Origin of the sequence: Clostridium sp. AM28-20LB (assembly GCF_003480665.1) — a bacterium.
Taxonomy (GTDB): Bacteria; Bacillota; Clostridia; order Lachnospirales; family Lachnospiraceae; genus Otoolea; species Otoolea fessa.
On the sequence record NZ_QUJN01000001.1, the window covers coordinates 922,744 to 980,414 of the forward strand.

General features: G+C 47.7%; 42 protein-coding genes and 4 tRNA genes (2 of these 46 only partly in view). 3 read left to right on the plus strand and 43 right to left on the minus strand.

Going from position 1 to position 57,671, the window contains the following annotated elements; translation table 11 throughout:
- From DW739_RS04085 to DW739_RS04155, 15 genes are all read right to left on the minus strand, one after another.
- Window positions 1–801: the 5' portion of a sodium ion-translocating decarboxylase subunit beta gene (locus tag DW739_RS04085; protein ID WP_117796388.1), read on the minus strand. It extends 339 nt beyond the left edge of the window; 801 of the gene's 1,140 nt are visible here — the first part of the coding sequence; the start codon lies at window positions 799–801; its stop codon lies off the left edge, out of view.
- Window positions 802–812: 11 nt separating this feature from the next.
- Window positions 813–1,259, minus strand: coding sequence for a biotin/lipoyl-containing protein (locus tag DW739_RS04090; RefSeq protein ID WP_117796387.1), 447 nt, complete (start codon window positions 1,257–1,259; stop codon window positions 813–815).
- A 183-nt stretch (window positions 1,260–1,442) separates the two neighbouring features.
- Window positions 1,443–1,862, minus strand: a complete 420-nt coding sequence (locus DW739_RS04095) for an acetyl-CoA carboxylase biotin carboxyl carrier protein subunit (RefSeq protein WP_118467957.1) — start codon at window positions 1,860–1,862, stop codon at window positions 1,443–1,445.
- Window positions 1,863–1,908: 46 nt separating this feature from the next.
- Entirely contained in the window at window positions 1,909–2,205 is a 297-nt protein-coding gene (locus DW739_RS04100) for an OadG family protein (protein WP_022359955.1), read from the minus strand.
- 466 nt (window positions 2,206–2,671) lie between these two features.
- A complete protein-coding gene (locus DW739_RS04105) occupies window positions 2,672–4,372 on the minus strand; it encodes a glutamine--tRNA ligase/YqeY domain fusion protein (RefSeq protein WP_118467955.1) in 1,701 nt (566 codons plus the stop codon).
- Window positions 4,373–4,631: 259 nt separating this feature from the next.
- Window positions 4,632–5,060, minus strand: coding sequence for a flavodoxin (locus DW739_RS04110; protein WP_022359957.1), 429 nt, complete (start codon window positions 5,058–5,060; stop codon window positions 4,632–4,634).
- A 41-nt stretch (window positions 5,061–5,101) separates the two neighbouring features.
- Entirely contained in the window at window positions 5,102–5,671 is a 570-nt protein-coding gene (locus tag DW739_RS04115) for a DUF3793 family protein (protein WP_107000310.1), read from the minus strand.
- Between the two features lie 222 nt (window positions 5,672–5,893).
- Complete coding sequence (locus DW739_RS04120; protein ID WP_118472083.1) at window positions 5,894–6,742, minus strand: YitT family protein; 849 nt, start codon at window positions 6,740–6,742, stop codon at window positions 5,894–5,896.
- Window positions 6,743–6,880: 138 nt separating this feature from the next.
- Window positions 6,881–6,953 (minus strand) — tRNA-Lys (locus tag DW739_RS04125).
- Window positions 6,954–6,961: 8 nt separating this feature from the next.
- Window positions 6,962–7,033 (minus strand) — tRNA-Gln (locus DW739_RS04130).
- A gap of 26 nt (window positions 7,034–7,059) precedes the next feature.
- A tRNA-His gene (locus DW739_RS04135) sits at window positions 7,060–7,133 on the minus strand.
- A 27-nt stretch (window positions 7,134–7,160) separates the two neighbouring features.
- A tRNA-Arg gene (locus tag DW739_RS04140) sits at window positions 7,161–7,234 on the minus strand.
- A 187-nt stretch (window positions 7,235–7,421) separates the two neighbouring features.
- Window positions 7,422–7,961 carry a transcription repressor NadR gene (locus DW739_RS04145; protein WP_333489813.1) on the minus strand — a complete coding sequence of 180 codons (540 nt, stop codon included), beginning with the start codon at window positions 7,959–7,961 and terminating at the stop codon, window positions 7,422–7,424.
- A 47-nt stretch (window positions 7,962–8,008) separates the two neighbouring features.
- The gene (nadC, locus tag DW739_RS04150) at window positions 8,009–8,860 is read right to left on the minus strand and encodes a carboxylating nicotinate-nucleotide diphosphorylase (RefSeq protein WP_117796383.1); all 852 of its coding nucleotides are present in this window, start codon (window positions 8,858–8,860) and stop codon (window positions 8,009–8,011) included.
- Window positions 8,826–10,040 carry an L-aspartate oxidase gene (locus DW739_RS04155; protein WP_117796382.1) on the minus strand — a complete coding sequence of 405 codons (1,215 nt, stop codon included), beginning with the start codon at window positions 10,038–10,040 and terminating at the stop codon, window positions 8,826–8,828. The genes nadC and DW739_RS04155 overlap by 35 nt, the downstream gene beginning before the upstream one ends.
- A gap of 362 nt (window positions 10,041–10,402) precedes the next feature.
- On the opposite strand from DW739_RS04155, the gene DW739_RS04160 reads away from it, so the two are divergent.
- Window positions 10,403–11,227: an EFR1 family ferrodoxin gene (locus tag DW739_RS04160; RefSeq protein ID WP_118472084.1), complete on the plus strand. Its 825-nt coding sequence runs from the start codon at window positions 10,403–10,405 to the stop codon at window positions 11,225–11,227.
- Between the two features lie 144 nt (window positions 11,228–11,371).
- On the opposite strand, the gene DW739_RS04165 is transcribed toward DW739_RS04160, so the two are convergent.
- The 6 genes from DW739_RS04165 to rsmH all read right to left on the minus strand — a co-directional run bounded on the left by DW739_RS04165 (window position 11,372) and on the right by rsmH (window position 23,035).
- Complete coding sequence (locus DW739_RS04165; RefSeq protein WP_118472085.1) at window positions 11,372–14,332, minus strand: hypothetical protein; 2,961 nt, start codon at window positions 14,330–14,332, stop codon at window positions 11,372–11,374.
- A 291-nt stretch (window positions 14,333–14,623) separates the two neighbouring features.
- Window positions 14,624–15,424 carry a class B sortase gene (gene srtB / locus DW739_RS04170; RefSeq protein WP_182427929.1) on the minus strand — a complete coding sequence of 267 codons (801 nt, stop codon included), beginning with the start codon at window positions 15,422–15,424 and terminating at the stop codon, window positions 14,624–14,626.
- A gap of 199 nt (window positions 15,425–15,623) precedes the next feature.
- Complete coding sequence (locus DW739_RS04175; RefSeq protein ID WP_118742667.1) at window positions 15,624–19,847, minus strand: vWA domain-containing protein; 4,224 nt, start codon at window positions 19,845–19,847, stop codon at window positions 15,624–15,626.
- 52 nt (window positions 19,848–19,899) lie between these two features.
- Window positions 19,900–20,565, minus strand: coding sequence for a hypothetical protein (locus DW739_RS04180; protein ID WP_117796377.1), 666 nt, complete (start codon window positions 20,563–20,565; stop codon window positions 19,900–19,902).
- A gap of 255 nt (window positions 20,566–20,820) precedes the next feature.
- Complete coding sequence (locus tag DW739_RS04185) at window positions 20,821–21,666, minus strand: tyrosine-type recombinase/integrase (protein WP_117796475.1); 846 nt, start codon at window positions 21,664–21,666, stop codon at window positions 20,821–20,823.
- A gap of 310 nt (window positions 21,667–21,976) precedes the next feature.
- Window positions 21,977–23,035, minus strand: coding sequence for a 16S rRNA (cytosine(1402)-N(4))-methyltransferase RsmH (gene rsmH, locus DW739_RS04195; protein ID WP_117796375.1), 1,059 nt, complete (start codon window positions 23,033–23,035; stop codon window positions 21,977–21,979).
- 525 nt (window positions 23,036–23,560) lie between these two features.
- Here rsmH and DW739_RS04200 point away from each other — a divergent pair.
- A complete protein-coding gene (locus tag DW739_RS04200; protein WP_118683898.1) occupies window positions 23,561–24,346 on the plus strand; it encodes a MerR family transcriptional regulator in 786 nt (261 codons plus the stop codon).
- Between the two features lie 234 nt (window positions 24,347–24,580).
- Here the strand turns inward: DW739_RS04200 and addA are convergent, their stop codons facing one another.
- The 8 genes from addA to DW739_RS04245 form a co-directional block, all read right to left on the minus strand.
- Window positions 24,581–28,408, minus strand: coding sequence for a helicase-exonuclease AddAB subunit AddA (addA, locus tag DW739_RS04205; RefSeq protein ID WP_118742668.1), 3,828 nt, complete (start codon window positions 28,406–28,408; stop codon window positions 24,581–24,583).
- A gap of 66 nt (window positions 28,409–28,474) precedes the next feature.
- Entirely contained in the window at window positions 28,475–31,942 is a 3,468-nt protein-coding gene (addB, locus tag DW739_RS04210; RefSeq protein ID WP_118742669.1) for a helicase-exonuclease AddAB subunit AddB, read from the minus strand.
- Window positions 31,943–31,976: 34 nt separating this feature from the next.
- The gene (gene rpoN / locus DW739_RS04215) at window positions 31,977–33,479 is read right to left on the minus strand and encodes an RNA polymerase factor sigma-54 (protein WP_118742670.1); all 1,503 of its coding nucleotides are present in this window, start codon (window positions 33,477–33,479) and stop codon (window positions 31,977–31,979) included.
- Between the two features lie 90 nt (window positions 33,480–33,569).
- Entirely contained in the window at window positions 33,570–33,908 is a 339-nt protein-coding gene (locus tag DW739_RS04220) for a DUF1292 domain-containing protein (protein ID WP_022358993.1), read from the minus strand.
- A 298-nt stretch (window positions 33,909–34,206) separates the two neighbouring features.
- Complete coding sequence (locus DW739_RS04230; protein WP_118742672.1) at window positions 34,207–34,740, minus strand: hypothetical protein; 534 nt, start codon at window positions 34,738–34,740, stop codon at window positions 34,207–34,209.
- 14 nt (window positions 34,741–34,754) lie between these two features.
- A complete protein-coding gene (locus DW739_RS04235; protein ID WP_118742673.1) occupies window positions 34,755–35,336 on the minus strand; it encodes a cob(I)yrinic acid a,c-diamide adenosyltransferase in 582 nt (193 codons plus the stop codon).
- 225 nt (window positions 35,337–35,561) lie between these two features.
- Window positions 35,562–38,924: a TRAP transporter large permease subunit gene (locus DW739_RS04240; RefSeq protein WP_118742674.1), complete on the minus strand. Its 3,363-nt coding sequence runs from the start codon at window positions 38,922–38,924 to the stop codon at window positions 35,562–35,564.
- Window positions 38,925–39,413 (minus strand): TRAP transporter small permease, encoded by a 489-nt coding sequence (locus DW739_RS04245; protein WP_118481861.1) that lies wholly within the window; start codon window positions 39,411–39,413, stop codon window positions 38,925–38,927.
- 556 nt (window positions 39,414–39,969) lie between these two features.
- Between DW739_RS04245 and DW739_RS04250 the strand changes: the two genes are divergently transcribed.
- Complete coding sequence (locus tag DW739_RS04250; RefSeq protein WP_022359660.1) at window positions 39,970–40,998, plus strand: 3-deoxy-7-phosphoheptulonate synthase; 1,029 nt, start codon at window positions 39,970–39,972, stop codon at window positions 40,996–40,998.
- 246 nt (window positions 40,999–41,244) lie between these two features.
- On the opposite strand, the gene DW739_RS04255 is transcribed toward DW739_RS04250, so the two are convergent.
- The 14 genes from DW739_RS04255 to pyk form a co-directional block, all read right to left on the minus strand.
- On the minus strand, window positions 41,245–41,982 hold the full coding sequence (locus DW739_RS04255) for a GntR family transcriptional regulator (RefSeq protein ID WP_118467923.1): 738 nt from the start codon (window positions 41,980–41,982) through the stop codon (window positions 41,245–41,247).
- Window positions 41,983–42,222: 240 nt separating this feature from the next.
- Complete coding sequence (locus tag DW739_RS04260) at window positions 42,223–43,221, minus strand: SIS domain-containing protein (protein WP_118742675.1); 999 nt, start codon at window positions 43,219–43,221, stop codon at window positions 42,223–42,225.
- A gap of 36 nt (window positions 43,222–43,257) precedes the next feature.
- Complete coding sequence (locus tag DW739_RS04265) at window positions 43,258–44,997, minus strand: hydantoinase B/oxoprolinase family protein (RefSeq protein WP_118467920.1); 1,740 nt, start codon at window positions 44,995–44,997, stop codon at window positions 43,258–43,260.
- Between the two features lies 1 nt (window position 44,998).
- Entirely contained in the window at window positions 44,999–47,062 is a 2,064-nt protein-coding gene (locus tag DW739_RS04270; RefSeq protein WP_118467918.1) for a hydantoinase/oxoprolinase family protein, read from the minus strand.
- Between the two features lie 168 nt (window positions 47,063–47,230).
- Window positions 47,231–48,067: a sugar phosphate isomerase/epimerase family protein gene (locus DW739_RS04275; RefSeq protein ID WP_118467916.1), complete on the minus strand. Its 837-nt coding sequence runs from the start codon at window positions 48,065–48,067 to the stop codon at window positions 47,231–47,233.
- A 29-nt stretch (window positions 48,068–48,096) separates the two neighbouring features.
- Window positions 48,097–48,999: a fructoselysine 6-kinase gene (locus DW739_RS04280; RefSeq protein ID WP_118467914.1), complete on the minus strand. Its 903-nt coding sequence runs from the start codon at window positions 48,997–48,999 to the stop codon at window positions 48,097–48,099.
- A gap of 128 nt (window positions 49,000–49,127) precedes the next feature.
- A complete protein-coding gene (dctP, locus tag DW739_RS04285; RefSeq protein WP_118467912.1) occupies window positions 49,128–50,216 on the minus strand; it encodes a TRAP transporter substrate-binding protein DctP in 1,089 nt (362 codons plus the stop codon).
- 50 nt (window positions 50,217–50,266) lie between these two features.
- Entirely contained in the window at window positions 50,267–51,562 is a 1,296-nt protein-coding gene (locus DW739_RS04290; RefSeq protein WP_118467911.1) for a TRAP transporter large permease, read from the minus strand.
- Window positions 51,555–52,097, minus strand: a complete 543-nt coding sequence (locus tag DW739_RS04295) for a TRAP transporter small permease subunit (RefSeq protein WP_118467909.1) — start codon at window positions 52,095–52,097, stop codon at window positions 51,555–51,557. Before DW739_RS04295 ends, DW739_RS04290 begins: the two co-directional genes overlap by 8 nt.
- A gap of 404 nt (window positions 52,098–52,501) precedes the next feature.
- Entirely contained in the window at window positions 52,502–53,737 is a 1,236-nt protein-coding gene (locus DW739_RS04300) for an MFS transporter (protein ID WP_118467907.1), read from the minus strand.
- Window positions 53,734–54,825: a sialidase family protein gene (locus DW739_RS04305; RefSeq protein WP_118472096.1), complete on the minus strand. Its 1,092-nt coding sequence runs from the start codon at window positions 54,823–54,825 to the stop codon at window positions 53,734–53,736. Before DW739_RS04305 ends, DW739_RS04300 begins: the two co-directional genes overlap by 4 nt.
- A gap of 14 nt (window positions 54,826–54,839) precedes the next feature.
- The gene (locus tag DW739_RS04310) at window positions 54,840–55,280 is read right to left on the minus strand and encodes an RbsD/FucU domain-containing protein (RefSeq protein WP_118472097.1); all 441 of its coding nucleotides are present in this window, start codon (window positions 55,278–55,280) and stop codon (window positions 54,840–54,842) included.
- A 168-nt stretch (window positions 55,281–55,448) separates the two neighbouring features.
- The gene (locus tag DW739_RS04315) at window positions 55,449–56,714 is read right to left on the minus strand and encodes a diaminopimelate decarboxylase (RefSeq protein ID WP_118467901.1); all 1,266 of its coding nucleotides are present in this window, start codon (window positions 56,712–56,714) and stop codon (window positions 55,449–55,451) included.
- Window positions 56,715–57,125: 411 nt separating this feature from the next.
- Window positions 57,126–57,671 carry the 3' portion of a pyruvate kinase gene (gene pyk / locus DW739_RS04320; protein WP_265104138.1) on the minus strand. Its footprint extends 909 nt past the window's final position, so 546 of the gene's 1,455 nt are visible here — the last part of the coding sequence; its start codon lies off the right edge, out of view; it ends in the stop codon at window positions 57,126–57,128.

Below are 57,671 nucleotides of genomic sequence, written 5' to 3' on the forward strand. Positions count from 1 at the left end.
GATAGTTACGATGTTGCACAGTGCGTTCTGAGCTGTATCAGAAAGACGCTCTGTAACACCAGATTCACGAAGCAGGTTACCAAGCATCAGCATACCAAGCAGCGGAGCTACGGACGGAAGAAGCAGGGAGCAGAACAGTACTACGAATACCGGGAATACGATCTTCTCAACCTTGCTTACCTTACGGAGCTGCTTCATAACGATGGAACGCTCTTTCTTAGTGGTAAGAAGCTTCATGATCGGCGGCTGAATCAGCGGAATCAGCGCCATGTAGGAGTAAGCGGCAACGGCGATCGGAGCAACCAGATCCGGTGCCAGGTTGTTAGCTACATAGATAGCGGTCGGACCGTCTGCACCACCGATGATACCGATAGCAGCTGCCTCACCTACTGTAAACAGACCAGTTGCGTTAGCCAGCATGAATGCAATGTAGATACCGAACTGAGCAGCTGCACCAAGCAGAAGGCTCACCGGGTTTGCAATCAGCGGACCAAAGTCCGTCATGGCACCTACTGCCATGAAGATCAGACACGGGAACAAACTGGACTTAACACCGCCGTAGATGATACGCAGAACACCTGCGGTATACCACGGCTCGCTTTCCTTCATCAGGTCAGCCAACGGCAGGTTTGCCAGGAACATACCAAATGCAATCGGAAGCAGAAGAAGCGGCTCGAACTGCTTTTTAATTGCCAGGTATAATAATACAAAAGCAATGAGAATCATTACACAGCTTCTCCAGGTCAATGCTGCGAAACCCGACTGTGCAAGAAGCTCTTTTAATATTTCAAAAAAGTTCATTACCTAACCTCCTAGTTCAGAGCAACCAGAGCAGCTCCTGTATCAACAGAATCGCCAGCCTTAACAAGGATCTTGCTGACTGTACCGTCTGCCGGAGCAACGATCTCAGTCTCCATTTTCATGGCTTCCATAATAACTACTACTTCGCCAAATTTAACTGCCTGTCCTTCAGATACCTTGATGTTCAGGATTTTACCTGGCATTGGAGCTTCTACGGTAGTTGCGCCCGCCGGAGCTGCTGCCTTCGGAGCCGGAGCTGCTGCCGGTGCCGGAGCTGGAGCCGGTGCTGCTGCAACTGGAGCCGGAGCCGGTGCTGCCGGTCTCTGTACCGGTGCGGATGCCGGAAGAACCGGAGCTGCCGGAGCTGCTACACCATTACGATCCAGAGATTTGTAAGCTTCTAATTTTTCTACTTCAACTTCGTATTTCTTTCCATTGATCGTAGCAACATATTTCATAATTCTTTACGTCCTTTCGAATGTTTATCATTACTGTTCACACATGTGTGCCCAGTAATGGGATTTTGCCGATGCTTTGTATTCCAAATCGGCAAAATCTGTTGCCTGAACTGTATCATACAGAATTTTCAGTTCCGAAAATTCCTTTTTGTAAACAGTTGCTATTTATCATAGTATCGTCTATTAGTTCAGGGTAACCAGTGCTGCACCTGTGTCAACGGCGTCGCCTGCTTTGACAAGAATCTGTGCTACTGTACCGTCTGCCGGAGCAACGATTTCAGTTTCCATCTTCATAGCTTCCATCACGATGACGGTCTCACCAAACTTAACTGCCTGTCCTGCAGATACTTTGATGTTCAGGATTTTACCTGGCATCGGAGCCTCTACGGTAGTTGCACCTGCTGCCGGTGCTGCCGCCGGAGCTGCTGCTGGTGCAGGAGCCGGTGCTGCTGGTGCAGGCGCCGGTGCTGGAGCTGCCGGTGCTGCTGCTGGAGCCGGTGCTGCTGCCGGAGCCTCGCCGTAACGCGGCATTGGCTCGTATGCATCGATTCTTTCAAGTTCTACTTCGTACTGTTTTCCATTGAGGGTAGCCGTATACTTCATAACTGCTCTAACCTTCCTTTCGATTTCCTTTCATTCCTGTTTCTCATTACTTAACTTCTGTCACGCTCAAGATCTTAAACTTGTCTGTCGGCAATCCGAGGTCATCCCCGATCGTTGCCATCAGCACGGCAAGTAATTCCTTATCAGCTTCATCCGACACAGCCGGTGCTGCTTTCTGTGCTGCGGCCGGGGCCTTAGCACCATCAGAAACAACGGAGCGGAGAATCTTGGAAATTACCATAATTGCCAGAGCCAGACAGATCAGAGCCAGGAAAACTACCGAAAGACCCAGCAGAGAAACGATAACTGACTGCCCGAAAGGCATAGTTGGTTCAGTCCACATTGTGCATTGCACCTCCTTATTTATTTTAGGTTCTGCTTTCTTTGTGAAAAATTATACTTATAAAATTCCACCAGTAAGATTCCGTATTGTGGAATGCATTCCATTTTTGAAAGCAATTTATAAGGGGCTTTTCCCCTTAACTGTAACAAGTGAAGCCACAGATTGACATGATCAGCTCACTTTACTTAAATTATAACAGTAACCCCCCTGATTGTCAACCAAGCCTTTCATAAATTATGCACAAAAAGCAGGGTGTTTTATTAGCAAAAACAACCTGCTTTTTATAGGTTATTACTACATTTTTCTACATTTTTCTTAATAACCCCCGGAAGAATCGCCAAGACCTCTCAAGCATTTTGCTCATATTCTAAAATGTATTCTGAAAGTCCCGTTCTCTCCTTTTTTCATCAGAACAAAGCCGCTTTTTTCTGTATTTTTTTATACATTTTCAAGAGTTGTTCTCGATTTATTTCGGAAGCTTGAAAGAGCTCTTCAGCGAAACAATCCGGTTGAAAACCGGTTTGCCCGGCTCGCTGTCGCGGCAGTCCACGCAGAAGTATCCATTGCGGACGAACTGAAAGCTCTCAAATGCTTTTGCCTCTTTCAGACCCGGCTCTAAGTAACACTCTTTCAGAACGCGCAGGGAATTCGGATTTAAGTTCAGCGTTCCATCTGCATTGAGTTTGCCCTTTTCCTCGTCTACCAGGTTCTCATAGAGACGTACTTCTGCTTTCAGTGCAGTCTGTGCTGCTACCCAGTGAATCGTACCTTTTACCTTTCTTGCATTGAAGCCGGAACCACTCTTCGTCTCTGGATCGTAGGTACAGTGAACAACCGTTACATTACCGTCTGCATCTTTCTCGAATCCGGTGCAGGTAACAAAGTACGCGTTCATCAGGCGGACCTCATTGCCCGGGAAGAGACGGAAGTATTTCTTCGGTGGTTCTTCCATAAAGTCCTCGCGTTCGATGTAAAGTTCTCTGCCAAATGGAATCTTTCTGGAACCAAGTTCCTCGTTCTCCATATTGTTTGGTGCATCCAGCTCCTCGATCTGTCCTTCCGGATAGTTGTCGATAACAAGCTTGACCGGGTCAAGAATTGCCATCACACGGGACTTCTTTAATTTCAGATCCTCGCGCAGGCAGTACTCTAACATTGCACTGTCGATGGAATTATCTGCTTTGGAGACACCTGCCAGCTCTACAAAGCGGCGGATGGATTCCGGCGTGTAACCTCTGCGGCGCAGCGCTGCGATGGTTACCAGACGCGGGTCATCCCAGCCATCTACAATCTTATCTTCTACCAGTTTCTTGATATAACGTTTTCCGGTAATGACGTTGGTCAGATACATCTTCGCAAACTCAATCTGGCGCGGCGGGTTCTCAAACTCGCACTCTCTTACGACCCAGTCATAGAGCGGTCTGTGATCCTCAAATTCCAGCGTACAAATCGAATGCGTGATGTGCTCAATCGCATCCTCAATCGGATGAGCGAAATCGTACATCGGGTAAATGCACCATTTGTCCCCGGTGTTGTGATGATGCATATGGGCTACACGATAAATAACCGGATCACGCATATTGATGTTTGGGGATGCCATATCAATTTTCGCACGCAGTACCTTTTCGCCATCCGCATATTTGCCTTCTTTCATCTCCTCAAAGAGCTGTAAGTTCTCCTCGATGCTGCGGTTGCGGTATGGGCTTTCCTTACCAGGATTGTTAAAATCACCGCGGTACTCGCGGATCTGATCAGCTGTCAGATCGCAGACGAATGCTTTTCCCTTTTTAATAAGAAGAACTGCACACTCATACATCTGCTGGAAATAGTTGGATGCAAAAAACAGGCGGTCCTCAAAATCAGCGCCCAGCCATTTTACATCCTCGATGATTGACTCAACAAACTCCGTCTTCTCCTTCGTCGGGTTGGTGTCATCAAAACGGAGATTGAATTTTCCGTTGTATTCTTTTGCCAGTCCAGAGTTCAGAATAATCGATTTAGCGTGTCCAATATGAAGATATCCGTTCGGTTCCGGAGGAAATCTCGTCTGGACATGATCGTAAACGCCCTCTGCCAGATCTTTGTCAATCTCGCGCTCGATAAAGTTCTTGGAGACAGCCTCTTCCTTCTCCTCTCCCTCTGCCAATGGTTTTTTATTTTCTTCCATATACATTCCCTCCGTTGTTTCTTTTCGTAAATTGATACTGTTGTTTGAGTCAAATCAAACAGTTTTATTTTTTATCATATCACATTTTGGAGTTTTCGAAAAGGGGATATTTGCCCACAAAAAAGGAAGCGCCGCGGGAGGACACTTCCTTTTCTGATTTTCAATTTTTAAGCATCTTTATTATGGCAATTTAAGATGTCCTGCGTTCGCAGGTAATTGTACTTCTTCTTATTATATATGTGTTTTTATGCGATTTTACTTATGCGTTTGCAAGAGCCTCGCCCAGTGCCTCGCACTCAGCACCTGCTGCCTCGTCCGGCGTTGCGTTGCAGATTACCGGCTCGCAAGCCATGGTTACGCCCAGAGTCATGCAGTCGCTCTCCCAGGTACGCATCCACTCGCCGTCGCCCCATCCGTAAGAACCGAATAATGCAATCTTTTTGCCAGAGAGAACCGGGCTAACCTCGTCGAACATCGGCTGGAACTCAGACTCCTCTAACTGTTCAGCCCCCATAGACGGGCAGCCAAATGCGATTCTGTCATACTCGCCAGCTTTGTCAGCGCCAAACTCTGCGGAAGTAAATAAATCAGCCTCGCCACCCGCTTTCTTAACGCCCTCTGCTACGTAATTTGCCATAGCCTCTGTGTTTCCCGTTCCGCTCCAGTATACAATTGCTACCTTGCTCATTTTTATTTCCTCCTTGTGAATAATTTACTTACTTAGATTTATTATGCGGCTTTTACAAGCTGAATAATCGGTGTCCCCTGACGGTATTTCTCCCGGCACACTTCCGTGCATTCCCGGTATGAATCAAACCGCCGTTTTGCTTCCTGCGGGTCGCCATACGTCTTCCAGTAACCGCTGCAGGTATAATTTTTTCCCTGATTTTCAATGAATCCAACAACATCCTCAAGCGGATACCCCAGGAAAATGCCAATCTCATGTGGAAAATCATGTTCCAGACAAAGCCGGTTGGAAAGCTGCTTCAAAAAGCCATCGACCGTCTTCTGCATCTGGTAACCAGACTTTTTTAAAAAGTGCTGTACAGATATTTTACCCAGAATAAAGCGAAGCCATTCCTCGCGGTACACCAGAATCAGAAACGCGCCCGTCCGGCTGCACTCTTTAAGCGCCCGCACCTGAAGCCCCGACGGTTCCAGTTCCCGGTTCCAGAAATCAAGCGCTTCCAGGAGTTTATCACGGTTCTGCGGCTGATAGCGGAACAAGTTCGACGGTTTGATGCCACGAAGAGTCGGCGCACACACCTCTACGAATACTTCTTCAAACAATCGTTCCATCTTCCTGCCTCCTGACTGCTTCTCTTAGTTAGCCATATCTACCTTTAGTTAGATATGGCTAACTATCTTTCAAAAAATAAAAGGCTTTTTCTGCCTTCTATTTTCCTTTTCACGGGTTAGTCTTATCTAACTTCAATGAGACTATATCATGAATCACTTACCACGTCAAGCAAATTTTGTTCATTTTTGCTTACTGAGTTTTTTTATCAGTAACATCATTTTCTATCTTTTGGGACGATAAATAATCTCATTCACCGTATACACCGTCACAAATGCCTTCGGATCTGTTTTTAATATATACGGCATGAGCTGTGCATATTCGTTTTTATCTACGATCGTGATAATTTCCGTCTTCGGCTCATTGTCAAACGCGCCGAATCCCTGATAGATCGTCGCGCCGCTGTGAAGCGTATGCAGGATAAACTGGCGTATCTCTTCTTCTTTTTCCGAGATAATGCAAACTCTCTTTTTCAGATTCAGACCGAAAATAAAATGATCCAGCACAATTCCGTTTAAGTATGTACCCAGAATGCCCAGCACCACCAGTTTTTTATCGCTGAAAAACACGGATGAGAGCGCCACACACATGCCTGGAAGCGCCATCGCTTTTCCCAGCTCCATATGGAAATATTTGTTTAAGAGCTTTGCCACGATGTCCAGACCGCCCGACGAGGCATTCATCCGGAACAAAAGAGCCAGACCAACGCTGACAACAAAGATATAGCAGACCGTATCCATCATCGCATCCTGGTTGATCGACACAAAATCCGGGAAAACCTGCTCAAACACCCACAGAAAAACCGGCAGAATCAGCGACGTATACACCGTCTTGACGCCGAACTCGCGTCCGATAAAAAGAAAGCCCACCACCAGAAGCGCCGCATTTAAAATAAAGGTCAGCACTGAAATCGGCAGCGGTATCACATTTCCCAAAAGCATCGCCAGACCGGAAATACTTCCCACCGATACACCGCTCGGAATCAGAAAGAAATAGACGGCTGCCGCCACGACAAAGGTCGCCGCTGTGATCATTGTGTACTCCCCGATTACGCGCATGGACTTTTTGGCCATAACTAAAAACCTCCTCATATTACAATTTCGCGCGAGCGCGCATCATTGGCACGTTAGTGCCTTTTTGTGTGATAGAGAATTTCAAGGAATTACCTATTACACAAAAAGACACATCGCGTCTGCAATGTGTCTTCGTAATGAGGCATCGGGGATTCGAACCCCGGACAACTTGATTAAAAGTCAAGTGCTCTACCGACTGAGCTAATACCCCATATTTAACTGGGCTAGTTGGATTCGGACCAACGAATGCAGGAGTCAAAGTCCTGTGCCTTACCGCTTGGCGATAGCCCATCAGCAAAAGATCCTTTTAAAAGGAAGGTGGATATAGGGATTCGAACCCTAGGCCTCCAGAGCCACAATCTGGCGCGCTAACCAACTGCGCTATATCCACCATAGGAATCTGTCGAAACAGATTCGACGAGCCTGAAGGGATTCGAACCCCCGACCCACGGCTTAGAAGGCCGTTGCTCTATCCAGCTGAGCTACAGACTCATATTCATTTTGCGATTCTGACCGTTTTATCCGGCACTGTAACCATTCCCGCACCTGACCTCTCAGCCAACTGCTTATCTGTCTCATCGACAGCAAAGATAGTATATAACATTTGAAAAAGAATGTCAACAGGAAATTTCATATTTTTTAAAATAATTTCAAAAATTCATTTCTTTTGACTTCCCCCCTATTTTTCCACCTCTTCCTGCTCGTATGACAGGAAGTCCGCCAGAAATCCCTTTTCCCGCAGCGCTGCCTCGATCTCGTCGAGAATCTCCTCCTGATCGGCAGCCACGTGATGGAAATGATAGCCCGATGTCACGTTTAAAAGCGGCGTGGAACGCCCAGTCCGGATATTTTCCACAAATGCCTCAACATCGCGGCGGCTGCGGATATTTAACGGCGCCGATACCTTTCCATAGATGCGGTGGTTGACCATGACATCCAGCACCTCGCCGCCCAGATCAACAATCGTATTCAGCTCTTCGCGCGTCTGCTCGGTCGTATGGCACATTTTAAAGAGGCGTTCCGTCTGGTGCGGCACCTCCAGCACATAACCGCGGGCAGTCGCAAGGACAGGGTGTCCCTCGGTACGCAGAAGCGCGATATCCTGCACCACCACCTGACGGCTCACGCCGACTGCCCGCCCCAGCGCCCCGCCGGAAAGCGGTGTGGATGACTGTCCCAGCATTTCCAGTATTTTCTTTCTCCGCTGTACTCCTGTCATCGTTGTTTCCATCCTGTTTTCCCTGTCCTTTCTTAGTTTTTAAATTTTTATAATGCCCGCAGATGTTTGAGGCTCAGATCCAGAATTGGTGCCGAGTGCGTCAGCGCGCCGCTGGACACATAATCTACGCCTAATTTCGTGATCGTTGCGATATTTTCCTTCGTCATATTTCCGGAACACTCCGTCTCGGCGCGTCCGTCGATGATGCGGATCGCCTCCGCCATCTCGTCCGGGGTCATATTGTCCAGCATGATAATATCAGCGCCCGCTTCCACTGCCTCGCGCACCATATCGAGATTTTCCGTCTCCACCTCGATCTTGCGGACAAATGGGGCATATTCCTTCGCCGCCTCAACCGCCGCCTTAACTCCGCCGGCTGCGTCGATATGGTTATCCTTGAGCATCACGCCGTCCGATAAGTTGTAACGGTGGTTGCTGCCGCCGCCAACCTTGACCGCATATTTTTCAAATATACGCATACACGGGGTCGTCTTGCGCGTATCTAAAAGCGTCGTCTTCGTTCCTTCTAAAAGCTTCGCCACCTGGTTCGTATAGGTCGCAATGCCGCTCATCCGCTGTAAATAGTTGAGCGCCGTCCGCTCGCCAGAAAGAAGCACCCGGATGTCGCCGGTAATCACACCTAAAAACTGCCCTTTTGTGACGGTATCCCCGTCTTTTACCTCAAATTTTGTCTCGGTCGTCTCGTCAAGAAGTTTAAACACGCGCTCAAACACCTGTAAACCGGCGATAATACCGTCCGCCTTGGCTAAGAGCTGTACCTCGCCCCTGCGGTATTCCGGCATGACCGCGTTCGTCGAAACGTCCTCACTGTTAATATCTTCCTTTAATGCCATGCGGATATACTCATCCGCAACAAGCTGCATCGTAATTGGATTCATACTCTTCGTCCTCCCGTCCGGCAATCTTGCCTGCCGCTCTCTCTGCAAATACAAGGCTTTCCAGCAGACTGTTGCTGGCAAGCCGGTTTTTTCCGTGTACGCCGTTGCAGCTCGTCTCACCAACCGCATACAGGTGATTCATCGTCGTCTCGGAGAAATGATCGACATAGATACCGCCCATGAAATAATGCTGCGCCGGTACGACCGGAGCCGGTTCCTTCGTGATATCGTAGCCCTCTTTTAAGCACTCCTCATAAATGTGCGGAAAATGCCCCCGGATCGTCTCCTCCGGAACTGCCTCAAACGACAGCCATACATGATCGCTGCCCTCTTTTTCCATCTCCTTCTCGATCGCCTGCGTCACCACATCACGCGGCAGAAGCTCATCGACAAAGCGCTCGCCCTTTCCATTTAACAGAACTGCTCCCTCGCCGCGGGTCGATTCTGAAATCAGGAAGCTGCGTCCCGGCTTCTTGCTGTACAGGCTGGTCGGATGAATCTGGACATAATCGAGATGTTCCAGACGCACGCCGTGTTTCTTTGCCACATCCAGCCCATCACCTGTCAGGCTCGGGAAGTTCGTCGAATGCTTGTAAAGCCCACCGATACCGCCGGTCGCCAGAACCGTGTCTTTCGCATGAATCTTTAAAATATCGCCGTCTGCATTCTTTGCCAGAATACCGGTGCAGATGCCCTTTTCTACCAAAATATCCGTCATAACAGTATATTCCCGGATTTCTACATTCGGAAGTTCTTTTACACGCGTCTGCAGGGTCGTCGTGATCTCTTTTCCCGTGATGTCCTCATGGAAACAGATACGCGGCTGCGAATGCGCGCCCTCCTTTGTATATTTTAAACTGCCATCTGGATTTTTGTCAAACCCTACGCCTAATTTCAGCAGATTATTTATCACATCCCGGCTGGAGCGGATCATGATATCCACACTCTCCTTGCGGTTCTCGTAGTGTCCCGCGCGCATCGTGTCCTCAAAATACGCATCATAATCTGTCTCATCCCGCAGCACGCAGATACCTCCCTGCGCCAGCATGGAATCACAGCTCTCTATATCTTCCTTGCAAATCATTAAGATCCGGTCTTCCGACGGCAGATTTAAAGCGGTGTACAGACCGCCTACGCCACACCCGACGATGACCACATCATAATTTTCCTCCCGGACCATTTTGTTGCCTTCCTTTCTATACCATACGTTTGCACTTATCTTTTTATCCTGCAGATAGTTCAGCCTTCAAATCGCAGAATACTATCTGCCACTCTATGCTCCTATCGCAAACAGAGTTCTCTTTCAATCCAAAACTTCATTTGTGCATCCGCACCAGTATAGCACATATTATTTCATGTGACAAGACATATGTAATGATATTTTGGGTGATTCTGCAAAAAACATATTACTATTCACGCATACGTGCCCAGTAACCAAAAAACTCCAGTTTCATTGACAGTCCACCATAAATCCATTAAAATACCTACTATAATAAGGTTTTTGCCAAATTAAATTTAAACATATGAAGAGAAGGTATTTTCATGAAAATCAATCACGTACACGCAGTCTATTTCAGCCCGACCGGCAACGCGAAAAAGGTTATCATCACGCTGGCGCAGGCCATCGCGGACACACTCGGCGTCCCGATGGATTCCTATGATTTCACGCTGCCGGAAAGCCGCGAAAAAGTCCATACATACGGGACAGAAGATCTGCTCGTCATCGGCACCCCGGTCTACGCGGGACGCATCCCGAACAAGATGCTCCCATTTGTACAGACCCATTTTGAGGGAAATGGCGCGCTCGCCATTCCGGTGGCTGTCTTCGGAAACCGCAACTTCGACAATGGGCTCATCGAGCTTCGCAATGAATTAGAGGCGCACGGTTTCCACACCATTGCGGGTGCCGGTATCCCGACCGAGCACGTATTCAGCGACAAGCTGGCAACCGGACGTCCAGATGCAGATGATCTCGCACAGATCCATGCATTCGGCATCAAAGCAGCTGAAAAGATCACTTCCCTGACCGAAATCCCGGCTCCGATTGCCGTGCGCGGCGATGATCCGGTCGGACCATATTACACACCGCTCGGCACCGACGGAAAACCGGCTGTCTTCCTGAAAGCCAAACCAGTTACTGATCTGGAAAAATGTACCGGATGCGGCATCTGTGCAACCGTCTGTCCGATGGGTTCTATCCCGGCGGATGCACCGGACACCTGTACCGGTATCTGCATCAAGTGCCAGGCGTGCATCAAGATCTGCCCGGCTGGCGCCAAATACTTCGACAACGAGGCTTTTCTGTCCCACGTTGCGATGCTGGAGCAGAACTATACACGCAGAAGTGAGGCGGAGTATTTTATTTAAAAAATATATTTTGACAAACGGCAGCTGCCAGACAGGAAGAGATACTTACTGTATCCACCTGTTTAGCAGCTGCCGTTTGATTTATATCTGTTTGATTTATACCTATTTACAACGTTTCTGCGTCTTTATCATCACCGTTTTCTTTTAGTTTTTACGGTTCTTTTCTTCTTCCTCCCGTCTGCCGCTCATCCATACATAAGCAGATGCGATCAGTCCGAGTGTCAGCATCAGAGCCGATGTGTTTACTCCGTCCTCTCCTGTCTTCGGAAGTCCCTGTGCAGGAATGTTTTCAATCGGCACTTCCGCCGGCTGTTCCGGAAGCACCGGTTCTTCGGTGACTGTCCCCGGTCCCGCAGAGGTTGTCTTCTTTCCGCCAGAACTGGAACCGCCGCCTCCATGACCGCCGTGGCTTCCGCCACCCCCATGATCCGGGGTTGGATCTGGCTTCGGAGCTGTCTTTCCGTTGACAAAGTTTACTTTCAGGGTTTCGCCGCCTTTGATTGCGCCCATATAAACCACAGCGCTCTCCACGCCGGTGGCCGGGTTAATCACACTGCTTACCCCTTTTTCGGCTGTCATCTGCTGATACGATTCTTCATCGCAGATCACATAAATATTGGAATCCACCTTATATCCATCTGGCGCCGCCTTTTCCTGAAGGTAATAGACCACTCCCTCTAAAAGTGCATAATCAATATTCAGGGTTCCGTTGGTCGTCGAGACGGTATAATTTAACTCTTTGTTGTCCGGATCGTACTCAACCCAGCCATAATATCCATCTTTTACCAGTTTCTGGCTCTTCGTCCCATCTTCATTTTCTACCGTTTCGTAGACCGGATCCACATAAACACAGTATTTTGTCACATCCGTTGTCTTCTGATTTCCCTGTTCATCTGTCTCCGTCTTGCTGTCTATATACCAGAGATAGAACGAAGTCTGCCCCTCGCCCTCGTCATCTCCGAGCTGGCTGCCATCCGTATCTACCTTGGTCAGGTTGAAAGTGCCATCCTGCTGTTTGAGAACCATGGAACTGTACCAGTTCCAGGCGGTATTCTGATAATTGTTATCTGAACGTTCGCCATCGATATTGGTTGCCATGGTAAATGCAACCCAGGTAGCTTCTTCCGCCATCAAACCGGACTTTAGCAATGCGTTAAAATAGGCATTTGCCTTATCCCATGCACCATCCGTTTCATTTAACTTATCCGCCATATAATCGCCGATCGTCATCTCACACCCATCCGTCGCCCAATTTCCATGACTATGATCGTGACCCAGATTTTCATTTTCCAGGAATTTTTTCATATCCTCCTGGCTGCCGACATTGAAGCTGAAAATATTCTGATAAAAATTATCATACTGGCTGCTGGAATGAAGCAGCATCGGATCTAGAGAAGCCAAGGAAGAATTTCCGCTCTCTCCCGCTCGCGTTAGTTCATTTTCCGCTGCTTCATTCTTAGAAAGCAGTTCCTCGATCGTCGTGTAGGAAGTTCCTCCTTTCTCGTTGTAGTATTTAAGAACTTCTTTTTCTAGTGTCGTGTTATTTTTAGAAAGATATTGATTCAAGGCATCCTGAATTTTATATTTTGATGCCCGGATTGCATCAATCTCACCGCCACGCACCCACGGAGCATAATATTTACTTCCATCCGCCTTGATCGCATAATTGTTTTTTCCGCTGGACGGAATTAATTTTACAACATACTTTCCAGAACCTTTTGGTTTTTCTTCCACCTGTGCACTATTAAAATCGCAATAATAGCAATCATATTTTTCTGAATACAGATAATATTTTTTTCCAATCTTATAAACCGGATCTCCAACATTAATATCGTCTTTCGTTAATTTGATATAGGATGTCGTTAAATTTCCGTCCTTATCAATTCCGTACTGGCGCTGAGACTGCGTGTCTTTCAATGCCTCATCAATCAGATTTTCAATAACTCCTGTTGTGCTGGAATTCTTTATATCATACTTGGGAGAAAGAAATCCCTTCGTATAATCATCCGGCAGTTCCTGTCCGTCAAATCCAACGACTCCTGTCTGATCCTGATTGCTCATGTCCGGTGTCGATACGATAAAGCTGTTATTTTTATACACATATGTATGTTTGGAACCGTTGGTAATATAAACATCAAATACCATTGTACATCCCGGTTCCTCATACGGACAGACTGTTCCATTTTTTATATTATAGCTATATTCAACTCCATTGAAAACCTGACGGATCGTATTTTGTCCGTAATACTGTGCATTTTCCAGCTCGTTCGCACCTTCTTTAGTCTGGAACCACTGTTCAAACTGCTTCTTTCCAGCCGCATTGATCTCTTCCATCACCTTGCTCAGCTCAATCGTCTGGTCACCCTTGGCATCTTCTTTGATATTAAAGGTTACCTTAAATTTTCCAGTTTCTTTATCATAAAAATATTCATAATCCTTCTCTTCCGGTAAAACAGGTTTTACCTCTGTCTCCTGGCTGCCGCCCGTCTGGTTTCCGGAATTATCCACATTTTCCTGTCCATTCTGAGAATTAGAATCTCCGGCTGCTCCCGACGCCGAACCTGCAGAGCCTGTACCGGAATTGGCATCCGATTCGTTCTTTTTCGAGTCGGACGGCGCACCCGGAATAATTTCTACCGTGTCAGACTGAGATGGGCGTTCGATCGAATCGTATGGATTATCCGTCTGTTCACCCGACGGATTCTGACCGTTTTCTTCCCCTGTCTGGCTGTTTCCATTTTCATTCACAGAACCCACAGTTCCGGCTTCATTTCCTTCACCAGCTCCATCTGAGCCCTCATCTCCAGAAACATCCGCTACCGTAGAACCATCCTGCACTCCAACAGTATCTTTCCCAGCAATATTCTCTGCCTGTTTTCCAGTATCAAATACTTCTTTCTCCATCCACTTATCCAGATCGACTTTCTCCTGCGTTCCCGCTGTGTCCACACTTTCTTTGACAACTGCCGCATCATCCGCATAAGCAGTCGCCGTACCGAAGGAACTAAACGACAGCATCAGCGCCAGCAATACTGCTATCGGACGGCGCATCTGATTTTTATACTTCCGTCTCCGGCTCCTTCCCCTGATTTTTCTCTCTTTCATCCCTTTACCTCCCTTGATAGATCTATTTCCAGATGCAGTAGCATATAAACATTTCTTTCCGGTCCGTTTCCATGTTATGTCTTTCTGTCTATCCAGTTACTGCATCATGGTAACGCATTTTGTTTTTCCACATCTGGAACATTCCCCATCTTATTCTGCGTTACTGTTCACGCATACGTGCCCAATAACGGAATTTGCCGTGGCTTTGCATTTAAATACGGCAAATTCCTGCTGCCACCACGTTTTCTTACGGCACTTTCGGTTCCAAAAGTGCCTACCCGGGAACAGTTACTATTCTGCCGATTCATACGCATATAGAATTGTCCGGGCATTGTTAAATTCATAGCTGCATGTCACAAATGAATACAAACGCACGATCGTCCCCTCGATCGGCGCGGACGCGCTCGCGCCCGCTGTCATCTGCTGAATATATGACGCAAATTCTTCTCCCGATGCAAACTCCGTTTTCCGGCGGATCGCATCCGGCGATGTGCAGACAGCCGCCAGGGCTTTTAAATGAATCTCCCGCTCCGGCGTATAAAGAATGATTTCTGAATGCTGATCGAAATAGCCCTGATCCTTGTATCTGGAAATGTCCTTAAACATACTTCCATTCTTCATGTGATGGCCGTACAGCACGTTATGCAGGGACGAAAAATCTGCCCGATCGGCATAGTCCAGAAAAATCGTGCCCGCCGTGCTCTTCTGCCCGTTCAGGTCACGGTGCAGGTAATAATCATTGTCCTTCCCCTGAACCACCGGATAATTGATCTGAGTTCCCGGAATCTGAATCCAGGCAACGACGTCCGGATTCTGGGAATCCAGCACTGCGAAATCAATTGCTGACACATATTCTGTCTCCTTTATTGCATCCGTCTCATCTATCTCATTTTCCACTTCTGGCACTTTTTTCTCCGGCATTGTTTCTCCTGTCGTCCCTGCTTCCGACATTCCCACAACCTGAGCGGTCAGCTCTTCATGCGCCTTCTCCTGACGCATTTCATCCCATTTATGCATTGCCACCCCCGCTGTACCGAACGCCAGACAGATGACAGCTATCACAGCCGCTGCTTTCCGTGTCCACTTTTGCATCGATCCCTCCATCTTTGCCCGTGAAACGTTCTGCGCCTTTATTTGTTAAGCAAATTATATATTTTTATAAATGATGTATTAATTTGCATACAAAACGAAACAGATAACAGCATAGTTTTAGGACAGCGCCATTTTTTCTGGCGCCGCCCTAAAAACCTGCTCTTATAACCGGGCAATTTTTATTTTTCTATGTCTCGTCTTACTCTTCCGTCTTTTTTCTGCCCGTCATTAATACATAAGCTGCTGCCATCATTCCAATTGCCAGCAGAGCCATCGGCACATCCATCCGATCCGTATCCCCGGTCTTCGGAAGTCCTTCTGCCGGTACAACCGGCTGAGGTTCTGGTACAACCGGCGTAACCGGTTCCGTCGGCTGGGCTGCCGGTCCCGACGCGGTTGTGGTCGAAGACTTTTTACTGCCAGAACTACTTCCGCCTCCGTGACCGCCGTGGCTTCCGCCTCCGTTATTGCCTGGATTCGGGGTCGGGGTAGGATCAGATCCCGGTTCCTGGCTTCCATGTTCTACCACATATGATACGGTCGGCTTCGGGAATTCTTCTGGCCGATACTCATTTCCACGGCTGTCTACCGGATACAGGACCGCCTCCTGATTGGTATAGAGCCCTTCATAGTGCTGGCTGCCGTCCCGGTCATATTTTCCATAGGTTCCATCCGCCGTCTTTGGGTTTATCAGTTTTACGGTATAGGTCAGCTGCACCGGTGCAAAGTTTGAAACTGGTTCATTTATATACCAGGTAAACATCTCTGTCTCTGCCTTATTTCCCGCGTCATATACCACTTTAAAACGATAATTCTGCGGTCCCGGTTCTCCGTCTCCAAAATACCAGGTGTTGCCCTCCTGATACATAGAAAGCGCTTTTCCCCCTACTGTCAGCTGGTCTAAATGATCGAAATCAAAGTTATAATCCTCTTTCACATAGCCCATATAATCTTTCACAACAGAACCTTTATCAACGGCATACAAAATATCATTTTCTATACTGTCAAATGAAACCTGCTTTCCATTCGCGAGGTACCGCATGAAACTCATTCCCCACTCATAGTTACTTGCCGTTCCGGGCGGCGTAATCGGCATCGCATAGCAGTGATATCCTTCCGAAGCTGCCTGTGCGTACGCCTCGTATGAAAGATATAATGCCTTATCGATCGAATTCACATAATTTCCTGCTTCCTCCACCGGTGTAATAAGCGATGCATCCGGTTCCGTTCCATATGGATAGTCGTGTGTATCCTTCTGCTCTGAAAGTCTGGCTCCTATGCCGGTCAGCCATGCATTCCAGTCCGTCGGTGCCTGATTATTTCCATACTTGGATTTCCAGTTATCCGGTCCTGCAAAATGTTTCGGAGAATCTGCCATAAATCCCCAGGCAACCGCCGTCGGATTCTCATTAAACATATAGGTAATACCATCACTGACAACTACCAGCGTCTTGCGTTCATCTGCCACTCCTGTATCCTGGTCTAACATCGATTTACCCGCTAAAATACCTGCGTGAAGATTGGTTCCACTCTTAATCTCCCGACAAATGGCTGCTTCAATCGCCTCATATTGGGTCTCCAAATCCATAAATCCATCCGTATGAGCTTCCTTGTTAAAGAGCACTACTCCCACTTTGACCTTTGCTCCCTTTTCCTGCACTTCTTTCTTGAGGTTCTGAAGCATTTCCAATGCCTGCTCTTTCAGTCCCATGCTGGTTGATTTATCTAAGACAAGCACCACATCACTTACCAGCTGCTCCTCCGCTGACGGCAAGGACAAAGCCACTTGAGACTTAAAATTTTCATCCAGCTGTTCCGCTGTCTTCGATTTAGAAGTTCCTCCCTCTGGAATCGTCGGAAGTTCTCCTCCCGGAATCGTATATGATACAGTCGGTTTCGAAAATACTTCCGTTTTTCCTTTTTCCTGATCGCTTCCAACCGGATGCAGCACTGCTTTCTGGTTCGTATAAAGTCCATCATACTCTTCGCTTCCGTCTTCATCGTACCGTCCATACGATTCTCCTGGATTGTTCTTCGGATTTACCAGTTTTACCGTATAGGTCAGCTGCACCGGTTCATTATTTTTTACCGCCTCATTCATCGTCCAGACGAAATGTTCTCCTCCTTCTTTATCCGACGGATCGTATTCCACCTTAAAACGATACTGAGCTGCATTCACGTCTTCATTTCCAAAATAAACGGTATTTCCATCTTCCAATTTAGAAAGCTCCCTGCCGCCAACAGTCAGACGGTCGATGCTCTTTAAGTCAAAATTGTAATCATCCTTGACCCAACCCATATAATCTTCCACAGTCGAGTCCCGATCGACGGCATAAAGGATATCATTTTTGATATCTTCAAAACTTACCGTTTTTCCGTCTGCCAGATATTTCACAAAGCTCGGTCCCCATGGATAGCTTTCACCAGCAGATGAACCAATCGGCATCGCATAGCAGTGATACTGTTCCTTCGCCGCTTCCAGATATGCCTCATAGGAAAGATAGAGTGCTTTATCAACGCTATTGGCATATTTTTTTCCTTCATCAGGTGGGGTACATGGCATTAACTCTCCTTGCTCATATGAATGGTCAAATTCATCGCCCTGATTATCCATCTGTGCTTTGATTGTACCCAGGCGCTCGTTCCACTCATCCTCCGATAATGCTTTATTATTCCCATATTTAAGAATCCAGTTATCCGGTCCCGCCCAGGAATGTTCTGAACCATCATTCTCAAATCCCCAGGCAACCGCCGTCGGTTTTTCCCCAAAAATATAGGTAATGCCATCGCTTAAAAGCACAAGGCTCTTTCTTCCTGCTGCCACCTGCGTATCCTCATCCAGCATTTTCTTGCCTGCAAGGATTCCAGCCGAAAGATTCGTTCCGCTGCTAATATTCTCACGGATCGCTGCCGCAATCGCATCATACTGGGTTTCCAAATCCATAAAGTCAGACTTGTGCGCTTCTTTATTGAAAATAACGACTCCAACCTTTACTTTTGCGCCATTTTCCTTTGCCTGCGCCTGCAGCTCCTTAAGCATCTCTAACGCCTCATTTTCCAGCTGCACGCTGGTAGATTTATCCAGCACAAATACAATGTCATTTTCCAGTTTTTCCTCCGCTGACGGAAGGGAAAGTGTTACCTGGGATTCAAAGTTTTCGTCCAGATTGGTAGCTTTTTTAGACTTCGAAATCTGCCAGTGTGGAATTTCTTCCACTTCCACTGCCGACAAAACAGCTACGTCTGTCAGACCAAGCTCCATCGCGGAAGTTACAAATGCGGCTGCGGATGCATTCTTAATGCCTACCGTTTCATATGAATCCCCCAGAATGCGTTCAAAATTGTCTTCTTCTGCTTCGTCGCCTACAATCGCCTTATTTTTTTCGTTTTCATCGTTCTCGTTCTCTTCTTCTTTTGCATCAGACGGAGATGCCATTGCAGCTGAAGTCAAAAACATCGAAAAATGAGCCGAACGTGATACCTGAACTGAATCTTCGTCCTGGGCGCTGTCATTTTCTGAATCCGATGTATCTGTTTCGGACGCATCCATGCCTGCTTTTTCATTCTCGTTCTCAGAATCCAGCTCCGATAAATCTTTCTTGTCATCCGCTGCTTCCGGTTCTTCTTTTATATCCGAGGTATCTTCTGAATCTCCTGTATTCGGTTCCTGCTCCTTCTGCTCTGCTTTGTCCTGTTTTTCTGGATCCGAGGTTTCTTCTTTTATTTGATTGTTACCTGCATCTGAAGCATTTTCCTGCTCCTTTACATCGTCCTCCAGAGCCGTATCCTCTTCTGTGATATCTTCACTTCCTGCCGGAACTGCACTTTCCGGTTCTTTTACCTCATTTTCTATCTCGGTCGGAACCGCTTCCTCTGTCTCCAGCTCAACCTGCTTTTTTACTTCACCAAATGGCGCAACCGTCATCCATGCGCTGGCTCTTCCATCCACCAGAATCCGTCCGGTGCGCTCTTTTGAAGAAGAATTGGTCATCAGGAAAATAATTTCTTCATTTCCGCTGATCGTATACTGATCCATGTCCTCTTCATCCTCTAAGCGGGCATACATTTTCAAAGTAAGCCGGTCGTTTTTCTTCTCGAAATCTGGATGCAGTTCATATAGATTTCCTTCTTCAAACAGTCCCTCGTAGGTTTCTGCCTCATCGCCGGAAAACGTAAATGCATCCTCTTTTACTGTCTTTCCTTTTTTAGCAGCATCCCGGATTGCCTGCCTGAGGACTTCTTTTTCCAATGAAAATTCCTGTCTTTCATCCCCTCCTTCGGATGTGGCAGCTGCAAATGCGGCTGTATTTGCCACGCTTGTGCTCAACATACTGCTGCACAAAAGCACTGACATGAAACGCCTTGACTGGCGCCCAAACCAGCCTTGACTGTAACTTTTCCCCTTTTTCTTCGCTTTTTTCATTCTTTTTGCCTCCTGTCTTATCTATCATCAACGCAGGTCCCCTTATGCAGATTTAAATACCTCCCTTCTGCACCGCTTTCACGCCATGTTCCCGCAAAAATGGCTCGTACAATTCCTCTTCTGCTTTTTTCCGCGCTGCCACCGCATCCTCAAGGTTTACGAAGGTTCCAAGGTTGTACACTTTTCCCTGAAAGCCGATCGCTGCCCGCCACCGGGAATTTTCCCGCTGGTAGACGCCTCGGTAGCCGCTTGTATTGTTTGCCGTATTTTTCTGGTTGGCGATTCGTTCCAGGCAGGTTCCGCCTACAAAATGAATCGCTTTTTTCATGTTTTTCTTTCGTGTCTCCGCCTGCAGGCACCCACAGCTCTTGGTTTTTCCCGCGCACAGGCTTTCTTTGGATGCCTCAATCAGGCGTCCGCAGCTACAGACACATTTCCAATATCCGCCTGTCCGGTTGGAATTATCCGCCTCTTCAAGCACTTTCAAACGTCCGAACTGACGGCCTGTCAGATCGATCCGCCGACTGGACGGAAGCTCCTTCCGATAGCACCCGCAGCTTTTCGTATGCCCTGTTTTCAGATGGGACTCCTCCACGGTCTTTTCTTTCCCGCAGTCGCACCGGCACAGCCAGTAATGGCGGCGGCTTTTTGCTGCCTGTTTTATTTCCCGGCAGACAGTCAGACGTCCATACCGGCGCCCCGTCAGATCTTCTCTCACATACTCCACCTCCCCGGATGACATAATGGGAATTATGTCATATCCGACTGTTTCATTTTTTCTTTTATTTGCAAAGCTTTTGTCGAATTTTCCAGATTTTGGATAGAATATCTGTGTTATTTCAAGTACTGTTTTTAACGCCTTTGTATGTTGAAATTCTTTCTCAGAAGTGATAAACTTAATAATAGAATCATATATTTAGATATGTATGCAGATTTTTTCCATTTCATGACATAATTCCCATTATGTTTTTCGTCAATTTTCCCTATCAATCAACAAACCTAATTCCAGCTGTCTGCGGCACGCTTCCCGACTGCTGATGATCGTATAACGGCGTGTCGTTTCTACGCTGCTGTGACCCAGATAGTCCGCCAGACGAACCAGATCGTGATCGCGCTCATAAAATATCTTGGCAAACAGATGGCGCAGATTGTGCGGATATACCTTGCTCGGAAGAACACCCGCTTCGGTGCAGACGGATTTCATGTCCGCCCACACATTCTGTCTGCGGACTGCCTGCCCGTTTTTTGTGACAAAGATGCTGCCTCTCACAATCCGCTGCTTCCGGCAGTACTGCGTCAAATACAGCATCAGCGACTGCGGCAGCAGGATCACCCGCTGTTTTCCCTTACAGTCGATCACTACTTCCCCCTGTGCCAGCGATTCCGCTGTAATATATGAAAGCTCGCTGATTCGTATGCCCGTGCTCGCGATTGTCTGCAAAATCGCACAGAGACGTTCATCGCCGCGTCCCCGTGCCGCCTTAACTAACTTCTGGTAATCGCTGCGCGTCATTTCCCGTCTCTCATCGCAGAAAATCCGCTTCTGCACCCGGAACGTGCGGACACAGTATTCCTGTCTTCCGATAAAATGAAAGTAGCTGTTCAGAGATGCCAGCATCGAATTGGCGCTGGATGTTTTATAATGGGCTTGCAGATATTCCTTAAACGATATAATTGTGTTTTTATCCCATTCTTCACCCACAAACATCAAAAACTTTCTCACATCCCGGCAGTATTTTTCGATCGTATGGCTGCTTTTTTCCTGTTCTCTCAAATAATCCCTAAATCGTTCCAATTCATTTTGTGTTTCCTGTTTCAATGCGTTTCCTCTCTTTCTCACGAAACTTTCTCGCGGATTTGTTTTTTTCGCAGCTGTTTCTTCTTTCACAACTGTGACCACTTTTCTATTTTCTGAAAAGTAATCTTATAGTATACGCACCGGAAACAGAAATCTCGCTAAAAAAACATTTTTGCTCTTTTAATCGGATTTTTGCAGAACCAGACATCACTGCGCCCGAAATTTTTTCACATGGACTCTCTTTGATCTTCACAATAAAAACAGGACAGCCGCTCCCATATTGCTCGGAACAGCTGCCCTGTTTTTTCATATATTTTCTTTTATATTCATTTTACTCTTCCGCCCGGATCGCCCAGCGCATCTTCGTCGAGCGGGCACGCGGGTTCTGTACGCACTCCTGCGCGGACGGGCGCACCACATCTTTGGAATATTCTTTATAGATACCGGCGCGATATCCCTCTTTGAGCGCCGCTTTCACCAGTTTATCCTCTCCGGAATGGAAGGTCAGGATCGCTGCCCGTCCGCCCGGTCGAAGCGCATTTGGAAGCTTCTCCATAAACTCATAGAGTACTTCAAATTCCTGGTTTACATCGATCCGGAGCGCCTGGAAAACACGCTGACAGGTCTTCTTGACTGTCTCCTTTTTCTCCTTTTCCGGAAGGAAATCCAATGTTTTTTCAATGATTTCACGGAGTTTCGTGGTCGTATCGATCCGGTTTCCACGGCGGATCTCATCCGTGATCGCTTTTGCCAGCTCCTCGCAGTACGGTTCGTCTGAATTTTCGTACAGCATGCCCGCCAGCTCCTCACGCTCGATCGTGTCAAGGCGCTCGGCGGCGCTGATGCCTTTTTCCTGATTCAGGCGCAGGTCCAGCGGTCCATCTACCTTGAACGAAAAGCCTCGCTTCGGATTGTCAATCTGCATTGAAGACACGCCCAGATCGGCTAAAATAAAATCAAAACCACCCGCTTCTTTGGCAATCTCATCGATTGTACAGAAGTTCTGGAGACGGATTGAAAGCATGTCCTCGCCATAGCCCGCTTCTTCCAGGCGTTTCCGCGTCTTGGCGGATTCCTCCGGATCAACATCGGTCGCATACATATGTCCCTGACCTTTCAGGCAGGCCAGCATCGCCTTCGTATGTCCGCCGTATCCTAGCGTCGCATCAAATCCGACCTGCCCCGGCTGGATCTGCAAAAAATCCAGAATCTCCTGCACCATAATGGAAATATGCATGCCCGCTGGTGTATTTCCCTTCTGAATCACGTGCTGGATCGTGTCCTGATACTTCTCCGGCTGCAGCTCTTTATATTTTTCTTCAAATTTTTTTGGATATTTTCCTTTATATCTGACACGCCGTTTGTGTGGTGTCTGATTTTCCTGATCCATAAAAGCCTCCCATATCTGCTTAGATTTTCCATTGATTTTCCCATCTGTCAAATCGAAAATCATATTGGTTCAAGCATATATGGAAGGCGTTCAAATGTCAATTCTTTCTTGATTTTTCCAGATAAAACGCAGCATCATAGGTATACAATAAAGGCGTTTTGGTTGAAATGTTTCTCCGGGCAGATGTTTGCAGATGAGCCATCAAATCTTTCTGTATATAAAATACTCATTCTCCCCAATGTCTGACGCTCCTGCCTGCCCGGATACTCCTTTTCAACGTGCATAGTATGACAAATTGTGTGGCGTTTTGCATCGGCGGAATACTTGACACAGCATCCCGCTTTCAATAAAATGATTATACATCGTACATTGATGTGCGATACAATCCCTTTTTAGCTAATTTATATAATTTTTACTTATTTTTCATGTAATTATAAAAAACTATGAGTGTAAAAAATTGCACCAGAATTCTACATGACAAATATACATGATTGCACATCTTATGGATATCTAACAGGAGGTTTTATGACGCACGATAAAAAACGGCTGCTCTCGATCGGCGAGGCAGCCAAAGCGTTGGAAGTGACCCGGCGCATGATTTTAAATTATGAAGACAAGGGTCTTATTCTGCCGGATCAGAGAGACGGTATCAATGGAAACCGTTACTATACAGCAGACACCGTCTCGCGCATCCGGAGCATCCGCATTCTGCAGAATCTCGGTCTGTCGCTGGATGATATCTATGCCTATTATCACGGCACGACGGATCTGGAGCCGCTGATCACTCGTCTGGAAGATCTGCGTGACGAGATCAGCCGGAATATTGAGAAATTAAAAGAACATTCAAAAGGGCACAATGACTTTGAAATCCGACAGATAGAACTTCCCGCCCAGACCGTTTACTGCCAGGATCTGCATTCGACAGAACTTGAAGACAAGAAAGAGCAATTACGTGGCGTCTTCATCAAGGCGATCCGCCAATATGGTTCTGACACCACCCAGCATATGTTTTTCACCGAATACAACCTTTCGAATCCGGGCGATTTTACCTGCTGCATCGCCGTCCCGCCGGAAAGCCGGGGTGAACATCTCGTCACCCTGCCCCGCCAGAAAGCGCTCTGTATCTTTTATCACGGTGCCTATGAAGGTCTTCCTGTAATTGTGAAGCATCTTTGTGCGTATGCAAACAAATATCAGATTCCATTAAAGGGCACCGCCCGCCACCTCTATCTGGAGGGACCGCCCCAGCACAAAAATCCTGAGAATTTTCTGACGCAGGTAGCGGTTCTGATGGCGGATGATACCCTTTAACCAAAACTTATTTCTCTAATTTTATTATTTTAATTCCTCTGGGCGCAGCACGCATTGACCCACTCTATAAAGTTATAGGCCGCGGCAGCCCGCATGGACATAAACAAAGCCCTGATCCGTATAATCCGTAAAACTCCGGTACTCCGTCAGATCCTCCTGCGCCGCATATCCCGGCGTATTGACTGGAAATACGATCGGCTCCGAACGTGCCTATCTGTATCCAGAATCACTGCCTTACACTTCAATCGCCCCAAACCGGAACGAATACAGGTAGCGCTCCGCCACCCTTTTTCCTGTCATCTGTTCTAGTGCGCGGGTATAGTAGCGCACCTGTGCCTCATAGCGGCGGATCAGAATGTCTGAATTTTCCACATAATCTGTCTTATAATCCACCAGAACCAGCTTGCCGTCCTCCTCAAAAAAGGCGTCGATGATACCCTGTATCAGAATCCGCTCATCCGAATCCCAGTCGCCCATTTCGCGCGCCGGAATACCGATGACGAACTGTTTTTCCCGGTACAGTTTCCCGGCTGCTGCCGCTCTCTGCATGCGTTTTCCCAATGAACTGGCTGTCAGTTTTGCCAGATCTGAGCCGCGCACCAACGCCGCCGCCTCGGCATCCATCCGCCCCTCAGCCGCCAACTTCGCCGGAAATGCATTTAACTCCTGTCTCGACATTGCCCGCTCAAACGGCAAAAACTGCAACACACGGTGGTACGCCGTACCGCGCGTCGCGCCGCCTTTTTCTTCCTGCTCCTTCTCCATAAACACTGGCAGCGTCGGCAGAAATACCATCTCCTCCTCCTCTTCCTCCATGCCCTTTTTCTTGAGTTCAGAAACGGACATCTTGGTGTTGAGACTCAGATCGTCCAGGTATGGGTACTGGAAATGGTAGTTGTTGCTGATGATCGATTCTATTTGCCTGATATTTTCGAGCCGATTTTGCGTGTTTGGATGATTCTCGTCATTCGACAAATGGCTGTCCTCCCCCGCCAGCCACCGCAGCCACTCTCTCGATAACGTCTGGCGTATCTGCGTGCCAATCTCACGGTCGATCTGGTCGGAAAGCGTTTCCATCTGATATGAAATCCACGGATTTTTTTCCGGAATACTCATCAAAATCCAATCCAGATACGAGGAAGCCAGCGTCAGAATCGTATACGGAATCGCCCCGTGTTCGGCTGCCACTGCGCTCCACTTCGCAATCCGATCCTCCAATTTCCGGGAGGACGCCGTCAGAATCAATTTTTCCTTCGCACGCGTCAGCGCCACGTAAAGAACGCGCAGTTCCTCGCCCAGCGCCTCCAGTTCCATTCGGCGTTTCATCACATTTTTCTTGAGCGTCGGTCCCTTGATGCGCTTCTCACTGTCCAGATAGTCGGTTCCGATTCCCAGATCCGCGTCAATCAGAAGTTTCCCCCGCGTATCCTGCTTGTTAAAATTTTTTCCCATTCCAGCCACAAACACGATCGGAAATTCCAGTCCCTTGCTCTTATGGATACTCATGATCCGCACCACCGTTCCCTCGGAATCTGCCACCGGCGCTTCACCAAAATCTGTATTGTATTTTTTCAGCTTCTCAATATACCGGATGAAATGGAACACACCCCGGTAGCTCGTCGCCTCATAGGCTGCCGCTTTCTCCACCAGCATATCCAGATTGCCGCGCCGTCCCGCCCCGCCCGGAAGCGCCGACACATAGCGGTAATAGCCCGTTTTGTCGTAAATCCGGTAGAGGAGTTCGTGCATCGGCAGGTAAACAGATTCCTGGCGGAATGTATCCAGGAGAGTAAAGAGTTTTTGGAGTTTTCGGCGCAGGTTATTCTTTTGAATTAATTTATTTTTTTGAAAACGAAACGCATCCGCGATCGACGACTCGTCACTTTCGTCATTCGACTTCACCGGTCCATCCTCGTTCATATACTCCACAACCGCCCGGTAAAGCCCTGCATCCCGCGACCGGTCAACGCCCGCCTTATGTTCCGCCACAATCCACGCCATCTCCTCATCAGAAACGCCGCCAAACGGCGATTTGAGCACCGACGCCAGGGGAATGTCCTGCATCGGATTGTCGATGACTGCCAAAAGATTCAGCACCGTCTCGACTTCCAGCGTATTAAAATATCCCGTCCGAGACTCTGCGACCGCCGGAATCCCCTGCGTCGCCAGCACCTCGATAAATTCTTCCGCCCATCCGCTGACGCTTCGAAGCAGAATCACAATATCCCCGTACTGCGCCCGACGGTAAGCGCCAAGCTCCTTATCCCAGATCGTGATCCCCCGTTTTTTATCCGTCATCTCACGGATCTTTCCGGCGATCATGCGCGCTTCCAGCTCTCTGGCGGTGTAATCGGCTGCCTCATCATCCAACTCGGGGGATTCCGTCTCTTTCTGCGGCTGCGCCGACAAATCCACCAGCAAAAGCTCCGTCTTTAACTCATCCAGGCCATCCCGCTCTTCAAAGGCTGCGCCCGGATGCAGTGCCGCATCTTCCGTATAGGATATATTTCCCAGCTTTTCCGTCATGATACGGTAAAAAATCGCATTGATCGATTCCAGTATGTGATCCCGGCTTCGAAAGTTCTGGTGAAGCTCGATCTTCTGGTGCGCGCTCTCCTCCGACGTGTATGTACTGTATTTTTCCAGAAATAATTCCGGTCTCGCCAAGCGGAATTTATAGATACTCTGCTTGACATCGCCCACCATAAACACATTCGGGCGGTCAAAGCGTTCACCGCTGATGCACTGGATCAACGTCTCCTGAACCAGGTTGCTGTCCTGGTACTCGTCCACCAGAATTTCGTCGTACTGCACGGCGAGCTCATCCGCGACTGTGCCTGGTACACGCACTGTCCAGGCATTTTTCCCCTGCATCTGATCGGTTTCTTCTGCACTTGAAGTTTCCTTCGCCTCGGAACATTCTGCTTCCGGTTCTGTCAGAATCTCCAGCGCAAAATGTTCCAGATCATGAAAATCCACCACATTTTTCTCTTTCTTCTTCGCCCTAAACCGCCGTCCAAATTCCTGCGCCAGCTCCAAAAGTTCCAAAATCCGCTCTTTTCCAGCTTCCATATCCGCAAGCATCTGCTCCGGGGATGCAAACAGATACTCTCCTTTTAACTTTTCAACTGCTTTTTTGACCCGGCTGCGGCAGTCGGAAACAAGCGCCTTTTTCTCCGGATCGACCTCCCCGTTTTTGCCGCGGATCGCCGCCAGACGCGAAAACGTAAATTGTTCCAATGCCTCCGAGATCGTTTCAAACGAACCGGCTGCCCCGCAGACTGCCTCCGCATGGCGCAGATCTTCCTCGATCATCGACAGGTACGGCATCGGTCCCCCCGTCTCCTGGCAGATCTCCCACGCCTCCCGAAGCTGTATTTTCCACTCCTGCGCCTGCAATGCAATATCACGCAAAAGGAACTGCATCCACTCCGTCTGCTCCAGCTCTCCCTGTTCGGTCAAGAGCAGCTCCTCACGGCATTTTTCATACCACGCATCCGGCCACGGGTTACTCTGGGCGAAATTGTAGACCTGCATCACATACTCGGCAATTCCACCGTCCGCCTTGCCCGTCGCATACGCGTCCACAAACTCCTCATACCGTTTCCCGCCGTCGCGGTAATAATCTTCCAGCAGCCCATCCATCACATCAGCGCGCATCAGAAGCATTTCGCCCTCATCGCCAACCCGGAATGCCGGATCGATGTCCAGCCGGTCAAAATGTTCCCGCATGATATGCAGGCAGAAGCTGTCGATCGTCGTGATCTGGGCAAACTGAACCAGAACTGCCTGCTGCTGGAGATGTTCATTTTCCGGCTCCGATTCCAGTTTTTTCTCAATCGCCGCCTGGATCCGCTCCCGCATCTCCGCCGCTGCCGCCCGGGTAAAAGTCATGACAAGCAGGCGGTCTATGTCCTTCGGGTTCTCCCCCTCCGTGATCATCTGGATGATCCGCTCAACCAGCACCGCGGTCTTGCCGCTTCCGGCCGCTGCCGACACCAGGAGGCTTTTCTCCCGCCCCTCAATTACCTGCTTCTGTTCCCTGGTCCAATTTACTGCCATTTCTCGCCCTTTCCTTTTTCATGACTGGTTCTTCTTTCATTCCCACAGTCACAGCCAAACACAAACTTACCGTTCCGTTTCCTTATCCTTTTCTTCCATCTTCCCCCAGATCTCCTCCGGGCTCAGCTTATCAAAACGCCGGAACTGGTAGCCGTCCGTTTTCAAATCAAATCCGCACACACTGTGGTACGGGCAATAATCGCACGCCGTTTTCTGGCCGTTTTTGTACGGCGACGCCGCAATGTTTCCATCCAGAATCTCCCGCCCCATATGCTTCATTTTCCGGTTCACATACGCGCCCAGCACACGGAATTTTTCTTCCCCTGCCGCCTGCGAACGCCGCTCAACGATCGCCTCATTTTTAATCGAAACCGGCACAACATCCGAATCCGCCGTCGCCTCCTCGCCCAGCCGGTTATCCAGATGTGCCAGTGCCTCCCGATCGCCGTTTACCAGCCCGTTCATCCGCAGTGCCTTCAAAATATCGGCATTCGTCTCCTCCTCCGACTCCACCGGCTTGCGCTCCACCATCGGATCCTCGATATGATAATAGAAAAGCCCCGCTGGAACCACCGTTTTATCCGGGTATTCCCGCCCGATCTTCTCCATCGCCGCATCCATGTAGACAACCAGCTGCAGCTGCAATCCATAATAAATATCCGTCAGGTCAAATTTCGTTTTTCCCGTCTTGTAATCAATGATCTTAAGGTACAGCCGGTCTCCATCCTCGCAGAGATCGATTCGGTCAATCCGCCCGCGCAGATGGATCGCCTCCTCGCTTGAAAGCGGAATCCGCATCGCTCTCAGGTGATCCATCGGTGAAAAACTGACCTCAAACCCGGCTGGCTCAAAATCACCTTTTTTTAGCTGTTCCGTCAGTGCCCAGATCGTCCGATCCGTGATCCGGTATACCTTCCGTTCCAGATACTGGTTCCGGTACGAGCTTCCCAGAATCGCATTGCCGTATTCCTCCGTGACCGACGCCACACACTCCGCCACCATTTTCTGGCGGTCTTCCTCCGAAATGCCGGAAAACCGGCGATTTTCCTCTTTCATCCGCGTGAAATACATGTCGATCGCCGCATGGAACAGATTTCCGATATCCGACGGGGCAATCTCGTACATCTGCCGTTCCGACAATTCCAGCCCATACGAAAGAAAATGTGCATACGCACACGACGCATACAGCTCCATACGCGTCACACTGCCCCGCAGAATCGGGCTATAGAGCGCCCGCGCCGCCGCCTTCCCGATGCCCGTATCCTGATAGGTATAAAATGCAGCATCCGAGAGCGCCTGCATTTCATCCCGGTACGATTCTGCCTGAATAAAGTATCGGTACAGCGATATAAACTGGTCATTTTCCCCGCTTTTTTCATCCTGCAGTCCCCGAAGCACCCAGCTCATGCCAAGCTCCGGCGACCAGAGCGCTTCCTTCTCTTCCTCCGGCTGTTCCAGACGTTTCTCCGGAAATAATTTAAGCAGCTGCAGCATCAGACTCGAAGGACGCATCGCTTTTCCCTCGGCAGAGGACGCCGCACACGACAGATAGAGATAGTCCGACGGCTTTGTCAGCGCCAGATAGAGATAAAATCGCTGCAAAAAGCTTTCCTCCCGCGCGGTCGGCGCCAATTCTACCTGCATTTCCCGCAGCGCCCGGCGATCCGCCTCCGAAAGGATCCCGCCGCGTCCCGAAACAGACGGCACTATCCCGTCATTGACTCCGGCAAAAAACAACACTTTTATATTGGAAAGACGGGTTCGCGTGATATCGCCGACCACGATCCGGTCCACGACCGCGGGGATCAGTCCTACCTTGATCTCCGCAAAACCGGCGTCCAGAATCTCTGCATACTCCCGCTGTCCCATGACCTCCTCGCCGAGAAGCGCCACAATCCGGTCAAACAGGTCCATCACCAGCCCATACACCTGCCCGTACTCCTTGGCAAGACTCATATCGCCCATTTCTTCAAACTGCTGCGCCATCGCCGCCAGCTTCTGCTCCATCTCAAGTGCCTCGAGAAAATGGACCAGCGCCTCCGTCCGCTCGCGCACCGTTGCTTTGCGGTTGGAAAACACCTCCCGAAGCGGCAGAAATGGTGTGACAACCGCCTCACGGAACTGATTTAACTCATCCAGATTGATAAGCTCTGCCCCCCGGTACACGCGCTCCCATGTACTGTTCCACCGCTTAAACCCGCGGATTCCAAGCGCAATTACATAATTTTCCGCCTGATAGATCACTTCCGGTGAAAGCCCCGCAAGCGGCATCACCAGCCCTGTTTTCAGGAATCGAAACACCGATTCATAGGAAAAGCCCGATTGCAGCACCTCCAGCGCCGCCCGGATTAGTTCCACCATCGGGTTACTTAAAATATTTTTCTTATAATCAATAAAACACGGGATCTGATTCTTCTCAAACTGCCTCAGAATCTCCCGCGAATATGTCTCCAAGTCGCCGGTAATCACCGCGATCTCCCGGTAACGGATGCCCTCCGATGCCACCAGACGCCGGATTTCTCCGCATAAGAAAGAGATTTCCGCCTGCGGGGTTGCTGCTTCAATTAGACGCAGGCTTTCCCGGCCGTGTTCAGCCGCAGCCCCGCTTTCGTTCCCGCTCCCAGAATGATACACCTTTCCCCTATATCGGAACAATTCATTTTCAATAAATCCCAGTTCCGGGCTGTCCTTAAATCTCCACATTGGTTTTTCTTTCAACAAAATATCCTCATCCCGTCTGCATCCGGCAGCTGCAGCACGATCAATCAGACGGCAGACGGTATGACGGCTCATGTAAAAGAGCTTCTGCTGCACGCTCTCGCGGTACGGGTTGTCCTCCGGATCCATCGTGACCGTCACGATCACCTTCCGGCAGCACCGGAATAAGAGTTCCAGAAGCTCATACTGGATCGGCGTAAAGCCCGTATAGCCATCCAGCGTCACAACGCTATCGCGGATGAGCTGTGACTGCGGCAGCACCCGGCAGAGAAGGCTTAAAATTTCTTCTTTTACGATCACTTTTTCCTCGGTATACGCCTGGAATGCCCGGTATAAAACCTGCATATCCAGAAGCTTCTGGCGCAGCAGCGGGCTTTTCGTCTCCCCGATCAGCGTCTCCAGCTTTTCCTCCGTGATGCCGTACTGGAAAAACTCAGACAGCATCGATTTGATCTCGCTGATAAAGCCCGCCTTGTCCAGATGCCCTCCAAACAGGTGCAGATTTCCCCGGACGCCCGATGAGACGCGCCGCAGAACCATCGATTTTCCCATATCATCCAGCACCGCCAGATTTTCAATCGCTAGTTCCTCAAACACCCGGTATGCCAGACGCTCAAAACTGACAATATCGATATTCATCACGCCATGGTTCGGATGCAGCATCACGATCTCTTTCTGCGTCTGCATCGTAAACTGTTCCGGCACCAGAGCAAAAAAACGTCCGTCCGGCTCTTCCATCGACTGACGGATCAGATTTTCATACAATGTCCGTGTCTTTCCCGAACCGGAACCACCGATTATAAATTGCAATGACATAGTTTTCCCTCTGTCTTTCTGTCTATGTTTTCTGTCAGATACCAAAGCACTTCCGCCCGGATGCATCCCGGATTCCCATTTCTTCCCGGTATTTCGCCACAGTCCGCCGCGACAGCGTGATCCCCGCTTCCGCCAGTTTTTCTGACAGCACGCGGTCGCTGAACGGCTTTCTCGGATTTTCCGTTTTGATCAGATGGCGGATTGCCTCCCGCGGATCTTTGCCTGTTTCCATCCGATTCACCACTTCTGCCTGAACCGCCGTTTCTTCCTGATTCGCCGCCTCTTCCCGATCTGCCATTCTTCCCTTATCCGTCGTCCCGAATCCCCCCGCAGCCATGTGTCTTGAAAAGAAATATGACAGCGGAAAGATCCCCCAGCGGCATTGAAGATATTTTTCACGCACTGTCCGGCTCAGCGTCGGCTCGCTGACCCCCAGCGATTTAGCCGCCTGTTTCTGCGTCCACGGAGCCAGTTTTCCACTTCCTTTTGCAAAAAACTCCCCCTGTACGCACAAAATCTCTTCTGCCAGCCGCGCCAATGTCCGATTGCGCTTCCCAATGCACTGGCAGACCCATTCAGCCTGTCGGATTTTCCCCTCGATGTATTCCTTCGCCTCCGTCTCGGTATCTTTCTGCTTCATCAATGACAGATAATACGGATTGATGGCAATCTGCGGCAGTGTCTCATCGGGAAGCTGCATTTCAAATCCGTGTTCCGTCTGTGAGATAATTATATCTGGTACGATATATTTATCATAGCTCTCATCCCCATATCCGCTTCCTGGTTTGGGATTCAGCTCCCGGATCCGCGCTGCTGCCAGAAGCACTTCCTCCAGCTTGCAGGAGCATGCACGGGCAAGCTGCTTCATCTGGTTTTTTCCCAGCAGATCCAGATGGTTGGAAATGATGCGTGCCGCCAGAATTTCGGTTCGCATCGTTTCATTCTGAACAATATCAATCACCACGCTGCCGTCCTCTGCCAGGTAAGACAGCTGCATCAACAGGCACTCCTTCAGCGACCGCGCCCCGATCCCGCGCGGTTCCAGCCTGCCAAAATTTTTCCAGATACGCTCTCCTTCTGTCTCCTCAATTCCCAGCCCAGCGCAGAGTTCTCCAAAATTCACGCTGAGATATCCGCTTGCATCCAGATTTTTGATCATATAGCGGAATATTTTTTCTTCTCTTTTCGTCAGATGCAGCATACACGCCTGTTCCAGAAGTGATTCCAAAAGCCCCTCCTGGCTTCGTCCCGGCTCTAATCGCCCCGCCTCTTCTTCCTCATCCTGATAATAGGTCTGGTTCTGGCGGTCAAGGCTGGCAAGTTCTTCAAGTCTGCGGATTTTCTCGTTCAGCTCTCCATTTTCTTCCAGCCGTCCGTTCTCCGGCTCCCGCTCTTCCAGATCCACCACTGGATTTTCCAGCGCCATCTCTTCTATGTACTCTTTCAGCTCTATCTGCCCCATCTGAAGAATATTTGCGGATTGTATCATTTTCTGGGACAAGGTCTGTTTGAGCTTTAACTCCTGTTTCAGTTCCATCGTACCACCCCTGAAAAGATGTAAAACGCCCAGATGCCTCGCCGTTTCTGCCTGCGAAGTACCTGGGCGTCCTGTCTTTTGCCTGCCTAATTACTGATCCAGCTCGTCCTCGCCGACCAGCTCATCATATTCCTGCTCGTCCAGAAGCTCGTCAAACGCATCTGCCACGATCTCATACTCATCGTCGTCCTCGATGTTTTCCAGGTTCGGCTGTCCGTTCTCATCCTCGCTGTAACGGTACAGATATACCTCTCCGTCCTCTGCCTCGATGTCATCCATCGGAAGAAGGGCAATATAATCCTTGCCGCCTGCCGGGAAAATCGTCAGAACAACACACTCAATCTCTCTGCCGTCATCCAATGTCAGAGTCACGGTCATCTCCTCGCCGTTGTCGATCTCTTCCTGCGTCATATTCTTATTATCTGCCATATTTTACCTCTTTCTTTTCTATGCCTTTTCTACGTCCCACAAGATCCGTTGGCGGAATCCTGTCTTGACTCCACTGTATCAGAGTATTCTGTAAAAATCAAGACTTGACTTCCTCATTGTCCTCTTCATCTGCCGCCTCGTTACTGTTCACGCATACGTGCCCAGTAACGGAATTTGCCGTGGCTTCGCATTTAAATACGGCAAATTCCTGCTGCCGCCACGTTTTCTTACAGCACTTTCGGTTCCAAAAGTGCCTACCCGTGTACAGTATCGCCGCTTCATTCCGATACGCCGCCATCTATTCCAGCCCCTCATCCGGCACCTGTACGCGCATTCCACGTGCAAATGCCCGGTTTAAGCGGATTGTGTGCCGTGCCAGCGGGTTAAACAGCATATAGATGCAGAATACCGCCTCTATAAATTCGATTGCCGCCGCCGTCACCAGCATGAAAACCAGCGGAAATGGCAGCCACCAGCTCATCTGAAGCAGCGATACGCCGCCCCACACGATACTCGCCCCACGCCCGATCAGCATCAACACCGTAAGCACCGGGCTCTCCCGCAGCATCAGCATATACCAGCCATAAAAAATAAACGGTCCCAAAAGCATCATGACCGCATTTGTTTTCTCCATTCCATAGACAAATGTCATAATCAGATAAAACAGGCAGTACAGAACCCGCACCCCCGTCAGAATCCGTACCATCCAGTGCAATGCCTCATTCTGCTCCCCGTAACCCGGAAGTGTTTTTTCCATCTGTTTTACCCACATTGCCCATTCCCGCTGCACTGCAGCGTACTCCGGACGATGCTTTCTCTTTATAAATCCCATTCAGAGTCCCCTCTCTAATATTCAATTCCCCGCCGCGCCAGGATTTTCCGGTCAAACGGATGCTTGATTTTTTCCATCTCTGTCACGTAATCAGCCCGCAAAAGCAGCTCCTCCGGCGGTTTCCGCCCCGTCATCACAACTTCCAGATCCGCTGGTCTGTGATCCAGAAAATCCACTATATCCGTCAGCTCCAAAAGTCCCGAAGAAAGAGAAGCACAGACCTCGTCCAACACCAGCAGAACATCGCAGGTTTCACAGAAGTTATTCTCCTCCGGTGCTTTCGAACCGTTCTCTTCTGCTTCCCCACACCGCTTCACTGCCTCACGGCACGCCGTCTCAAACATACTTTTATAATAATTCGCTGCCTCCCGCTTCACCTCATCGGTCATTTTCCACGTGAATCCAAATGTTTTTTCACAGGGAATCAACGTCACCTCCGGGAGCCGCTTTAAAATCTCCACCTCCCCAGACTGATCCGTTTTTAAAAAGCGGGCAGCAACTACCTGTTTTCTCGCTCCTGCTGCCCGGACCGCCAGACCGATCGCCGCCGTCGTCTTTCCTTTTCCGTCGCCGCAGTACAGATGTACACATCCCATATATTTTTCCTTTTCTTTCTTTTTATCCCGCTTTTCAGCGCACCGATACCAACTATCTTATCATATCAAACTGCCAACCACAATATTTGCCCGATTGAAAATTTACATTGAAATATTTCCCCATATACGCAATCTGGCGGTCTGATCCCAAGGACCAGAACCGCCAGAAAACCAAACTCAATGATTCAATTTTACCAAACTTCTAACTTCAAACTTCTAATTTTCCTATTTGAATGCAGCAACCAGCTCTTCCGCATCCTTATAACCCTGTTTTTTCAGTTCCCCGATATACCACTCGGTTACTGGTTCTACAATTGCCTTGAAGGAATCGATATCCAGATCCTCATACGGGATGACCTCGACGCCATTCTTGGACTGCCATCTGGAAAGGATCTCGTCGTCGCCTGCGCGGTTGATCTCGCGCTCGTACTGAACAGCAAGTTTGCCGCACTCATCGACTACTTCCTGCTGCTCCGGTGTCAGGCTGTCGTAAATATCCTGGTTGATGCAGAAGAACAGGCAGTCATAGTTTGCATTCCACATGGAAACGTATTTCTGTACTTCCTGTACGCTTGCCGCATCAATCGCCGGAAGCGGGTTCTCCTGTCCGTCTACCGTCCCCTGCTGCAATGCCGTGTAAGTCTCGGACCAGTTCATGTTGGTCGCATCTGCGCCCCACAGCTCGTAGCACTTCATCAGAAGGTTTGAACCAGCCACACGCACTTTCAGGTTCTTCATATCTTCCACGGAACGAACCGGGCGCACGCCGTTAGTGAGCTGACGGAAACCATTTTCCGCCATACCCATACAATGCAGGTCATAGGAAGAAAGAATCTCATCCATCTTCTGGCCAGCCTCGCCGTCCAGCTTCGCGTCGGCGTCCTCCACTGAATCAAACAGATACGGCAGCGATACCACGTTGAAACGCGGGTCAAATGCCGAATAAATCAGGTTGCTGTGCATCGAAATCTGCACCGGATCTCCGTTCATCAGCGCCTGGATGCCCTCGGACTGGTTTCCACCGGTCAGCTGATCCGCTGCGTAAACATCTACTTTGACCTTGCCGCCCGTTGCCTGATCCATGAGCTCGCCAAACTTGCGTCCTGCCTGTGCCCAGGTACTGGTTTCTGTCGTGGAACACGTAAAGTTCCAGGTCATTTCCGGCCAGTTCAGGTCACTGTGATCTTCCACCTGATAGGTCGAAGAATTTTCAATGCCCGCCGTCTTAACTGCACTAGCCGCATTTTCAGTAAAGGTGTTTACCAGATCCTCTGCATCATCAAAGCCCTGGGTTTTCAGTTCTCCGATAAACCATTCCGTTACCGGCTCAGCTGCTTTCTTAAAGGATTCGATGTCGAGATCCTCATATTTCAGCACCTCCACACCGTTCTTAGTCTGCCAGCGATCCAGAATCTCCTCATCGCCTGCACGGTTGATCTCACGCTCGTAAGCAACTGCCTTACGGCCTGCCTCATCAACAACCGCCTGCTGCTCCGGTGTCAGGCTGTCATACAGCTTCTGATTGATGCAGAAGAACAGGCAGTCATAGTTTGCGTTCCACAGGGAAACATATTTCTGTACTTCCTGTACACTCGCCGCATCAATCGCCGGAAGCGGGTTCTCCTGCCCGTCTACCGTGCCCTGCTGCAGCGCCGTATACGTCTCGGACCAGTTCATATTGGTCGCATCTGCGCCCCACAGCTCATAGCACTTCATCAGAAGGTTCGAACCAGCCACACGCAGTTTCAGGTTCTTCATATCTTCCACGGAACGAACCGGATGTTCGCTGTTGGTCAGCTGACGGAAACCATTCTCCGCCATACCCATACAATGAAGGCCATAGCTTTCCAGGATCTCAACCAGCTTGTCGCCCGCCGGACCATCTAAGACTGCATCCGCTGTTTCAACAGAATCAAACAGATACGGCAGTGATACAACATTGAACCGCGGGTCAAATGCCGAATAAATCAGGTTGCTGTGCATCGAAATCTGCACCGGATCGCCGTTCATCAGTGCCTGGATGCCCTCAGACTGGTTTCCACCGGTCAGCTGATCGGCTGCGTAAACATCTACTTTGACCTTGCCGCCGGTCGCCTGCTCCATGAGCTCGCCAAACTTGCGTCCCGCCTGTGCCCAGGTGCTTGTCTCGGTTGTGGAACACGTAAAGTTCCAGGTCATATCCGCCCAATCCAGATCGCTGTAATCGCCGATCGTGTTGAAATCGTCATTGTCTGTCTGGGTGGTTCCGCTGTCGCCTCCGGCTGTCTCGCCATTTTCAATGGCTGCCGCACTTCCCAGTGCCGCCGGCAGACAGGTCGAAATCTGCGGAATATAAGTAATTATCAGTAAAACAACAATGGAAGCGGCTACCATCGGAACGACTGCCCTGGAAATCTCCTGCAGCGTTACGCGGATACCGTCTCTTAATTTGATGCCGATCGCGACAAACAGGTTGACACCGACCGGAGGTGTTACCTGACCAATTGCCAGGTTGACCGTTGCCATGATACCAAATGCGATCACGTTGTAGCCCAGTGCCTTGCAGACCGGCAGCATGATCGGGATGAAAATGTACATCGCAGAATTTGCATCAATAAAGCAGCCCGCGATCAGGAAAATAATGTTACAAATCAGCAAGAAAGTAAACTGGTTGCCTGCCACTCTTGCTAACAGTTCGGAAGCAGCCGTCGAAATACCGAAACGGGTGCAGACAAAAGAGAACAGCGACGCACACGCTACGATCAGCATGATGCCGCCGGTGGTCTTTGCCGAATCAATCAGAATTTCCCACAGGTCTTTAAATTTTACTTCCTTATAAATAATCATACCGACAAACAGACCGTACACAACGGATACGGCTGCCGCCTCGGTCGGTGTAAAGATGCCTCCGTAGATACCGCCCAGAATGATGACCGGCATCAAAAATCCCCAGAATGCATCCTTAAATGCGTTCCAGCGCTCTTTTGCAGATGCCTTCTCTACGTTGGACGGCACGACATGATTGCGGCGCACCTCCAGCATAACGACAACTACCAGAGCCAGACCCATCAGGATACCCGGAATGATGCCTGCCATAAACATATCTCCGATGGAAACACCTGTGATCGACGCGTATACGACAAACGCGATACTCGGCGGGATGACAATCGCGATGGAACTGGAAGTTGCCATCAATGCCGTCGAGAACGCTGCCGAGAAACCGCCCCGCTCTACCATCGCCGGAATCAGGACCGCACCCAGAGCCGCTACCGTCGCCGGACCGGAACCGGAGATCGCGCCGAAGAAGCAGGCTACGATGATACACACATTCGCAATGCCGCCTTTTCTGTGACCGACACAGGTGTCAACGAAACGGATCAGGCGCGTGGAAATTCCCGCCTTCGCCATGATATTTCCAGATAATACGAAAAACGGAATCGCCAGCAGCAGGAATTTACTGATGCCGGAGTAAATATTCGTCGCTACAATCGTTAAAGAAGTACCGGAATACAGGATCGCCGCCGCGGAAGAAAGTCCCAGACAGACGGCGATCGGCACATTCAGCACTAATAATACGAAAAAGGTAATAAAAAGAACTGCGCTAACCATTTATTTGTCCTCCTTTTTCGTACACACATCGAGACAGAACTCGATAAAATGAAGAATCATGCACACCGAACCGATCGGTACAAAGGACCAGAAGATCCACTCCGGCCAGTTCAGCACAAAGGTACGTTTCTGGTTCGCAAGCTGCGCCAGTACCTTGTCCATGCCATAGTAAAATAAGATTCCCATAAAGAGAACCGAAAAGATTGTAATCAGAATCATGACCGGCTTCTTTGCTGATTTCGGCAGACGCTCTGTTACCAGATTTAAGCCTACCAATCCGCCCTCACGCGCAGACAGCGCCGCGCCAAGAAGCGTAATTAATACGAAAATGGCAACAACCAGCTCCTCTGTAAAGGACCAGGACTGGTGAATTACCTTACGGGAAAATACATTTCCCACCGTCAGTACAAGGATCAGGATCATCGTGACTACCAGCACGGTTTTCTCAACCATCGCCACAATATCCATCAGCTTTTTATATCCTTTCATACTGCGCTCTCCTCCTAAAATAAGTATCTCATTTTTCCACATTTTTGTCGGCTGTATGCATTCATCTGAACGTTTTTTGTGTCATAGGAAATTTCAAGGAATTTCCTATGACACAAAAAAACGTCCCCAGATAATAGGGACGAATGAAATGCCAGATTTCTGCCAAATGCTCTGTTTTTCTCGGAAAACACGCAAACATATGCAGCACCAAACAAACAAACGCTGCTCCCGCTTGTGCGGGATTTGTACAAAAACAGTGACCGCCGTGCCCTTGCTCTCAGTCAATCGAGGCATGAACGGTTCCATTTTCATATGGAACTATATCAAACTAAAATTAAATATTGCTGATATGAAATATATTCTACACTTTTTTAATAAATACGTCAACCATTTTTATAGACTACGGTCTATTTAATAAAAGCTGCGTAAAAATAGCATAAAAGAAATAAAATTCTTTTCCTTCAACCTATTGATGATTTGATTTTTCTATACTATAATAAACATCATACGCTTTAAAGTGTGAAAATCTTTTAGACAATACAGGAGGATGAAACTCATGGGATTTGAATATGTCAGCAAGCTGCCGACCCCGGACGAGATTCGTGCACAGTTTCCACTGGCACCGGAGCTGGCCGCAGAAAAAGCTCGAAAGGACGCTGCTATCCGTGACGTCTTTACAGGCGACAGCGACAAGTTTCTTGTCATCATTGGTCCGTGCTCTGCTGACCGGGAAGATGCGGTTATTGATTATGTAAACCGCCTTGCCAAGGTACAGGAGAAAGTGAAGGACAAACTGATTCTGGTTCCTAGAATCTACACCAACAAACCAAGAACAACCGGTGACGGCTATAAGGGACTTTTACACCAGCCAAATCCGGAAGGTAAGCCAAACTTATATCAGGGTCTGATCGCGATCCGCAAACTTCATATGCGTGTGATCGAAGAAACCGGCTTCTCGACCGCAGACGAGATGCTATACCCGGAAAACCTGACCTACCTTTCCGACGTTATGTCCTATGTTGCAGTCGGCGCACGTTCCGTTGAGAACCAGCAGCACCGCCTCGTTGCCAGCGGCATCGACGTACCGGTCGGCATGAAGAACCCGACCAGCGGCGCACTCTCCGTCATGCTGAACGCCGTACACGCAGCACAGCACGGTCATGAGTTCATCTACCGCAGCTGGGAAGTAAAAACACAGGGCAACCCGCTGACCCACACCATCCTGCGTGGTGCTGTCAACAAGCATGACCAGTGCCTGCCGAACTACCACTACGAAGACCTGAAGCTGCTCTTAGACCTCTACAACGAGCGTGATCTGAAGAATCCGGCCTGTATCATCGATGCAAACCACTCCAACTCCAACAAAAAATACATGGAGCAGATCCGTATCGTCAAGGAAGTACTCCACAGCCGTCGTCACTCCGACGATATCCGTAACTTCGTCAAAGGAGTCATGATCGAGAGCTACATCGAACCAGGCAGCCAGAAAGTCGGCGAACACATCTACGGAAAATCCATCACCGACCCGTGTCTGGGATGGGAGGATTCCGAGCGTCTGCTGTATGAAATTGCTGAAGGATTGTAAAATATAGAAATATGTAGAAAAAAAGTCCGGTGGAAAAGCTCCGCCGGACTTTTTTTCGTTAGGAATTCGGATTTCAAAAAGGTTAAAGGATTAAATCTTTTGTATCATGCATTTATTATGGTTATAGTATATCATGCCTATCTCCAAAATGTTTGTATTCTCTTTAAATAAATTATGAAGAAATTCTTAAGATTCACCATTTCGATGCAATAAAAATCCGATTTTCTGCATTAATGAATATTAGGTTTATTGTTCAATTGATTCACATACATAAAAAGAACAGGTTTCGCCATTAAAAAGCTGTACTCCTGCATACAGAGGCTCTCTATCATATGTATATGTCACACTCTTAATATAAAGAAGCGGAGTTCCCTTCTTAACTTTCATCAGTTTTGCTTCTTCAGCCGTGGCCCGGCATAATTCAATCCGCTTCTCTGAGGAAGCAACTCTTACCTTGGCTTCTTCCTGCAAGCACTCAAACAGAGAATTATCATTAAACTGCTTTTCCAAAAGGAAGGAATATTTTACCGGGAAATAGTTCTTCTCAATGGCTACCGGTTCCCCATCCGCTGTACGCAAACGCGAAATATAAACTACATAGGATCCAGGTTCCAGATTTAACTGTTTTTGAATCTTGTCATCTGCCAGAACCAGCTTATTTTCAAGCATCTGTCCCCCAGGCTTCATATTCATATGACGGCACATTTCTGAAAAGCTCTGGAGATTTTTTATATCCTTCGCGAATTTCTGGCGGCAGATGAAGGTTCCTTTTCCCTGCTTCTTTTCCACAAGGCCCTGGCTCACCAGATCATCCACTGCACGCCGAACTGTGATCCGGCTCACATTGTACTGTTTTGCTAACTCCGCCTCTGCCGGAATTCGTTCTGTTGCATTATAAACCCCATTCTCAATATCTCGTTTCAAACTCTCCACAATCTGTGCATATAATGGAACTATGCTGTTTGGATTTGTATTTATCTCCATACCCTTCTCCTTTTCATTCTTTATAATAATTGAGCCCTACATCCATATGGTCAAAATGATATATAATGTTATATACACTATCATACTATTTGTATTGTTCCATTACAAGCTTTTTTCGTTATTTTAACAAAGAAATTGTATTTTTTTTACTCGGTATAAAAAAAAGAAAAAAGCAGGCCCACAATAACTACACGATTGCAGGCCTGCTTTCATATTATGTTTTTGTTTTTACATCAACTATTAATAATCAAATTTCCACATATACCGGCGATATGTCATCGGATGCATTCTCACATCTGCCATTGCTGAAATAAACTGCTTGGAAATCGGATGGAACAGAAGTGAATTGAAGTATTCTGCAACACTCTCATCCAGTTCACCTAAGCCAAGCTTCTCTGCATCGATAACCCAATGATGACCGCCAAACTGATTTAAGAAGCGTTCTGCTCTCTCATCTACCGGTCTTGTTCGTCCAATGCTCTTGAACAGAAGGATGGCAAGATCCTTGTCACAGGTCTCAAAAGCACCGTGGAAATATTCACCAGAATGAATCGGAACACAGTGTACGGTCTGCATCTCCTGGAAGAAGCAGAATGCATCTGAGTAAGATACCTCCCAGGCTGCACCGCTTGACATTACATTCCATACCGTATCATCTTTGTAGGTCATGGCAAATTTAGCTGCCTCAGCACGCACATCTATATATGCTTTTCCGTAAATCGTCTCCAGCTTTTCGAATCCTTCCAGAGCCTTGTCATATGCCTCATAGTTGTCATATTCTTTTAAGAGCCAGAACGCAATCTTTAACGCAGTACCCTGGCTGTTGTAATGAACTAAGGTCGGATCCTTGTACCACTCGTCTGCATGATAATAGGTGATATAATAATCAGCGGTCTGCGCTGTCAGAGAATCTGCATATCCGGATAAACCAACCGTAACGGCACCCTTTTCTTTTGCCACCTTTAATGCTTCCACGGTTTCTGCCGTTGCTTTGGTGGAGGTTCCAATCACAAGTGTATTCTTATCCACATTCTTCGGAGTTGCATTCACGAACTCACTGCTGTTATATCCCTGAACACGCAGAGAACTCTCCTGATTTAACAGAAACCGTGCCGGATAGGAGGATGCAAAGGATCCTCCGCAGGCCACGAAAATAACCTGTTTTAATCCGCCATTTTTATCCAGATCTGCTTTGGCTTTTGTCATCACATCGATGACTTCCTGCATACCTTTAATCATAGAATTAATCCTCTCTTTCTTACGTTTTGCCGTATCTTATCCTCTGAGGGCTTTGGTTGCCTGTTCGTCTACCTGATAATGAACTCCATCTGATACAACAACCACACCATAATCTTTTTTCGCTGCCTCTACAGACACCTTTTTCTCAATGACATCCTTTAATACCTTTTCCGGCTCACGCTTCATCGGATCACCATATCCGCCTGCACCAGGAGTTTCAACCCGGATGATATCGCCCTTCTTTAACGGAAAACTGGTTGTCTTGTGTCCCATTTTTGTGATAGTTCCATCCGGAGTTACACGGTAGAATGCACCGGCAGCGCCTTCTTTACCGCCATCTAATCCCCATGGATGGAATTTATGACGATCACCTAATCCGGTATATGCCACATCATCCTGCATCATCTCTAACTCACGCTCGATACCAAGGCCGCCTCTAAACTGGCCGGCACCGCCTGTATCTTCCTTCAGTTCATATTTTCTGGCAAGAATCTTTGTGAACTCCATCTCGGTTGCCTCAATCGGCATATTAGAGGTATTGGTCATGTTTACCTGAACACCAGATAAACCATCTAATCCCTTCGAAGCACCGCCGCCTCCGGCAATAACCTCGTGGAAAATAAACACACTGTCTGTTCCGATTGCACCTTCACCTGCTAAGATGGTGGTGGTACAAGCACCATTACCAGCCGTTACGACGGTATCCGGGAAGATTGGTGCCAATGCTCCGAAAATGGCATCCGGGATTCGCTGCTGGCAGTCAATCTGTGCACCAATCGGACTTGGTTCTGTTGGATTAACGATACAGCCCTTCGGTGCAATGATCTTAATCGCACGGTTAATTCCCTCATTGGCTGGGATATCATCTCCCATTAATGCCTTAATGGAGAAGAATACGGCTGCTTTCGTACAAGGGTACGGCACATTGATCGGTGCTTTAATCTGCTCAGCGGTTCCTGTAAAATCAATTGTCAGGTCATCACCCTTAATGGTAATTTTCACTTTAATCGGAAGCGGATCCGGATATTTGTCGCCGCAGCCATCCACATAATCGGTATAGCTGTATTCTCCATCCGGAAGTTCTGCAACGACTGCACGGACACGGCGCTCCGAATAGCCTACCAGCTCTTTCATGCACTCAATCAAATCGTCCTGATAACGGGCATAAGCTTCCTGAATTCTCTGTACACCGATCAGGTTTGCTGACATCTGTGCGGTCAGGTCGCCCTCTCTTTCCTGTGGAACTCTGGTATTATCAAGAAGAAGGTCCATAACACTCGGAATCAGTTTTCCATTCTGGCGGATACGGATTACCGGAATTCGAATACCTTCCTGGAATAAGCTATCTGCATCTCCGGAGGTAGAACCAGGTACCTTACCACCGATATCTGAATGATGCGCAATATTGGCAATCCAGCCAACCAGTTTATCTCCCACAAAGGCCGGTGCTGCGATTACGATATCCGGCAGATGATTGCCGCCGCCATGATACGGGTCATTGGCAATATACATATCGCCTGGCTGAACATTTTCCTTTCCAAATTTTTCATAAATATTAGGAACTACACTCAGCATTGAGCCTAAAAGTGCAGCTAAACTTTCCACCTGGGCAACACTATTTCCATCCGGATCGATTACTGCAGTACACACGTCGCGACGTTCCTTCATATTAGTAGAATATGCACTGCGGACAATGATTCCATAAGTCTCCTCAGCAATGGACATCAGAAGATTGCGGACAACCTCAACTGTTACGGTATCAATCTGTTTTGCCATCTTACTTCGCCTCCTCATCATGAATCTTTAAGTTGTGATATCCATCTACGTGGATGACCCATCCTTTCGGAACCACTAACGTAGTATCCATCTGTTCGCAGATGCACGGACCAGGAATCGACTGACCCGGAACAAATTTATCTCTTAAATAGACCGGTGTTTCAACATACTCATCACTGTTCTGGAACAGAACCTGACGAACTTCGATCGGTTCTGGAATCGGTGCCTCCGGATGAAGCTCTGCTGCTTTCAGGTCCGGTTTATCGATAACGCCGATAGCGGATACACGATAACTTACAAACTGTACAATCGCATCTTCTTTGCAATAGCCGTAGCTTCTCTTATGCTCTGCATGGAAATCAGCCAGTGCTTTCTTCAAAGTCTCTTCCGTCATCTTTCCTGCCGGAACCGGAATGCTGATCTCAAAGTTCTGACGCTGATAACGCATATCAACGGCAAATTCAAAGTAACGTCTGTCTGCCGGAACACCTTCTTTATCCAGAAGACCGGTTCCCTGCTCTACCATGTTATCAAACTGCTCATTGATGTCATCTAAGTTTCCGGCTTCACCATTCATGATCTTAGTTCTGGATAAGTCGAATTTTGTATCTGCCAGAAGAAGTCCGAGACTACAAAGAGTACCTGGATGCGGCGGAATCAATACTTCCTTCATTCCCAGTTCTTTTGCCACCTCGCATGCATGAAGCGGGCCGGCGCCTCCGAATGCCATCAGGCTAAATTCGCGGACATCATATCCCTTTTCTACGGATACGCTTCGGATTGCACGAACCATGTTGGAATTTACGACTGTGATAATACCGTTCGCTGCACGTTTCATATCCAGATTGGATTTATCACAAATTTTTGTCTTGACAGCGTTTTTAGCCAGTTCAATATCTACATACATTCTGCCGCCAAGAATCTTCTTCTGATTCAGCTTGCCAAGAACAATATTGGCATCTGTTACGCAAGGATTCTCACCGCCGCGCATATAGCAGGCCGGTCCAGGTGTTGCACCCGCACTCTTAGGTCCTACCTTTAAGGCACCGCCTTCATCAATCTTTGCAATGGAACCGCCGCCGGCACCGATGGTAATAATATTAATCATCGGGATTCTGGCCGGATATCCTTCTACATAACGCTCATTCGATACCTGCGGTGTATAATTTTCAATTAAGGAAATATCTGCGCTGGTACCACCCATATCAAAGGTAATAATCTTGTCTGCTTCGCACTGTTTGCCAATATATGCAGCTGCGATAACACCGGCACTCGGTCCGGACAATGCTGTCTTAATCGGGCAGTCGATGGTTTCTTTTATTGAAATGATGGAACCATTGGACTGGGTTACATAGGGCTCTACCTGAATACCAAGCTTCGCAATGGAATCACGGAAATTATTTACATATTTTTCCATAACCGGTCCCAGATAACTATTCATAACCGTTGTACTCATACGGCTGAACTCACGGAACTCCGGTGCCAGTTTACTGGAAATCGTAACGTATGCTTCCGGGAACTCTTCATGAATGATCTCTTCAATTCTTTCTTCATGAACCGGATTAATGAATGAGAACAAAGTACAAACTGCAATTGCTGTCACACCCTGTGCTTTTAAGTATCGAACGACCTCTCTTGTTTCGTTCTCATCCAGCGGAGTCTCAACACTTCCGTCGTAACGGATTCTCTCTGTTACCGTACAGTTTAAACCGGACGGAACCAGTGGATACGGTTTCTGTGCCTGAAGATTGTAAAGAGAAGGACGTCTCTGGGTTCCGATTTCCATCAGATCCTTAAATCCTTTGGTAGTAATAAGGCCAAGGCGGCAACCTTTCTTCTCGATTAATGCGTTCGTTCCTACGGTTGTACCGTGTGCCAGATAACTAACTTCTTCCGGAGCTGCTTTCTTAATCTCTAATACATCCTGAACGCCCTTTACAATTGCTCTGGACGGATCCGCCGGTGTGGAACTATCCTTGTAATTGAACAACTCACCTGTTTCCTGATTAAAAACAGAAAAATCTGTAAACGTTCCTCCAACGTCTACGCCAATCATATATGACATAGTATTTCCTCCTATGTAGTGTATTTTTCAAGCTGCACCTTCCGGGTATGGTCGTTTACCCATCCGGACTTTTCAGGATATTGACATCATACAGTTTATATTGTTATATAACGTCATATCTCCTTTACTGATAACATACTCTTCTTTCCGTCATTTGTCAATACTTTTTCAATCAAAAATTCCATGCTTTTTGAGCCACCTTATGCTCTGTATATCTGCCTGCCTTGGATTAGAGCGATACCTCGGATCATTCTGCTCCAGCGCATACATTCCCTTATATCCAGCTGATTCAAGAATATCCAGATATTCACAGATGGGAAGATCCCCATCCCCAAGGGCCATGTGAACCGCCGGGTGGGAATCATGGAGATGAATATGTGATAATTCTGCTCCATGGGCTAAGTAACGTTCTATCTTCTGGTCCATATAAACCATTTGTCCTATATCCAGCATAGGCTTCATGCTTCCTGAAGGCATAAGGGAAATCATCTCTTTCTGCTGCTCCGGCGTGTTCAGCACGTTCGAAGACAGAGGTGTCAATGTCTCCAGCACAAGTAAAATACCCATTTTCTGAGCCTTTTCTGACAAACGATGCAGGCTCTCTTCGCTCCGCTTCCACGCATCCTCCACTGGTTTGTTGAAATAACCGCATCCAGCTGAAACCAACACCTTTGGGCAGTTCAATATTTCTGCTGCATAAAATGCACGTTCAAAATTGCGTATGCTATATTCACGTATTTTTTCATCTTCTGCTGCCAGATTGACCGGATACTGGCATTGCTCCGGCGTGATACAGCATACTGAAAGCTCACGGCTCCGAATCTGAGCAGCTTTTTCTTTCAGCTGCGCTTCGTCCATCGTATCCAGACAGAAGGACGGACCTGCTGCCCAGAGTTCCACATTTTGCATTCCCAGTAAAACAGCCGTATCCAGAAAGTACTCGAACGGATACCGCAGATACTGATAGCTCCCCAGTGCAAATCGTTCCTTTGATATCTGCACCATGACCCTCACTTCCTTTTTTATTTTTGTTTTTATAATTCTCTGTAAATCCGGTCATGCTCAGACTTCGGTACCGGCACACCGTCTCCAAAGGCACCATTCTTCAAGCAGGTTCCTGCTGAAAATACAGCTGCCGCTTTCAATGCCTCCGGAAGTATCTCTGCCCTTATCTCACTGTTTTTCCAGCTTCCCTCCGGTTGTGTTTCCAGCTTTTTCAAGATGGTAATCAGCATAGCAGTGGCAAAGCTGTCTCCGGCTCCCATGGTATCCACCGGAGTGACATAATCCGGCAGCTGGCAATAAAACCGCTCCCCATCAAAAACCGTTGCTCCCTTACTTCCACGGGTAGCTGTCACCACACTGCATCCCTTTTCATACAGCTTCCGGCACAGTTTTTCTGTCTCCTCATCATTCAGATCACTACAGGATAGAAATGCAAAATCAATATATGGGCATACACGTTCCACCCTGTCTTCCTCATTCCAGCGATACGAAAAATCATAGCTTACCAAGGGAGAAAGTCCATGCAGGGCTGGAAGCAGCCCATCGGTAAACCCATTGTTGGTTGTATGAATCAAATTAAAACCATCCGCATATTCCAAATCCTCTTTTTCCAGATAAATTGGATGCTGCTGCAGAACACCACCTTTATTGCTTCCTTTAAATACACGATCTCCATCTACAAGGGTTACTCTGGCAAAGCCATTTTCTCCTTCATAGATGCGGCAATGACTGTGTCCGACTCCGTGTGCATCTAAAGATGCCTGCACGTGATCCGCTACTGCATCCTTTCCAAATACTCCCATAAAATCCGATTCTGCTCCCAGCATTCTTGCATATACCGCAAAATTTACTGCCTGACCACCCGGATACATGGTTCCGGTATGCAGATATACATCACACACATTATCTCCAAGACCTAATACTTTCAGCATTTTCTGTTTCCTCCTGTATTTTTATCGATTGAATTTGTTTTGAAACGAAAAGCGGCCGCCTGGAAGAGGCCGCCATTCCCTGGCAGTTCTGTCCCAAGCGGCAGCATTATTCTTAATTTAAATTTTACTTATTTATTAAACTGACGAGTCTGATCATAAAGATCCTTGGTTGTAAAGAAGCCTTCATCCTGAAGCTCTTTTCCTAACGGTTCTGCTGCATCAATAAATGCCTGGCGATCAATGTCACAGAATGTTACGCCGCCTTCGTTAATTAACCACTCTTTATCTTCCTCCCACTTGTCGAGAGTTCTTTCAGAATGATGAGAAGCTACCTGTGCTGCTGCATCAGAAATTACTTTCTGATCTTCTTCCGATAAGCTGTTCCAGAACTGAGTGGAGAAGCAGATCTGCTCAACCGGATATGCGTAATCCACATCTGCTACATATTTTGCAGACTCATAGAGGCCTGCAGAACGATAGGAGTCTTTCGAACACTCACCACCGTCAACTACGCCCTGCATTAAAGCAAATGGATATTCGGACCAGGCAACTACAACCGGTGTTGCTCCCATCGCTCTCGCATTTTTCTCAAAGATCGGAAGGTTCGGAATACGATATTTCATGCCAACCATATCTTTCGGGCTCTTGATCTCTTTGTTTGCAAAGAAGATACGCGGATTCTTCTGGAATTCGAAGTTTACTACGTGAATTCCCTGATTATCCAGGCTCTCCCAGATTGGATCTGCCACATCACTCTTTAAGTAATTAATCATGGAATCGTAATTGTTAAATGCAAATGCCATGGAAAGAATGTTTAAATCAGATTCATAAGTTGCCAGGGTATCTAAGGCACACATCATGCCCTCCTGCAGTCCTACCTGAAGGTTCTCCAGCATCGTGGTCTCATTGCCAAGCTGCTCTGCGGGATAAAACTCAAAGTAATATCTGTCACCGATCTTATCATTTACCAGATCACAGAACTCTTCACAGGACTGCGGTGCCGGCTCTCCGATGGCTCCGGAGTTACCGAATTTGACAACCTTAGCTCCAGCCGGAGCCGGTTTTGTTTCTACTGTATCAGCTCCTCCTTCAGTCTTATCGGTGGTCTGTGCGGAGGCCTGCTCCGATGTGGTTGTCTGTGCAGTGGACGATCCACAGCCTGCTAATGTGCCTACTGCCATGGCTGCCGTCAGGACAAGTGCAATTTTTTTCTTCATAAACTTTCCTCCTTAAATTGTGTACTTTATACTATCTTAATCTCTTACTCTTACATGGATCCTAACAGTCTCGGAAGGAACATGGTCAGCGGCTCCCAGAATGTTGTAATCATCAGTGTAATAAACATCGGGATCAGAAACTGTACCGTATATTTCAGTGCAGTTTCAAATTTATTACCGGTCGCCTTCGCTGTTACAAACAACGCTGGTGCCATCGGCGGAGTGATTAATCCAAGTGTTACATTCAGTACGGCCATAACACCCATCTGAACATAGCTCATACCAAGAGCCGTTGCCAGATTCATAAGAAGCGGTGCCACCATAATCAAAATCTGCATGGAACCAATAAAGCAGCCCAGGAATAATAACATTGCATTTAATACTAAAAGAATGATGATTTTATTTCCTAAGGACATCAGAAGAGTTGTCATAAAACCAATCAGACCACTGGTTACAATTACCCAGTTAAATACAAGACCGGTTGCACACAGACACATGGACATACCCGCGCTGGCTAATGTATCCTTTAATGCCTTTGTCAGCATCTTAAAGCTGAAACGTTTTAAGCAGATAGCCAGGATGACGCAATACATAGCTGCTACAACGGAACACTCTGTAGGAGTAAAGATACCGGTCATAATGCCAAGTACCAGGATAGCCGGGCCACCCAGTGCCGGAAGTGATGTATACAGAGAGTGGAATCGCTCGCCCCAGGATGCCTTCGGTGCCCGCGGGCAGGCAATGTGCTGGGTTTTCACTGCAATCGGAATCCAGATCATCATGGCCACGCCCATCAGGACACCCGGTCCCATACCAGCCTGGAACATAGCCAGTGTGGAGGTCTGGCTTAAGAATGCCCAGACAACGAAGTTGATGGACGGCGGAATAATCGGTCCGATACCTGCGGATGCTGCCGTTACTGCTACTGAGAAGTCTGGATCGTATCCGGCTTTTGACATCGCACTTACCTCAATGGTTCCAAGTCCTCCGGCATCTGCCAGAGCGGAACCGGACATTCCGGCAAATACCATGGAAGATAATACATTGGCATGTGCAAGTCCTCCCGGGAGATGACCGATCCATTTTTCAAACATTCCAAATAGTCGGTCCGTTAGTCCCACTTCATTCATAAAGCATCCTACAAAGAGGAATGCCGGTAATGCCAGCATGTTGAAATCAGCCAGGGAGTTTGCTGTTTTCTGTGCAAACATAACAAATGATTGATGGTTAAATACAATGAATTCAAACGCTGAAGCCAGCATTGCGTATGCAATCGGTACTTCCAGAAGAATTAATACCACAAAGGTGATAAAATAGACGGCTAAATAGGGATCCAGATTAGTCAAGAAGACCGCCTCCTTCCTTTTCTACCGGTACACAGATGGATTCATCTCCGGTAATTACAAATGCGATTGCCTTATATGCAGACATTACCAGCATAATCACTCCCATCACCAGAACCGGCAATGCATAGTAATAACCCTTGCTGATAGGAAGTCCTCCAACGGGAGGCATCTTCTTCTGCATCTGAAACAGCTGCCAGGATGCCGGAATATAAACCCAGCTTATCACAACAATCAAAAAGTTCGTAAATGTAAACATTCCTCTGCGAAATGCCTTTGGCATACGGTTCATGATAAACTCCAGAACTGCATGACCATTGTCCCAATAAACGGTACACCATCCAAGACACATGGACCATATCATCAACGCTGTTACACATTCATCAATTCCGTATATAGGGTGCTTAAATATAAAACGCATCAATACCTGAAGGAACAATAGTGCCATAAAAGCGAATATCATGTATCCGGTAAATACTTCCACCACACTATTCGCTTTATCCATAGCCTTACCAATTGAATAGATACTTTTCTTCATACTCTAATTGCCGCGCTTCGCTGCTGCGAATACGTACTCTCCTTCCTTTAAAATTAATTTCTATCATATAATGTCATGTGCTATAAGGGGTTCCTGGTTTTCTCTGCTCTGGCCGACCTATCCATTCAAATACTCGTCCAGATCCCCTTATATTATAATACCTTCAAAGACATCATATATCGTTATGTTATTTTTACCATACTTTGATTCATTTTGCAAGTATAAATTTATTTTTCATCGTCGCTTTTTATATTATCATAGGTTTTCTCCTTTCTTTTTTGTAAATTTTGCCAACTTTTGATTCATTTGCGTTATTATACGCAAAAAGTGGAACTCTCTCCTTCGTTGGAGAGCAGTTCCACTTTCATCTTATAACATTATATAATCTTTTGATGTCTCTCATTCTAACACTGCATCTTTTTATTGTCAAGCCTCTCTTTTAAAAAAACAAGAATAAAAAATAGGAGGTTCATGCTTCCCAACAAAAAGCTAAAGAGAATCAAGAATTCCGGGTAAAACAGATCGCACAGCTTCCCCCCTGCCATGTTTGCACATACGGTTCCGATCACACTGCTGATGGTTAGACCAATGGAAATACTAAAGCTTTTCAGACGTTCATCCGATGTTTCCGCAAAACACTCTACGCTGGCACTCATATAAAGGGCAAAACTGACGGACTGAAGAATCTGCCCCAGATAAAGAGACCACTCACCCGAAAAAAGCTGAAAGCAAATCGGACGAAGCAGGTTTGTGCCCAAAGCTGCTGCCATCCCCCAGAGGGCCGGATAGGTTTTCTTTTTTCCAATATAGGCTAACAAAAGCAGACTCAAAAACTCTACTGCAGCTCCTATTCCACAAACATTTCCAAATAATTCCGCATCTCCTCCACGCTCCGCAATAATCAATGACAGGAAGCTGCCAACTGGCCGATGACTGAACCAATAAAGAGTGCTTATTGTTAAACAAAACAAAAAACGACGGCTTTTTACCAATTGCTGAAACGCCTGAACAAACGAAAGACTTTTCTCTGCCTCCCCTTTCTTTCGATGATTGCCAAGCCTGGTATCCGGAAGCAGGATGAGAAATGGAATCATCATAAGAAATAAAAGAATCTGCATCTGAAAATAACGATTCCATCCCCAGTGTTTGAAATAAAATCCTCCAATCACTGACATCACTGCAAATCCAATGGAACCACCGGCACGAATCCGGCTGTATATCAATCCCGGATAACTTTCCTTACTTAAATTAACCCAGGCATCCATCAGCTGACTAAAGGGATAGGCCAATCCGGCTGCCAGAACCAGCCCCGGCAGAAGCAGCCATGACTGGTTCATGAATTTTGTGCAAAAAGCACACACCATTGATACGATACCGATACAAACTAAAAGGTATCTTCTGGTGGGCAGAAATGTATCTGTTATATAGCCTCCCACCGGTTCCATCAAAAGATTGGCCAAAAATGTCAAACTGGTAATAATTCCGCAGACTGTGGCGCTATAGCCCTGCTCTGTTAAAAACAAAACGATGAAACTCGAAAAGACACAATAGACCGCATAATAAATAAAATAAGCCGAAAAAAACAGAACAGTACAGCTCCTTTTCCCTTTCACTAATGTATCTTTTCCCGCCCCAGTCATAACAAAACCAAAGGAATAACCGCCAGCGATAATCTCTGATTAAAAATACAGTTTCCATCCTGCCAGCCTTCCTCGTAAAAGCAAGCAATCGCATCCTTTCCTGCAAGATCCGATGCTCCCCCTTCTTCTGCTATCATAAGTCCATCGTTCCATGTAACACCATCATCTTTACTAAGCCGAATCGTGAGCTTCTGACGAGCGTCAAGACTCCAGCGAACAGACTCTCCCTGTTTCTGCCGTTCCAGCGCCGGTTCATCTCCATAGGCACAATTAACAAAAGCCATCTTCCCATCTGACAGTGACAAAAGAGCGCCTCCACAGATTGGATCCGGAAGTTCTTGATTTAACCAGGGTTCTCCCCAGCGTATAGTATCTTCCCCATCTATCTCTTTTTTGCTTTCACAAAAAGCTCTTCTTCTGACTCCCGGAATTTCATGGCGCATGGTTGCAAGCAGTGTTCCATCACTCCGTTCTGCCACGGAGCTTTCTGTGGGATCGCCAACCCCGTTTCCCGCCGGAACTACACTGCTGCATCTCCATGTTTTTCCTTGATCCTGACTGGATAGACATGCAAAACAAGCTGGGAGATGGGCATTTTCCCCACGGCTCAGCCACAATGGAAGTATCAGTGTCCCATCTTTTTTGCTTATTCCATGACCAGGTGCAATCGCCCACAATGTAACCGGCCATTCTTTCCGGAATCCGTCAATCAGGGATGTCAACTCCCTTTCCGTTCCAAATGAAACACCATTATCATCGCTTTCTTTCAAAAATAATCTCTTATAATCCTGACACCAGAAAAAATAGAGCTTTCCCTCCGCTGCTGCTATTAACAAGGGATTATGAATCAGCTCATCGTCTTTGGGAGAAACCATCGTAACCCGCTCGCCGATTGGCTCTATCGTTTCACCTATCATGCGATATCTTCTTAAAAACAGAGTTCGGCTGTTTCCTCCACCTTTTCTTCCTTCATAGGTCAGGAGCAAATCCCCATTGGAGGCTGTCACGATTCCCGGTACGCGATAGGAATCAAAACCATGCTCATTATTTTCTTCTACCACAATCCGGGTATATTTTTTTTCTGCCATATGGTCCTCCTATCTTACTTCTCCAGTGAAAAAGAACAGTCATATTGTTTTACATATTTATCCATTCCGGAGGCTGAATATAATACCATCGTACAGCAGCTGCCAAAATCACCGGTACGCACTACGACTTTGGCCTTCTGCATCGTTTCCGTTAAGCGATCCTGGCTGATGGTTCCGCCAGGCAGCTGCGGCAGCAGCGACTGAATCTTTTGATACATAGCATCATTATACTGGGGCATTAACTCAAACACTTCGTAACGCTCTGCCACCAGGTCGTTCATGATTGCGCACATCGTCTGTTCAAGGGTTGGAACTCCTCTTATCAGTGACACATCAATTACATTGCAGCCATCCGGAATCGGCATATTAGCATCACAAATCACAATTGCATCCTTATGGCGGGCCGTGGCTAATGCATATCCAAGCTCTGCGTTAATCACCGTGTTCTTAATCATATACTACTTCCTCCTTTTTGCAGCATTATGTTATATAATGTCATTACGTTATATGATAAGTATAGAGGAAAGAACAAAAAAGTCAATGCTTTCGATAAAATATGGCATAAAAAGAACGGACTCTGTCACATCTTGTACAGAATCCGTTCTTTTTCAATTTTTTATGGACTAAATATTCTTAAACAGATCACAGAAATCAAAGGTCGCAAAATAATCCTTCGGTGTCTCTGCCCGGCGGATCATCTCCACGGAACCATCCTCTTTCAGGAGCAGTTCAGCCGAACGCAGCTTTCCGTTGTAGTTGTAGCCCATCGAAAAACCATGTGCGCCGGTATCATGGATGACAAGGATATCGCCCATATCAATCTTCGGAAGCATCCGGTCAATCGCAAATTTATCATTGTTCTCGCACAGGGAACCGGTTACATCGTATTTGTGGTCGCACGGCTCGTTCTCTTTTCCCATGACCGTGATGTGATGGTATGCGCCGTACATCGCCGGGCGCATCAGGTTGACTGCACACGCGTCCACACCGATATACTCTTTGTAGGTGTGTTTCTCATGGATTGCCGTTGTCACAAGGCAGCCATACGGCGCCAGCATGAAACGTCCCATCTCTGTATAAAGCGCTACATCGCCCATGCCAGCCGGAACCAGAACTTCCTCATAAACCTTGCGGACGCCCTCGCCGATTGCAAAGATATCGTTCGGCTCCTGATCCGGGCGGTAAGGAATGCCAACGCCACCAGACAGGTTGATAAATTTAATATCTGCGCCGGTCTCTTCTTTCAGCTTGACCGCCACCTCAAATAATACCTTCGCAAGCATCGGATAATACTCATTTGTAACCGTATTGCTTGCAAGGAAAGCATGGATACCGAAATGTTTCGCACCTTTTGCTTTCAACACCTTGAATGCCTCAAATAACTGCTCGGTTGTCATACCGTATTTCGCATCGCCTGGGTTGTCCATGATATCATTGCTGATCTTGAACAGTCCGCCCGGATTGTAACGGCAGCTGATCGTCTCCGGAATATAACCGATCGTCTTCTCCAGGAAATCAATGTGCGTAAAATCATCAAGGTTGATGATCGCGCCCAGCTCGGCAGCCATCTTGAATTCCTCCGGCGGTGTATCGTTGGAGGAGAACATGATCTTCTCGCCATCGTACTTCATCGCCTTTGCCATCATAAGCTCTGTCAGCGAAGAGCAGTCCACGCCGCATCCAAGTTTCTTTAAAATATCAATTACAAATGGGTTCGGTGTTGCCTTTACAGCAAAATACTCTCTGAATCCCTTGTTCCAGGAAAATGCACGCATCAGGCGCTCGCCATTCTCGCGGATTCCCTTTTCATCATACAGGTGGAACGGTGTCGGGTATGTTTTCTTGATCTCCTCCAGCTGCTCCCGTGTTACAAATGGTTTCTTCTCCACTTTTACATCCTCCGAACTAAAATCTACATATAAAACTAAAAAGTCTGGACTACCGGGAACATACACTACTCCCGGCACGCCCAGACTCCTTTGTCCTGCTACTATTTATACACCAAAAACCGTGTTTTATCAACTGATTTCCCGAAAAACGCCCACAAATGGGCGGTATTTGTTACTGTTCACGCATACGTGCCCAGTAACGGAATTTGCCGTGGCTTCGCATTTAAATACGGCAAATTCCTGCTGCCACCACGTTTTCTTACGGCACTTTCGGTTCCAAAAGTGCCTACCTGTGAACAGTAACTGGTATTTTTCTCCTTTTCTCCGCCAGGACACAAACTCCGGACAAATTGAATCATTTTCCAGATACATCTATGAACCGGGCACAGATTCAGGCGCAGAATCCAGTTTCTACTCTACCACCATTACACGCATAATATTCGTATCAGCTACCGGTTCATGGCGGTTGGCACGTGTCACCACACCCGCGGTTGCAACCACAATCTCACCCTCTTTGACGATACCTTTCTCTTTCAGCAATTCCACCGATGCAAATAAGAGCGCATCCGTCGATTCGGCGCGTTTTGCATGGAATGGCTTAACACCCCAGTAGAGCTGCATCTGGCGGACAGCCGTCATGCTCGGGGAAAGTCCTGCAATCAATGCTTTCGGACGCCATTTCGAAAGCATTCTCGTCGTAAATCCGCTGACACTCGGCGCCACAATGACCGGCGCTTCCAGATCGGAGGCGGTCGCTACGGACGAATAACATACCGTATTAGATATATTTCGAAGATTTTCCGCCGATACCTTTCTTCTCTGGTAGAACATATAATCCAGATATTTCTCCGACTCCTCGGCGATCTGGCTCATCATGCGGACTGCCTCGATCGGGTAACTTCCCATCGCCGTCTCGCCGGACAGCATGACCGCATCGGTTCCCTCATACACTGCATT

Coding starts and splice junctions, on each gene's coding strand:
- DW739_RS04090 (WP_117796387.1), bottom strand. CDS start 1,259: ATGAAATATGTTGCTACGATCAATGGAAAGAAATACGAAGTTGAAGTA.
- DW739_RS04095 (WP_118467957.1), bottom strand. CDS start 1,862: ATGAAGTATACGGCTACCCTCAATGGAAAACAGTACGAAGTAGAACTT.
- DW739_RS04100 (WP_022359955.1), bottom strand. CDS start 2,205: ATGTGGACTGAACCAACTATGCCTTTCGGGCAGTCAGTTATCGTTTCT.
- DW739_RS04105 (WP_118467955.1), bottom strand. CDS start 4,372: ATGGAAGAAAATAAAAAACCATTGGCAGAGGGAGAGGAGAAGGAAGAG.
- DW739_RS04110 (WP_022359957.1), bottom strand. CDS start 5,060: ATGAGCAAGGTAGCAATTGTATACTGGAGCGGAACGGGAAACACAGAG.
- DW739_RS04115 (WP_107000310.1), bottom strand. CDS start 5,671: ATGGAACGATTGTTTGAAGAAGTATTCGTAGAGGTGTGTGCGCCGACT.
- DW739_RS04120 (WP_118472083.1), bottom strand. CDS start 6,742: ATGGCCAAAAAGTCCATGCGCGTAATCGGGGAGTACACAATGATCACA.
- DW739_RS04145 (WP_333489813.1), bottom strand. CDS start 7,961: ATGACAGGAGTACAGCGGAGAAAGAAAATACTGGAAATGCTGGGACAG.
- nadC (WP_117796383.1), bottom strand. CDS start 8,860: ATGAATCCAATTACGATGCAGCTTGTTGCGGATGAGTATATCCGCATG.
- DW739_RS04155 (WP_117796382.1), bottom strand. CDS start 10,040: ATGGTCCGGGAGGAAAATTATGATGTGGTCATCGTCGGGTGTGGCGTA.
- DW739_RS04160 (WP_118472084.1), top strand. CDS start 10,403: ATGAAAATCAATCACGTACACGCAGTCTATTTCAGCCCGACCGGCAAC.
- DW739_RS04165 (WP_118472085.1), bottom strand. CDS start 14,332: ATGAAAGAGAGAAAAATCAGGGGAAGGAGCCGGAGACGGAAGTATAAA.
- srtB (WP_182427929.1), bottom strand. CDS start 15,424: ATGCAAAAGTGGACACGGAAAGCAGCGGCTGTGATAGCTGTCATCTGT.
- DW739_RS04175 (WP_118742667.1), bottom strand. CDS start 19,847: ATGAAAAAAGCGAAGAAAAAGGGGAAAAGTTACAGTCAAGGCTGGTTT.
- rsmH (WP_117796375.1), bottom strand. CDS start 23,035: ATGGATCAGGAAAATCAGACACCACACAAACGGCGTGTCAGATATAAA.
- DW739_RS04200 (WP_118683898.1), top strand. CDS start 23,561: ATGACGCACGATAAAAAACGGCTGCTCTCGATCGGCGAGGCAGCCAAA.
- addA (WP_118742668.1), bottom strand. CDS start 28,408: ATGGCAGTAAATTGGACCAGGGAACAGAAGCAGGTAATTGAGGGGCGG.
- addB (WP_118742669.1), bottom strand. CDS start 31,942: ATGTCATTGCAATTTATAATCGGTGGTTCCGGTTCGGGAAAGACACGG.
- rpoN (WP_118742670.1), bottom strand. CDS start 33,479: ATGGAACTGAAACAGGAGTTAAAGCTCAAACAGACCTTGTCCCAGAAA.
- DW739_RS04220 (WP_022358993.1), bottom strand. CDS start 33,908: ATGGCAGATAATAAGAATATGACGCAGGAAGAGATCGACAACGGCGAG.
- DW739_RS04230 (WP_118742672.1), bottom strand. CDS start 34,740: ATGGGATTTATAAAGAGAAAGCATCGTCCGGAGTACGCTGCAGTGCAG.
- DW739_RS04235 (WP_118742673.1), bottom strand. CDS start 35,336: ATGGGATGTGTACATCTGTACTGCGGCGACGGAAAAGGAAAGACGACG.
- DW739_RS04240 (WP_118742674.1), bottom strand. CDS start 38,924: ATGGTTAGCGCAGTTCTTTTTATTACCTTTTTCGTATTATTAGTGCTG.
- DW739_RS04245 (WP_118481861.1), bottom strand. CDS start 39,413: ATGAAAGGATATAAAAAGCTGATGGATATTGTGGCGATGGTTGAGAAA.
- DW739_RS04250 (WP_022359660.1), top strand. CDS start 39,970: ATGGGATTTGAATATGTCAGCAAGCTGCCGACCCCGGACGAGATTCGT.
- DW739_RS04255 (WP_118467923.1), bottom strand. CDS start 41,982: ATGGAGATAAATACAAATCCAAACAGCATAGTTCCATTATATGCACAG.
- DW739_RS04260 (WP_118742675.1), bottom strand. CDS start 43,221: ATGATTAAAGGTATGCAGGAAGTCATCGATGTGATGACAAAAGCCAAA.
- DW739_RS04265 (WP_118467920.1), bottom strand. CDS start 44,997: ATGGCAAAACAGATTGATACCGTAACAGTTGAGGTTGTCCGCAATCTT.
- DW739_RS04270 (WP_118467918.1), bottom strand. CDS start 47,062: ATGTCATATATGATTGGCGTAGACGTTGGAGGAACGTTTACAGATTTT.
- DW739_RS04275 (WP_118467916.1), bottom strand. CDS start 48,067: ATGGTGCAGATATCAAAGGAACGATTTGCACTGGGGAGCTATCAGTAT.
- DW739_RS04280 (WP_118467914.1), bottom strand. CDS start 48,999: ATGCTGAAAGTATTAGGTCTTGGAGATAATGTGTGTGATGTATATCTG.
- dctP (WP_118467912.1), bottom strand. CDS start 50,216: ATGAAGAAAAAAATTGCACTTGTCCTGACGGCAGCCATGGCAGTAGGC.
- DW739_RS04295 (WP_118467909.1), bottom strand. CDS start 52,097: ATGAAGAAAAGTATCTATTCAATTGGTAAGGCTATGGATAAAGCGAAT.
- DW739_RS04300 (WP_118467907.1), bottom strand. CDS start 53,737: ATGACTGGGGCGGGAAAAGATACATTAGTGAAAGGGAAAAGGAGCTGT.
- DW739_RS04305 (WP_118472096.1), bottom strand. CDS start 54,825: ATGGCAGAAAAAAAATATACCCGGATTGTGGTAGAAGAAAATAATGAG.
- DW739_RS04310 (WP_118472097.1), bottom strand. CDS start 55,280: ATGATTAAGAACACGGTGATTAACGCAGAGCTTGGATATGCATTAGCC.